45 protein-coding genes and 1 pseudogene (1 of these 46 running past the window's edge) are annotated in these 57,671 nt (G+C 75.1%); 18 read left to right on the top strand and 28 right to left on the bottom strand.

Annotation, left to right across the window (positions count from 1 at the left end; all coding sequences use genetic code 11):
- Positions 1-407: the 5' portion of a methylisocitrate lyase gene (prpB, locus tag FMM08_RS21605; RefSeq protein ID WP_147928419.1), read on the bottom strand. 514 nt of this gene lie to the left of the window's left edge; the window shows 407 of its 921 coding nt (coding positions 1-407); its start codon is at positions 405-407; the stop codon falls past the left edge of the window.
- Positions 407-1,963, bottom strand: coding sequence for an MmgE/PrpD family protein (locus tag FMM08_RS21600; protein ID WP_147928418.1), 1,557 nt, complete (start codon positions 1,961-1,963; stop codon positions 407-409). Before FMM08_RS21600 ends, prpB begins: the two co-directional genes overlap by 1 nt.
- A 99-nt stretch (positions 1,964-2,062) precedes the next feature.
- On the opposite strand from FMM08_RS21600, the gene FMM08_RS21595 reads away from it, so the two are divergent.
- Both FMM08_RS21595 and FMM08_RS21590 read left to right on the top strand, forming a co-directional pair.
- Entirely contained in the window at positions 2,063-3,451 is a 1,389-nt protein-coding gene (locus FMM08_RS21595) for a cryptochrome/photolyase family protein (RefSeq protein ID WP_147928417.1), read from the top strand.
- Positions 3,452-3,479: 28 nt separating this feature from the next.
- Positions 3,480-4,133 (top strand): VWA domain-containing protein, encoded by a 654-nt coding sequence (locus tag FMM08_RS21590; protein WP_147928416.1) that lies wholly within the window; start codon positions 3,480-3,482, stop codon positions 4,131-4,133.
- On the opposite strand, the gene FMM08_RS21585 is transcribed toward FMM08_RS21590, so the two are convergent.
- Both FMM08_RS21585 and FMM08_RS21580 read right to left on the bottom strand, forming a co-directional pair.
- Positions 4,099-4,899: an HD domain-containing protein gene (locus FMM08_RS21585; RefSeq protein WP_147928415.1), complete on the bottom strand. Its 801-nt coding sequence runs from the start codon at positions 4,897-4,899 to the stop codon at positions 4,099-4,101. The two genes, FMM08_RS21590 and FMM08_RS21585, sit on opposite strands and share 35 nt — an antisense overlap.
- 10 nt (positions 4,900-4,909) lie before the next feature.
- Positions 4,910-6,211 carry an MFS transporter gene (locus FMM08_RS21580; RefSeq protein WP_147928414.1) on the bottom strand — a complete coding sequence of 434 codons (1,302 nt, stop codon included), beginning with the start codon at positions 6,209-6,211 and terminating at the stop codon, positions 4,910-4,912.
- A 333-nt stretch (positions 6,212-6,544) separates the two neighbouring features.
- Between FMM08_RS21580 and FMM08_RS21575 the strand changes: the two genes are divergently transcribed.
- Entirely contained in the window at positions 6,545-7,270 is a 726-nt protein-coding gene (locus FMM08_RS21575; protein WP_147928432.1) for a PIG-L deacetylase family protein, read from the top strand.
- Position 7,271: 1 nt separating this feature from the next.
- Here the strand turns inward: FMM08_RS21575 and pdxH are convergent, their stop codons facing one another.
- Complete coding sequence (gene pdxH, locus FMM08_RS21570; RefSeq protein ID WP_255472680.1) at positions 7,272-7,961, bottom strand: pyridoxamine 5'-phosphate oxidase; 690 nt, start codon at positions 7,959-7,961, stop codon at positions 7,272-7,274.
- Positions 7,962-7,971: 10 nt separating this feature from the next.
- On the opposite strand from pdxH, the gene serC reads away from it, so the two are divergent.
- Complete coding sequence (gene serC, locus FMM08_RS21565) at positions 7,972-9,150, top strand: phosphoserine transaminase (protein WP_147928412.1); 1,179 nt, start codon at positions 7,972-7,974, stop codon at positions 9,148-9,150.
- 90 nt (positions 9,151-9,240) lie between these two features.
- Here the strand turns inward: serC and FMM08_RS21560 are convergent, their stop codons facing one another.
- The 5 genes from FMM08_RS21560 to FMM08_RS21540 are packed head-to-tail and all read right to left on the bottom strand — an operon-like array spanning position 9,241 to position 16,293.
- On the bottom strand, positions 9,241-12,771 hold the full coding sequence (locus FMM08_RS21560; protein WP_147928411.1) for an ATP-binding cassette domain-containing protein: 3,531 nt from the start codon (positions 12,769-12,771) through the stop codon (positions 9,241-9,243).
- Positions 12,772-12,830: 59 nt separating this feature from the next.
- Complete coding sequence (locus tag FMM08_RS21555) at positions 12,831-14,081, bottom strand: class I SAM-dependent methyltransferase (RefSeq protein ID WP_147928410.1); 1,251 nt, start codon at positions 14,079-14,081, stop codon at positions 12,831-12,833.
- Positions 14,081-15,421 carry an MFS transporter gene (locus tag FMM08_RS21550; protein WP_255472678.1) on the bottom strand — a complete coding sequence of 447 codons (1,341 nt, stop codon included), beginning with the start codon at positions 15,419-15,421 and terminating at the stop codon, positions 14,081-14,083. The genes FMM08_RS21555 and FMM08_RS21550 overlap by 1 nt, the downstream gene beginning before the upstream one ends.
- Positions 15,418-15,882, bottom strand: a complete 465-nt coding sequence (locus FMM08_RS21545) for a MarR family transcriptional regulator (protein ID WP_222711062.1) — start codon at positions 15,880-15,882, stop codon at positions 15,418-15,420. The genes FMM08_RS21550 and FMM08_RS21545 overlap by 4 nt, the downstream gene beginning before the upstream one ends.
- A 60-nt stretch (positions 15,883-15,942) precedes the next feature.
- Entirely contained in the window at positions 15,943-16,293 is a 351-nt protein-coding gene (locus tag FMM08_RS21540; protein WP_147928408.1) for an Lsr2 dimerization domain-containing protein, read from the bottom strand.
- A 49-nt stretch (positions 16,294-16,342) separates the two neighbouring features.
- On the opposite strand from FMM08_RS21540, the gene FMM08_RS23230 reads away from it, so the two are divergent.
- The gene (locus FMM08_RS23230) at positions 16,343-16,573 is read left to right on the top strand and encodes a DUF2530 domain-containing protein (RefSeq protein ID WP_187279923.1); all 231 of its coding nucleotides are present in this window, start codon (positions 16,343-16,345) and stop codon (positions 16,571-16,573) included.
- Positions 16,574-16,581: 8 nt separating this feature from the next.
- On the opposite strand, the gene FMM08_RS21530 is transcribed toward FMM08_RS23230, so the two are convergent.
- Genes FMM08_RS21530 through FMM08_RS21520 form a run of 4 tightly spaced genes read right to left on the bottom strand, consistent with a single transcriptional unit; the run spans position 16,582 to position 22,102 of the window.
- The gene (locus tag FMM08_RS21530; RefSeq protein WP_187279922.1) at positions 16,582-17,850 is read right to left on the bottom strand and encodes a CapA family protein; all 1,269 of its coding nucleotides are present in this window, start codon (positions 17,848-17,850) and stop codon (positions 16,582-16,584) included.
- A complete protein-coding gene (locus FMM08_RS23225; RefSeq protein WP_187279921.1) occupies positions 17,847-20,906 on the bottom strand; it encodes a sacsin N-terminal ATP-binding-like domain-containing protein in 3,060 nt (1,019 codons plus the stop codon). Before FMM08_RS23225 ends, FMM08_RS21530 begins: the two co-directional genes overlap by 4 nt.
- Positions 20,890-21,678, bottom strand: coding sequence for a DUF3027 domain-containing protein (locus FMM08_RS21525; RefSeq protein WP_147928406.1), 789 nt, complete (start codon positions 21,676-21,678; stop codon positions 20,890-20,892). The genes FMM08_RS23225 and FMM08_RS21525 overlap by 17 nt, the downstream gene beginning before the upstream one ends.
- A gap of 40 nt (positions 21,679-21,718) precedes the next feature.
- Positions 21,719-22,102, bottom strand: a complete 384-nt coding sequence (locus tag FMM08_RS21520; RefSeq protein ID WP_147928405.1) for a cold-shock protein — start codon at positions 22,100-22,102, stop codon at positions 21,719-21,721.
- A 154-nt stretch (positions 22,103-22,256) separates the two neighbouring features.
- Here FMM08_RS21520 and FMM08_RS21515 point away from each other — a divergent pair, with 154 nt between their 5' ends.
- The 3 genes from FMM08_RS21515 to FMM08_RS21505 all read left to right on the top strand — a co-directional run bounded on the left by FMM08_RS21515 (position 22,257) and on the right by FMM08_RS21505 (position 27,112).
- Positions 22,257-24,644 carry a helicase-associated domain-containing protein gene (locus FMM08_RS21515; protein ID WP_147928404.1) on the top strand — a complete coding sequence of 796 codons (2,388 nt, stop codon included), beginning with the start codon at positions 22,257-22,259 and terminating at the stop codon, positions 24,642-24,644.
- Between the two features lie 139 nt (positions 24,645-24,783).
- A complete protein-coding gene (locus FMM08_RS21510; protein ID WP_147928403.1) occupies positions 24,784-25,398 on the top strand; it encodes a hypothetical protein in 615 nt (204 codons plus the stop codon).
- Between the two features lie 52 nt (positions 25,399-25,450).
- Positions 25,451-27,112, top strand: coding sequence for a DNA repair helicase XPB (locus tag FMM08_RS21505; RefSeq protein WP_147928402.1), 1,662 nt, complete (start codon positions 25,451-25,453; stop codon positions 27,110-27,112).
- A 26-nt stretch (positions 27,113-27,138) separates the two neighbouring features.
- Here FMM08_RS21505 and FMM08_RS24255 read toward each other — a convergent pair whose 3' ends face one another.
- The gene (locus FMM08_RS24255; protein WP_222711061.1) at positions 27,139-27,633 is read right to left on the bottom strand and encodes a TFIIB-type zinc ribbon-containing protein; all 495 of its coding nucleotides are present in this window, start codon (positions 27,631-27,633) and stop codon (positions 27,139-27,141) included.
- Positions 27,634-27,815: 182 nt separating this feature from the next.
- Here FMM08_RS24255 and FMM08_RS21495 point away from each other — a divergent pair, with 182 nt between their 5' ends.
- Together FMM08_RS21495 and FMM08_RS21490 are read left to right on the top strand one after the other, a co-directional pair.
- Entirely contained in the window at positions 27,816-29,702 is a 1,887-nt protein-coding gene (locus FMM08_RS21495) for a thiamine pyrophosphate-requiring protein (protein ID WP_147928401.1), read from the top strand.
- Positions 29,703-29,805: 103 nt separating this feature from the next.
- Positions 29,806-31,302 carry a S1C family serine protease gene (locus FMM08_RS21490; protein ID WP_147928400.1) on the top strand — a complete coding sequence of 499 codons (1,497 nt, stop codon included), beginning with the start codon at positions 29,806-29,808 and terminating at the stop codon, positions 31,300-31,302.
- 69 nt (positions 31,303-31,371) lie between these two features.
- On the opposite strand, the gene FMM08_RS21485 is transcribed toward FMM08_RS21490, so the two are convergent.
- The 7 genes from FMM08_RS21485 to FMM08_RS21455 form a co-directional block, all read right to left on the bottom strand.
- Positions 31,372-33,750 carry a beta-xylosidase/alpha-l-arabinosidase gene (locus FMM08_RS21485; RefSeq protein WP_147928399.1) on the bottom strand — a complete coding sequence of 793 codons (2,379 nt, stop codon included), beginning with the start codon at positions 33,748-33,750 and terminating at the stop codon, positions 31,372-31,374.
- 45 nt (positions 33,751-33,795) lie between these two features.
- Positions 33,796-34,935 (bottom strand): Gfo/Idh/MocA family protein, encoded by a 1,140-nt coding sequence (locus FMM08_RS21480; RefSeq protein ID WP_147928398.1) that lies wholly within the window; start codon positions 34,933-34,935, stop codon positions 33,796-33,798.
- On the bottom strand, positions 34,932-35,672 hold the full coding sequence (locus tag FMM08_RS21475; RefSeq protein ID WP_147928397.1) for a ThuA domain-containing protein: 741 nt from the start codon (positions 35,670-35,672) through the stop codon (positions 34,932-34,934). Before FMM08_RS21475 ends, FMM08_RS21480 begins: the two co-directional genes overlap by 4 nt.
- Before the next feature lie 10 nt (positions 35,673-35,682).
- On the bottom strand, positions 35,683-36,480 hold the full coding sequence (locus FMM08_RS21470; RefSeq protein WP_147928429.1) for a carbohydrate ABC transporter permease: 798 nt from the start codon (positions 36,478-36,480) through the stop codon (positions 35,683-35,685).
- Between the two features lie 139 nt (positions 36,481-36,619).
- Positions 36,620-37,564: a carbohydrate ABC transporter permease gene (locus FMM08_RS21465; RefSeq protein ID WP_147928396.1), complete on the bottom strand. Its 945-nt coding sequence runs from the start codon at positions 37,562-37,564 to the stop codon at positions 36,620-36,622.
- Positions 37,565-37,614: 50 nt separating this feature from the next.
- Positions 37,615-38,994: an extracellular solute-binding protein gene (locus FMM08_RS21460; RefSeq protein WP_147928395.1), complete on the bottom strand. Its 1,380-nt coding sequence runs from the start codon at positions 38,992-38,994 to the stop codon at positions 37,615-37,617.
- Positions 38,995-39,096: 102 nt separating this feature from the next.
- Positions 39,097-40,404 (bottom strand): extracellular solute-binding protein, encoded by a 1,308-nt coding sequence (locus tag FMM08_RS21455; protein WP_147928428.1) that lies wholly within the window; start codon positions 40,402-40,404, stop codon positions 39,097-39,099.
- A 421-nt stretch (positions 40,405-40,825) separates the two neighbouring features.
- Between FMM08_RS21455 and FMM08_RS21450 the strand changes: the two genes are divergently transcribed.
- On the top strand, positions 40,826-41,893 hold the full coding sequence (locus FMM08_RS21450) for a LacI family DNA-binding transcriptional regulator (RefSeq protein ID WP_147928394.1): 1,068 nt from the start codon (positions 40,826-40,828) through the stop codon (positions 41,891-41,893).
- A 30-nt stretch (positions 41,894-41,923) separates the two neighbouring features.
- Here FMM08_RS21450 and FMM08_RS21445 read toward each other — a convergent pair whose 3' ends face one another.
- The gene (locus tag FMM08_RS21445; RefSeq protein ID WP_147928393.1) at positions 41,924-43,117 is read right to left on the bottom strand and encodes a Gfo/Idh/MocA family protein; all 1,194 of its coding nucleotides are present in this window, start codon (positions 43,115-43,117) and stop codon (positions 41,924-41,926) included.
- 120 nt (positions 43,118-43,237) lie between these two features.
- Positions 43,238-44,491 (bottom strand): ROK family protein, encoded by a 1,254-nt coding sequence (locus FMM08_RS21440; RefSeq protein ID WP_187279920.1) that lies wholly within the window; start codon positions 44,489-44,491, stop codon positions 43,238-43,240.
- A gap of 111 nt (positions 44,492-44,602) precedes the next feature.
- Between FMM08_RS21440 and xylA the strand changes: the two genes are divergently transcribed.
- A complete protein-coding gene (gene xylA / locus FMM08_RS21435; protein WP_147928392.1) occupies positions 44,603-45,808 on the top strand; it encodes a xylose isomerase in 1,206 nt (401 codons plus the stop codon).
- 77 nt (positions 45,809-45,885) lie between these two features.
- On the opposite strand, the gene FMM08_RS21430 is transcribed toward xylA, so the two are convergent.
- Complete coding sequence (locus FMM08_RS21430; RefSeq protein ID WP_147928391.1) at positions 45,886-47,148, bottom strand: alpha-hydroxy acid oxidase; 1,263 nt, start codon at positions 47,146-47,148, stop codon at positions 45,886-45,888.
- Positions 47,149-47,233: 85 nt separating this feature from the next.
- Here FMM08_RS21430 and FMM08_RS21425 point away from each other — a divergent pair, with 85 nt between their 5' ends.
- Entirely contained in the window at positions 47,234-47,959 is a 726-nt protein-coding gene (locus tag FMM08_RS21425; protein ID WP_222711060.1) for a FadR/GntR family transcriptional regulator, read from the top strand.
- A 29-nt stretch (positions 47,960-47,988) separates the two neighbouring features.
- Positions 47,989-49,428 (top strand): xylulokinase, encoded by a 1,440-nt coding sequence (gene xylB, locus FMM08_RS21420; RefSeq protein WP_147928389.1) that lies wholly within the window; start codon positions 47,989-47,991, stop codon positions 49,426-49,428.
- Here the strand turns inward: xylB and FMM08_RS21415 are convergent.
- Positions 49,412-50,836 (bottom strand): sugar porter family MFS transporter, encoded by a 1,425-nt coding sequence (locus FMM08_RS21415; RefSeq protein ID WP_147928388.1) that lies wholly within the window; start codon positions 50,834-50,836, stop codon positions 49,412-49,414. The genes xylB and FMM08_RS21415 overlap by 17 nt on opposite strands.
- A gap of 92 nt (positions 50,837-50,928) precedes the next feature.
- Between FMM08_RS21415 and FMM08_RS21410 the strand changes: the two genes are divergently transcribed.
- From FMM08_RS21410 to FMM08_RS21400, 3 genes are read left to right on the top strand one after another with little or no spacing between them, the layout of a single operon-like run.
- On the top strand, positions 50,929-51,657 hold the full coding sequence (locus tag FMM08_RS21410; RefSeq protein WP_147928387.1) for a response regulator transcription factor: 729 nt from the start codon (positions 50,929-50,931) through the stop codon (positions 51,655-51,657).
- A 17-nt stretch (positions 51,658-51,674) separates the two neighbouring features.
- On the top strand, positions 51,675-53,339 hold the full coding sequence (locus tag FMM08_RS21405) for a sensor histidine kinase (RefSeq protein WP_147928386.1): 1,665 nt from the start codon (positions 51,675-51,677) through the stop codon (positions 53,337-53,339).
- 54 nt (positions 53,340-53,393) lie between these two features.
- Entirely contained in the window at positions 53,394-53,684 is a 291-nt protein-coding gene (locus tag FMM08_RS21400) for a WXG100 family type VII secretion target (RefSeq protein WP_147928385.1), read from the top strand.
- On the opposite strand, the gene FMM08_RS21395 is transcribed toward FMM08_RS21400, so the two are convergent.
- Entirely contained in the window at positions 53,639-54,646 is a 1,008-nt protein-coding gene (locus tag FMM08_RS21395) for an XdhC family protein (RefSeq protein ID WP_147928384.1), read from the bottom strand. The two genes, FMM08_RS21400 and FMM08_RS21395, sit on opposite strands and share 46 nt — an antisense overlap.
- A 38-nt stretch (positions 54,647-54,684) precedes the next feature.
- Between FMM08_RS21395 and FMM08_RS21390 the strand changes: the two genes are divergently transcribed.
- Complete coding sequence (locus FMM08_RS21390; RefSeq protein WP_187279919.1) at positions 54,685-55,548, top strand: aldose 1-epimerase; 864 nt, start codon at positions 54,685-54,687, stop codon at positions 55,546-55,548.
- Between the two features lie 265 nt (positions 55,549-55,813).
- Here the strand turns inward: FMM08_RS21390 and FMM08_RS23220 are convergent.
- A pseudogene (locus FMM08_RS23220) lies at positions 55,814-57,671 on the bottom strand (hypothetical protein); the annotation flags it as partial.

Genomic DNA, 57,671 nt, shown 5'->3' with positions numbered 1-57,671 from the left:
TCCACCACCTGCTTGCCGTCCAGGTGCCCGCAGCGCTTGGGGTTGACCTGGTCCTCCAGGTGCAGCCCGGCGACCCCGGCGTCCTCCATCACCTGCACCGTGCGGGCGACGTTCATGGGCTCCCCGAAGCCGGTGTCGGCGTCGACGAGCACCGGCAGGTCGGTGGTGCGGGCCACCTGGGCGGCGCGCTGGGCCACCTCGGTGAGCGTGGTGAGGCCGATGTCGGGCAGGCCCAGCTCGGCGGACACGACGGCCCCGGAGACGTAGACGCCCTCGAAGCCCCCGCCCGCCACGAGGGAGGTCGACAGCGGCGTGAACGCCCCGACGAACCGCTGCAGGTCCCCGGACGCCAACGCGCTCCGCAGGGCCTGGCGCTTCTGCGACGCGGTCTTCGCGGCGTGGAGCATCAGAACAGCCCTCCCGCCGGCGTGGAGACGCGAGCCCGCACCGTGAGCTGCGACAGCTCGCCGGGCTCGAGCTCGGGCAGGCGCTGGGCGACGTCGAGGAAGCGCTCCACCTCGTCGTCGTCGAGCACGCCCTCGGCGAGCGTCCTGAACTTGGCCACGTAGTCGGCGCGGGCGAACGGCCGCGCGCCGGCGGGGTGGGCGTCGGCGACGGCGATCTCCTCCACCACCCGGCTGCCGTCGGCCAGCTCGGCCTCCAGGCGGCCCCCGAACGCCCTCTTCATGGGGTCCGGGTCGTGGTAGCGGCGGGTCCACTCCGGGTCCTCCACCGTGGTGGTCTTCTGCCACAGGGCGACCGTGTCCGGGCGGCCGGCGCGCTCGGGGGTGTAGCTGCGCTCGTGGTGCCAGCCGCCGTCCTGCAGGGCCACCGCCACGATGTACGGGATGGAGTGGTCGAGGGTCTCCCGCGAGGCCGTCGGGTCGTACTTCTGGGGGTCGTTCGCGCCGGACCCGATGACGTGGTGGGTGTGGTGGCTCGTGTGCAGCACGATCGAGCGCACCTGTGACGGGTCGCGCAGCGCCGGCTGCTGCTCGCCGAGGCGGCGGGCCAGGTCGATCCACGCCTGCGCCTGGTACTCCGCGGAGTGCTCCTTGGTGTAGCTGTCGAGGATCCCCCGCCGCTGCTCCCCGGCCTCGGGCAGCGGCACCTCGTAGACGTGGCCGAACCCGGAGAGCAGGCGCGCGATGACGCCGTCCTGGCCCTCGTAGATGGGCGTGGGGCTGGTCTGCCCGCGCATCGCCCGGTCGACGGCCTCCACGGCGGCCTTGCCGGCGAAGGCCGGCGCGTGCGCCTTCCACGTGCTGATCTCGCCCTTGCGCGACTGCCGCGTGGCGGTGGTGGTGTGCAGCGCCTGGCCGATGGCGTGGAAGACCTGCTCGGTGGGCAGCCGCAGCAGCGTGCCCAGGCCCGCGGCGGCCGAGGGACCGAGGTGGGCGACGTGGTCGATCTTGTGCTCGTGCAGGCAGATGCCGCGCACGAGGTCGATCTGCACCTCGTATGCGGTGACCAGGGCCCGCACCACGTCGGCGCCGGTGGCGCCGCCGTGGGGGCCCCGGCTGGCCGCCACGTGCTGGGCGACGGCGACGACGGGCGGGATGTTGTCACCGGGGTGGGAGTAGTCGGCGGCGAGGAAGGTGTCGTGGAAGTCGAGCTCGCGCACCGCCACGCCGTTGGCCCACGCCGCCCACTCCGGGCCGTAGCGACCGGGCGCGCCGTGGACCGTGGAGCCCGTGCCCTGGCTGGGCGCGGCGCCGGACGCCGGGTGGGCCATCGCCTGCGCGCGGGCGGCGACGACGGGCGCGCGGCCCAGCGACGCCGTGGCGACGGCCGCGTCGTCGATGACGCGGTTGACGACCATGTCGACGACAGCCGAGTCGATGTCGTCCACGTCCGCGAACGCGGTGGTGTCCGCGGCGAGCTGGGCCAGCTTCCAGGCCAGCTGCTCCTCGCGGGGCAGGTTCTCGTCGCTGCGGTGGGCTCGGACCTGGTGCACCTTCACGCCTCCGATCCTGGACCGCGCGGCCCCGCTGATCCAGCCCGCCCCCGCTGCGGTGGCCGACGCCACCCCCGCCTGACACGCTCGCCCGGTGGTGCTGCGATGACCTCGACCGTGCTCTGGCTGCGCCGCGACCTGCGCCTGCGCGACCACCCGGCCCTGCTCGCCGCGGCCGAGGAGGCCGGCGGCTCCGGCGTCCTGCCGCTGTTCGTGCTCGACCCGGCCCTCCTGGGCCCGGCGGGCCCCACCCGCACCGCGTGGCTGTTCCGGTCGCTGCGGGCGTGGTCGGCCAGCGCCGACGGCGCGCTCGTCGTCCGCTCCGGCGAGCCCGAGGACGTCGTGCGCCAGGTGGCCCGCGAGGTGGGCGCCGAGCACGTCCACGTGACCGCTGACGCCGGCCCCTACGGACGCGCTCGCGACGAGCGCGTCGAGGCCGCCCTGTCCGGCGACGGCGTGGGGCTGGTCCGCACGGGGACGCCCTACGCCATCGGCCCGGGCACGGTGGTGAAGGGGGACGGCACGCCCTTCCAGGTGTTCACCCCGTTCTCGAAGGCGTGGACGGCCCACGGGCACCCGGAGCCGGCCACCTCTCCCCCCGCTGACCTGCGCTGGGTGCGCCGCGTCGACGGCGAAGGAGTTCCGGACGACCCCGAGGAGTTCACGCGAGCTGACCTGCGGCTCCCCGACGTCGGCGAGGAAGCCGCGCTGCACCGCTGGGAGGCGTTCCAGGACCGTCTGGACGACTACGACACCGACCGCGAACGCCCCGACCGCGACGGCACCTCCCAGCTGTCCGCGCACCTGAAGTACGGGGAGGTGCACCCGCGCACGCTGCTCGCAGACCTCGCCGCGAGCCGGCACAGCGGGACGAAGGGCGGGCAGACCTTCCGCACCGAGCTCATCTGGCGGGAGTTCTACGCCGACGTCCTGTGGCACCGGCCCGACTCCGCCCGGGAGTACTACCGGCCGCAGCTGGCGGGCATGCGCTTCGACGACCCCGCCCGCGGGGACGGGAAGGCGCACCTGGAGGCGTGGCAGGCCGGGCGCACCGGCTACCCCTTCGTCGACGCCGGCATGCGGCAGCTGCTCACCGAGGGCTGGGTGCACAACCGGGTGCGGATGGTGGTGGCCAGCTTCCTCGTCAAGGACCTCCACCTCGAGTGGCAGCTCGGCGCACGGCACTTCATGCGCTGGCTGCGCGACGGCGACCTGTCGAGCAACAACCACGGCTGGCAGTGGACGGCGGGCTCGGGCACCGACGCGGCGCCCTTCTTCCGGGTGTTCAACCCCGTCAGCCAGGGCGAGAAGTTCGACCCCAGCGGCGACTACGTGCGCCGCTACGTGCCCGAGCTGCGCCACCTGCCCGGGAAGGCCGCGCACTCCCCGTGGGACTACGCCGGCGGCTACGACCACGGCTACCCTCAGCGCATCGTCGACCACAAGGCCGAGCGCGAGGAAGCGCTGGCGCGGTACGCCGCGGTCCGCTCGTGACCCGACCCCGTCCCCACCCCGAGGAACCATGACCGCAGACCCCACCGGCACCGCCACGACGAGCGTCGCGCTCGCCGTGGTCGTGGACCGCAGCGGCAGCATGCACAGCATCGCCGAGGACGCCGAGGGCGGCGTCAACGCGTTCGTCGCCGAGCAGCGCGCGCAGCCGGGCGGTGGCCGGCTCCTGCTGACGCAGTTCGACGACGCCTTCGACGTCGTCGTCGACTGGGTGCCGCTCGACGAGGCGCCGGAGTACTCCCTGGCGCCGCGGGGCCGCACCGCGCTGCTGGACGCGTGGGGACGCACCGTGGTGCTGCTGGAGGAGCGGCTCGAGACCACCCCCGTGGGCGAGCGCCCGGAGCGCGTCGTCGTGGTGGTGGTCACCGACGGGCTGGAGAACGCCTCGGTCGACTGGACCCGCAAGGGGGTGGAGGAGCTCACGAACCGCAAGCAGGAGCGCGACGGCTGGCAGTTCGTGTTCCTGGCCGCCGGCCAGGACGCCATCGCCACCGCCTCCGCCCTCGGCGTCCCGGCGGGGGCCTCCCTCACCTACGACGCCGACGGCCGGGGCACGCGCGCCGCCTACGCGGCGGCCAGCCGGTGGGTCAGCGCCGCGCGGGCCGGTGCGCCCGGAGCCGCACCGCGGTTCACCGAGGAGGACCGCTCGTCGACGACGCGCTGAGCAGCTGCTCCAGCCCCTCCTCGATGCCGCGCAGGTCGGTGAGCAGCTCCTCCAGCACGTCCTCGGGCAGCGGACGCACCCGGGCGAGCTCCTCGCGCACGGGGCGCAGCAGGGGCGCGTACTTGGCGGCCAGGCGGCGCACCTGCTCGGGGTGCTCGCCCGCGTGGTGGTGCAGCGAGCCGGCGTTGTCGTAGAGGTCGCTGGTCTTGACCAGCAGCGCGGCCGCGTCGCCCCGCACGGCCTCCAGCACGTGGTCGCGGTAGGCGCGCCGGCGCGCCTCGGGGTCCTCGGGCCGGGGGCCGGGCGGGTTGCTCACCGCCTCGACCACGGCCGCCACGCGCGCCCCGAAGGCCGGCGCGACGACGTCGCGCAGCGCGCTCGCCGCGGCCTGCGCGGCGCCGCCCTCGTCGTCGTCGGCGGGGACCGGCAGGCCCACCAGGTCCAGCAGGTCCGGGGCGGCGTCCTCGACGACGTCGTGCAGCACCGCCGCCACCAGCACGTCGACGTCGCGCACCCCCCAGCGGTGCAGCCTCAGCGCCCCGCGCAGGGGGTGGGTGATGTAGCTGTCGCGCGGGAGGGGGCCGCGGCGGGCGCGGGTGGCGTCGCGGTGGGCGTAGGCGGCCAGCTCCACCGCCCTCCTGACCGCTCCCGAGGCGTCGAGCGGCTCGGCGGCGCGCAGCAGCGCCGCGGCGAGCAGGGCGCCCTCCATCTCCTTGAGCGGCAGCTCGGCCAGCGCGCTCCCGAGGCGGGCGTCGAGGTCCGTCACCCCTCGCAGGCTAGGGGACGGGATCGCGGGCGTCGTAGCGCAGGAAGCCCCGCTGCCACGCCATGAGGACGACGACGGCGAGCACGCACGCCACGCCGCCGACCACCGCCGCCAGCGCCTCACCGAGGGCGTCGGCGTCTGCGCCGGCCACGAGGTCGCCCAGGCGGGGGCCACCGGCCACCACCACGATGAAGACGCCCTGCAGGCGCCCGCGGGCCCAGTCGGGCGCGGCCGACTGCAGCACCGTCTGGCGGAACACCGAGCTGACGGCGTCGGCGGCGCCGGCAGCGGCGAGGGCGGCGCACGCCCCCCACAGGTGCCACGAGGTCCACGGCACGGCCGTGGTGGTGACGGTGCCCTCCGCCGCGTGCGACGGCGCGGCGAGCAGCAGCACCAGGCCGAACGCCACGATCGCGGCTCCCCAGGCCGCCACCGACACCGCGATGGCGACCCCGTGGCGGTGGACGCGGCCCAGCGGCCCGGACACGAGGCTCGCGAGGACGGACCCGACGGCCACGGACGAGGCGAGCACGCCCGCCGTCGTCGCCCCTCCCCCGATGAGCACCGCGCCCACGGCGGGGAACAGGGCGCGCGGCTGGCTGAGCACCATGGCGCAGATGTCCAGCAGGAACGTCGTGCGGACGTTGCGCCACCCCTTGAGCAGGCGCAGACCCTCCAGCACGCTGGCCAGGCCGGCCTTCCGGGCCCCGCCGGCCGGGGGCAGCGGCGGGAGGCTGAGCACGGTCGCCAGGGCCACGAGGAGGGTGACCACGTCGATCGTGTAGGCGGGCCCGAAGCCGACCGTTCCCACCAGCAGGCCGCCGACCAGCGGTCCGACCGTGACGCCGAGGTTCATCGACAGGGTGCCGAGCGCGTTGGCTGCGGGCAGCTGCTCGGCGGGCACGAGCATGGGGATGATCGCGGTGCGCGCGGGCGAGTTGACCGCGAAGGCGGCGCTCTGCAGGGCCACCAGCCCGAGCAGCAGCGCCACGGAGCCGACGTCGAGCCACGCCTGGGCGGCGATGAGCACCGAGGCGACGAGCAGCCCCACCGAGGAGAGCACCACGACGCGGCGGCGGTCGTGAGCGTCGACCAGGGCGCCGCCGTACAGGCCGAGCACCACGAGCGGCACGAAGGAGACCAGGCCGACGAGGCCGACGGCGAAGGACGAGCCGGTGAGGTCGTAGACCTGCAGCGCGACGGCGGTGACGCCGAGCTGGCTGCCGACCCCGGCGAGGGTGAGGCCGGTCCACAGGCGCCGGTACTCCGGGGAGGAGCGCAGCGGGGCCGTGTCGAGGAGCAGGGCGGGCATCGGGGTCCATGGTGCCCCAGGCACCCGTCAGGTGCCGGGCGTGGAAGAGCCCGCGGGCTCCCCTCCGACCTGGAGGGGGCGTCGCGCTGGACGAAGGCGCGACTCCCGCGGGCTCCGGTGACTGCCTGGGACTAGCAGGCCGTCCGGGTGGCTCACGCTGCCTGACGGCTAGCGGGCAGTCACCTCACGCGTCCGAAGAACAACCACTTCTCGGATCACCTCCTCTCCCGTGTGCCTCCACGCTACGTCCGGCCCGGCGGGGCGTCGAGGGTTTTTTCCGAGCGGTTCTGCGGCTGCCACGATGGCCGTGTGAGCGACGCCGCCCCCACCCCCCTGCCCGGCCTCCCCGAGGACTTCGACCGGGTGCTGTGCGTGGTGGCGCACCCCGACGACGTCGAGTACGGCACCGCGGCGGCCGTGGCCCGCTGGACGGCGGCGGGCAAGCAGGTCGTCTACGCGATGGCGACCTCCGGCGAGGCGGGCATCGACACGGTGGCCCCCGCCAAGGCGGGTCCGCTGCGCGAGGCCGAGGAGCTGGCCAGCGCCGGCGCCGTGGGCGTGCGGGAGGTGGAGTTCTTCCGCCACCGCGACGGCCGCCTCACCGAGAGCCTCGAGCTCCGCAGCGACATCGCCCGCGCGATCCGCCAGCACCGCCCGCACCTCGTCGTCACGATCAACCACCACGACACGTGGGGGCCGGGCACGTGGAACTCCGCCGACCACCGCGCGCTGGGCCGCACGGTGCTCGACGGCGTGGCCGACGCCGCCAACCGCTGGATCTTCCCCGAGCTCGGCCACGAGGGCTTCGCGCCGTGGAAGGGCGTGCGCCGCGTCGTCGTCGCGAACAGCACCTCCCCCACCCACGTCGTCGACATCACCGACACCGTGGAGGCCGGCGTCGCGGCGCTGGCGCTGCACGAGGAGTACTTCCGCGCGCTCGACCCGGACGTCCCGGTGCGCCGGCAGGCCGAGAAGGTCTACGAGCAGGTGGTCCGCCGCGACCAGCCGGGCTGGGAGGGCCGCTCCGTGCTCGCCGTGGAGCTCGCCCTCACCCTGTGACTCAGGGCTGGCGGCGGACGACCCTCCACGCGCCGGCGTCGTCCAGGGGCGCCGGCTCCCCGGTCACCGAGAGGTAGACGAGCCGGTCGTGCAGGCGCGAGCGGCGCCCCACCCACAGCTCCACCTCCACCGGCCGCACGAGGAACCCGCCCCACCCGTCGGGCAGCGGCACGGCCCCGGGTTCGGGGAAGCGCGCCGCGGCCGCCTCGTACGCGCGTGCCAGGTCCTCCCTGGAGGCCACCTCCGCGCTCTGCCGGGAGGCGTGGGCGCCCAGCTGCGAACCGCGCGGGCGGGTGGCGAAGTAGGCGGCGCTCTCGTCGCGGCTGACCTGCTCGACCTCACCGCGCACGCGCACCTGCCGCTGCTGCGGGTGCCACGGCAGCACGAGCGCCGCGTGCGGCGCCGCGGCCAGCTGACGGGCCTTGGCGGAGCCGAGGTTGGTGTAGAACACGAACCCGCGGGCGTCGGCGCCCTTGAGCAGCACCGTGCGCGCGTCGGGGAGGCCGCCGGCGTCGACGGTGGCGAGGACCACGGCGTTCGGCTCGGCGATCCTCGGGTCGGAGCTCGCCTCGTCCCACCAGCGGTGGAACTGCTCCAGCGGGGCGGGAGCGAGGTCGGCGGCGTCCAGGCCCGCGTCGGAGTAGTCCACGCGGTGCTCCGCCAGCTCGCTGTTCACGTCCGGGCTCTCCACACGGTGCAGGATGCACGCCGTGACCTCCTCCGACACCTCGAGCTCGGGCACCCCTGCGGCGGGTGTGCCCACCATCACCGTGCCGCCGTCGCTGCTGCCCCGCGACGGCCGGTTCGGCTCCGGGCCGTCCAAGGTCCGCGACGACCAGGTGGCCGCCATCGCCGGGGTCGGCCGCACCGTGCTGGGCACGTCGCACCGCCAGCTGCCCGTGCGCTCGCTGGTCGCCCGCACCCGCGCGGGCATGACCGACCTGTTCTCCCTGCCCGACGGGTACGAGGTGGTGCTCGGCAACGGCGGCTCGACGACCTTCTGGGACGTCGCCACCACGTGCCTGGTCCGTGAGCGCGCGCAGCACCTGGTGCTGGGGGCGTTCAGCGAGAAGTTCGCGAAGGCGACGGCGGCCGCGCCGTTCCTGGCGGCGCCCGACGTGCGCCGCTCGGAGCCGTTCAGCGCGCCCACCGCCGAGGCGGAGCCCGGGGTGGACGCGTACGCCTACCCCCACAACGAGACCTCCACGGGCGTGGTGCTGCCGGTGGTCCGCCCGTCGGGGCTGGCGGAGGACGACGACGCGCTGGTGCTCGTCGACGCGACGTCCGCCGCGGGCGGGGTGCCGGTGGACGCCTCGAGGTGCGACGCGTACTACTTCGCGCCGCAGAAGTCGTTCGGGTCCGACGGCGGGCTGTGGCTGGCGCTGCTGTCCCCCGCCGCGATCGCGCGGGCGGAGGAGCTGCAGCCGGGCCGCTGGGTGCCGGGGTCGCTGGACCTGCTCGCGGCGCTGGCGGAGAGCCAGCGGGAGCAGACGGTGAACACGCCCGCCGTGGCGACGCTGCTCATGCTCGCCGAGCAGGTGGAGTGGATGCTCGACCGCGGCGGCCTGGAGTGGGCGGCCGCGCGGTCGGCGGAGTCCGCCTCGCGGCTGTACGAGTGGGCCGAGGCCAGCCAGTACGCGCGCCCCGCGGTGCGCGACCGCACGCTGCGCTCGCCGGTGGTCGGCACCATCGACCTCGACCCGTCGGTCGACGCCGCCGCCGTCCGCGCCGTGCTGCGCGCGAACGGCGTGGTGGACGTCGAGCCGTACCGCGGGCTGGGCGGCAACCAGCTGCGCGTGGGCATGTTCCCCGCCGTCGACCCCCACGACGTCTCTGCGCTGACGGCGTGCGTCGACCACGTGGTGTCCGCCCTGTCCTGACCCCACCCCTGTTCCGCACTTTCCGCGGCAAGTGCGCTTCCCGGGACTCCGGTGGCGCACTTGCCGCGGAAAGTGCGAGAAGAGGAGAGCTCAGCCGGCGAGGTGGCCCCACTCCTCGGACAGCTCCGACCACGGCCCGGTGGCCGCCACCTGACCGTCCTCGAGGACGACGACGACGTCGGCCAGCGCGAGGGCGCTGCGCTTGGCGCTGCACCCGACCACCGTGGCGCCCCGCTCGCGCAGCGCCGACCACAGCTCCAGCTCGGTCTTGGCGTCCAGCGCGGAGGAGACGTCGTCGGCGACGACGAGCTCGGCCTCGGTGGCCAGCGCGCGGGCGAGCGCGAGCCGCTGCACCTGCCCGCCGGACAGCCGCACGCCGCGGTGCCCGACCAGGGCGCCGGTGCCGCCGGCCTCGCGGACGTCCCGGTCGAGGCGGGCGTCGCGGATGGCGCTGCCCAGGCTCACCGAGCCCCTGTCGTGCCCGAGGGTGACGTTGTCGGTGAAGGTGCCCGAGAGCACCCGCGGGACCTGCGCGACGTGCGCGACCTGGCCGGGGCGCAGGAACAGCTGCGGGTCGCCGACCTCGGTGTCGTTCCAGCGGATGGCGCCCTCGTGGTCCACCAGGCCGACCAGCGCCGACAGCAGGCTCGACTTGCCCGAGCCCACGCGGCCGACCAGCAGCACCAGCGACCCGGCCTCCACCGACAGCGTCACGTCGCGCACGCCGACGGTGCCGTCGTCGTGGACCGCGGTGACCCCCTCGAGCTGCAGCCGCCGCAGCGCCACCCGGCCCGCGGGGGCCGGGGAGGGGGCGGTGCCGGCGACGAGGTCGACCGAGGGCGGCAGCGCCACGAGGTCGGCTCGCCCCGACAGCTCGCTGGCGGCGCGCAGCCAGGTGCGGGCGATGGGCATCTCGACCACCGCGGCGCCCGCCACGATGCCGAACCACCCGAAGCCGGAGACGGCCGTCGCGACCGCCAGCGCGGTGCCCAGGCCCCAGACCCCGGTGAGGAACAGCACCCAGGCGGTGACCACACCGACCTGCACGAGCACGCCCGGGACGCCCTCGAGGAGGCTGCGGATGCGCTGCTCGCGCACGCTGGCCTCCACACGGCGCGCGTCGACCACCTGCAGGTGCCCCTGCACGGCCTGGACGGCAGCGGCGAGCTTGACCGTGCGGACGGCCTCGAGGGTGCTCACCAGCTCCTTGCCGAACCGGGCGCGCTCGTCGCCGGCGACCCGCCCGGCGCGGCCGGCGGCGGGGGCGCCCGCAGCCGCGGTCAGCGCCGACAGCACCAGCACCCCGCCGGCGACCAGCGACGCCGTGGCGCTGGCGTTGAACAGGCCGGTGGCGAGCACCGCGGCAGCACCGATGAAGACGTCGACCCACCGGTCCACGTAGATGATGAGGCGGTCGCTGTCGAGGGCGCGGGCGGCCACCTCGCCGGGGGGCGTGCGGCGCAGGCGCCGCTGCTCGGTCTGGCCGCGCAGCACCGCCAGGCGCAGCCGCAGCGTGGCCGCCGACCACCACATCGGGTAGACGCGGAAGGCGAGCGCGATGCCCACCGGGGTCAGCAGCAGGCAGGTGGCCACGAGCGCAGCGAGGCCCCACGGCCGCCCGCCGGCCTCCAGCGACACCACCAGCTGGCCCCACGCCCAGCCCGTGAGCGCGCCGTAGGCGCCGAGCATCGTCACGGCGAGGAAGGCGAAGGTGCCGACCAGGCCCCACTGGGGGTGCACGACGAGCAGCTCGGCCACGTGCCGCGCCAGGCTCGGCCGGGGAGCCGGGGGCGCCGGGCGCGGGTCCCGCCGCTCGCGCCGGGTCACCAGCGCCGACGACGCAGGAGCCGGCGCCACCAGCACGGCTGTCGCGGAGCCGACGCCGCTGGCCGCGCTCGTCGTCGCCGCCGGGTCCGTGCCGCGGGGGCGCTCGGTGCCGGAGGCCACGAGGAGGTCGCGGAAGGGCCCGATGGTGGTGGCCAGCGCGGCGCGCGGGCCGTGCTGGACGAGGCGGCCGGAGTCGAGCACGGCCACCGCGTCGCACCAGCGGGTGGTGGAGAGGCGGTGGGCGATGACCACGCCGGTGCGCCCGGCGAGCAGGCGCTGGGAGGCCCGGGTGACCAGCTGCTCGGTCTGGGGGTCCATGCGGGCGGTGGCCTCGTCGAGGACGACGACGCGGACGTCTCGCACGAGCAGGCGCGCGAAGGCGACCAGCTGCTCCTCGCCCGCGGACAGCGTCGCACCGGAGGCGCCCAGGCGGGTGTCGAGCCCGTCCGGCAGGGAGGCGACCCACTCGCTGATGCCGAGGTCGGCGACGGCGGCCTGGACCCGCTCGCGCGGGACGGGCGCGAAGAGCGTGATGTTCTCCTCGAGGGTCGCGCTCAGCACCTCGGTGCGCTGGGTGACCACGCCGACGGCGCGGCGCAGCGAGCCGAGCTCGGTGGCCACGACGTCCTGCCCGGAGACCAGCACGGTGCCGGGCGGCGGCTCCACGGCTCGGGAGAGCAGCTTGGCGAAGGTCGACTTGCCCGCGCCGCTGCGCCCGACCACCGCGCACGACGTGCCGGCGGGCACCACGAGGGAGTCGATCGCCAGGGTGAAGCCCTCGCCGTAGGTGAAGCTCAGGCCGCGCACCTCCACGCCGTCGCGCACCGGGTCCCCCGACGCGGCCGGCACGGGCGCGCCGTCGGCGGGCTCTCGGTCAGCGGCCATGAGGGAGCGGATGCGGGTGAGGGCCCCCAGGCCCTCCTGCACCTCGGGCAGGTGGTTGGCCACCTCGCCGAGGCGGCCCACGAACGTGGTGACGAGCAGCCACTGCGTGATGAGCAGCGGGAGCCCGAGCTGGCCTCCGGTGACCAGCCACACGCCCGCGAGCGCGAGGGCGGCGAGCAGCGCGTGCAGCACGAGGCCGGTCCGCAGGCCGACGGTGGTGGCGGCGCGGCAGGTGCGGGCGCAGCGGCGCAGCACCTCCGCGGAGCGCGCGGAGAACTGGGCGAGCACGTGCGCCTGCCCGAGGGAGGTGCGGACGTCGTCGCGGCCGGCGACGGACTCCTCCAGCTGGGTGGCGGAGTCGGACCAGGCGAGCTCCTCCTCGGTCTTGCGCGCGGCGACCACCGGGGTGAGCTTGTGCACCCACAGGTACGCCAGGGCCGCGACCAGCGGGAACGCGAACCACGCCGGCCAGAACGTCAGCCCCGCGACCACCCAGGCGAGCACGGAGCGCAGCAGCGCGCGGCCCAGCTGCCAGCCGGTCTGGCGGACCAGCTGGGCGAGCTGGCGGGTGTCGTCGTCGACCCTGTCGAGCAGCTCGCCGACGCCCTGGGACTCCAGGGCGGTGAGCGGCTGGCGCAGCGCGGCGTCGAGCAGGTCGGAGCGCAGCCGGCCCTCGGCGCGGCCGACGACGGTCGAGAAGCCCGTGCGGCCGACCATGTCCAGCACGGCGGAGCCGATGAGCAGCACCGCGAGCAGCGCCACCGCGGGTGTGGTGGGGCCGTCGGCCAGGGACCCGGCGACCACCGTGCCGATCGTCTCGGCCACCGCGGCGAGCACCGCGAGCGCCAGGGCGACTGCGCTGCCCCAGCCGGACAGACGACGCCACGTCAGCGGCGCGTGCTCGCGCACGGGATGACCTCCAGGAGGCGGGTAGCGGGGGCGGCTCCGGTCCAGGGGCCGCTGTGACGCTACAACCGCCCTCCGACAGCCCGCCTCTGCTTTTCCAGCCGGTCGGCGATGACGGGCCGCACCCGCCAGGACGCCGCCAGCTCCTCCAGCTCGCGGTGGGCCGCCTCGCGCGCCGCCTGCGGTTCGGCCCGGGTGGGGCGCACCGCGCGCAGCAGGGCGTTGCGCGGCGTGTGCTCGCTGTCGACGAACTCCACCACGTCCGTGCGGTACCCGTGGGCGCGCAGCGCCGCGGAGCGCAGGGAGTCCGTCAGGACGTCGGCGAAGCGCTCCCGGAGGATCGGGGAGGACACCAGCGCGTCCTGCGCGGCGGGGAGGGGCGACGACGGCGTGCCCGCGCCGGCCGCCACCAGCTGGCGCTGCACGTCGCGGTGGCAGCAGGGGGCTGCGAGCACCACCGGGGACCCCCAGGCGACGGCGCGGGCGAGCGCGTCGTCGGTGGCGGTGTCGCAGGCGTGCAGGGCCAGCACGACGTCGGGCGGGCCGCCCAGCAGCTGCGTCGGGTCGGCGTCGGCGATGGTGCCGGCGGTGAAGGTGAGCCCCTCGACCCCGGCGGCTGCGGCGCGGTCGGTGGAGCGCTGCACGAGGTCGGCGCGCAGCTCCACGCCCACGGTGCGGGCGCCGGCGGGGCGGCCGGCGAGCCAGCGCTGAGCGGCGAGGGTGAGGTAGGCGTTGCCGCACCCGAGGTCGACCACGCGCAGCGGCCGGTCGGCCGCGAGGCCGTCGGGCAGCGCGGCGGAGAGCTGGCGCAGGAAGGCGTCGACCTGGCGGCGCTTGTCGCCGCCGGCGCCCAGCACGGCGAAGAGCGGGTCGTCGGGGGCGAGCAGGTGCTGCTTGCGGCGGTCGTTGGCGAGCTCCCCGGCCGCGCCGGCCCCGGCAGCGGCGGGGGCGCTGCGGCCGACGGTCGCCAGTCCCTTCTTGGTGACCTGCACCTGCACCGCACCGGCGGCCGTCTCGGCGTGCCAGGTGGCGAAGGGCAGCGCCAGCAGCGCGTCGAGGGCTCCGTCGTCGTCGGGGCCGAGGGGGGCCTGGACGCGCAGGTTGCGCGTGCGGACCACCGGTCCGGTGCGCTCGGTGACCTGGGCGTGCCGCACACCGCGCAGCAGCACCGGACGCACCTCGAGGCGGTCCGGCGCCTCCAGCGCCGCGTCGGCGCCCCGGCGCCGACCACTCGCGGTGGCGCGCACGAAGGACTCGTCCACGAGCGCCGACCGCAGGGCGCCGGTGGCCTCGGCCAGCTCGACCAGCGCCATCAGGCGGCCTCTCGCAGGCCCGCGGGCACCGGCTCCTGCGCCGAGCCGACCTCGACCAGCAGGTGCGGCCTGGCGTGCAGCCGGTAGCTCACGTGCACCTCCTGGCGGCGGGAGACGACGAGGACGACGACGGCGGCGGCCACCAGAGCGGCGATCCCGCCGACGGCGATGGACCAGCGCGGCCCGGCCACCTCGCCGATCCAGCCGACCAGGGGCGCCCCCAGGGGCGTGGTGCCGGCGAAGACGGCCATGTAGAGGGCCATGACGCGCCCGCGCAGCTCCGGCGGCGTGGTCATCTGCACGGTGGCGTTGGCGGCGGTCATGAGGGTCAGCGCCGACAGGCCCACGGGGATGAGGGCGAGGGCGAAGGTCCAGTAGCCGGGCATCACGGAGGCGATGATCGCGAACACGCCGAACGCGGTCGCCGCGCCCACCACCAGGCGCAGCCGCGGCTTCTCGCGGCGGGCGGCCAGCAGAGCGCCGGTGAGCGACCCGATCGCCATGATCGAGCCGAGGAGGCCGTAGCTGCTCGCCCCCAGCCCGAACTCGACGCGGGCCATGAGCGCGGTGGTCATCTGGAAGTTCATGCCGAACGCCCCGACCAGGCCCACCACCAGCAGGATGAGCACGATGTCGGGACGGCTGCGGACGTAGGCGAGCCCCTCGCGGGTGGCGCCGCGACCGCGCTTGCGCCGCGGGGCGGGCACCAGCTCGCCGCGGCGCATGAGCATGAGCGAGCCGAACGTGGCGGCGAAGGTGACGGCGTTGATGAGGAAGACCCACCCGGTGCCCACCGCGGCGATGAGCAGGCCGGCGACGGCGGGGCCGATGAGCCGCGCGCCGTTGAAGGAGGCGCTGTTGAGGCCGACGGCGTTGGCGAGCATGCGCTGCGGCACGAGCGAGGTGACGAACGTCTGGCGGACGGGGGCGTCGAAGGCGCTCGTCACGCCCAGCAGGCCGGCGAGCACGTACACCTGCCACAGCTGCGGGTCGCCCAGCACCACGAGCAGGCCCAGCAGCAGCGCCCAGGTGCCCATGAGCGCCTGCGTCGCGGCGAGCACCGCGCGCTGGGGGAACCTGTCGGCCACGGCGCCGGTCAGCGGACCCAGCACGAGCTGGGGACCGAACTGCAGCGCCGTGGTGATGCCGACGGCGACGGCGCTGTTGTCCGTCAGCTGCGTGAGCACCAGCCAGTCCTGGGCGACGCGCTGCATCCACGTGCCGACGTTCGACACGATCGCGCCGCCGGCCCAGATCCGGTAGTTGCGGACCGTCAGCGAGGTGAAGGTGGGCGCCAGGGCGCGCCGCGCACTGCTCAGCGTGCTGGTGAGGACTGTCATCGGGTGGCGATCTCCTGCAGGAGTGCGGCGGCGCGGGCCAGGGCGGCGCGGTCGTCGGGGCTCAGGGCGGCGAGCTGCTCGGCGAGCCAGGCGTCGCGCTTGCGGCGCGTCTCGTGGACGTGGCGGGTGCCCGCCTCGGTGAGGACGACGAGCAGCTGGCGCCCGTCGTCGGGGTGCGGGGTGCGGCGGGCCAGGCCCGCCTCCTCCAGCGCGGTGACCGTGCGCGTCATGGACGGCGGCTGCACGTTCTCGTGGTCGGCCAGGGCCCGCAGCGTCTGCGGGCCGCGGCGGTCGAGGCCGGCGAGCACCGAGTACTGGGCGTCGGTGATGTCGGTGCTGCTGCGCTCGCGGCGCAGGCGCCGGGCCAGGCGCATGGCGCCCACGCGCAGCTCGGCGGCCAGCGGCGCGGGCCTGCAGCGGGTGGGGGCCACCCGCTGCGCGGGAGCGGCTGCCGGGGTCACGTCATGAGCATAGGTCATTACTGTTGCTAACGGTAGCCCGAGGACACCTGTTCCCGGCGGCTACTCCCGCACCGGCCTCGCGGCCTCCACGAACGGCGCCAGCGCGGCCCGCAGCTGCTCCCGGTGGCCGCGCGACAGGTCGACCTCGTACGCCTGGCCGCGCAGCGAGAGGGCGACGGTCGCGACGTCGTCGGTGGACCCGTCGATGCCGTCGGCGAAGGCGAGCTCGGCCTGGACGCCGGCTGGCACCGGCCTGGCGGTCACCGGCGCGACCGGCGCGACCGGCGCGGCAGCGGCGACGACGGGCTGGTCGGGCCGCTCCGCCGCACCCGCGTGGCAGGCGCAGGTGCACGCGGCGAAGCGGCACCCGGGGTGGTCGTCGGTGAAGCACCAGCTGGACCGACCGCTCACCTGCGCCGCACGCTCCTCACCGCCACCGGCCCGGACCTACCCTGGCCGGGTGCGGTTCTACCTCAGGCGCGAGGAGCGCCGTCCGGCGCCCGCACCGCCACCCGCCGACGACCGCCGGCCCTTCGGCGTCATCACCGTCGCGTGGCTGGCGCTCCTCGTCGTCGCCGTGGTCGCGCACGACGCGCTGAGCGGCGCTGGCCGCACCTGGTGGGTGTGGACCTGCGCGGCCGGGGCCGCGCTCGGCTTCCTGGCGCTGGCCCGGGAGAACCGCCGCCGCTAGCGGTGCGCCTACCCGGCGGAGGCCGACGGCGAGGCGGCCGGCTCGGACGGGTCCGCAGCCGACGGCTCCGGCTCGGCCGAGCGCGAGGCCGTCGCCGACGCGCTCGGCGCCGCGGGGGCTCCCGGGGACGAGGAGGGCGCAGCGGCACCGTCGTCACCGCCGTCGTCGTCCGGCGCCGAGGAGGCGCGGGGCGCGGCGGACGGCAGGGCCCCGGAGGCGCACCCGCTGCCCAGGTCGGCCAGCTCCTGCGGGCTGCGGTCGGCGCTGGTCTGCGCCGCCTCCGAGAGCAGCTCGGGCTTGCCGGACCTGATGACCGCGGGGTGCCACCGGCTGCCCTGCACGCCGTCGCGGGTGACCTCGACGGTGAGCACGCCGGTCTGCGTGCCGAGGGTGTTGCCGGGCTTGGCGTAGAAGTGGAAGTTGCCCAGCCCGTACGCCACGAGCGTCGAGCCGACCTCCCCCGTGGGCTGCAGCACGTGGGCGTGGCTGCCCACCACCACGGCCGCGCCGGCCTCGGCGAGGTCGGCGGCGAGCGAGCGCTGCCGGGCCGTGGGGCACTGCACGCGCTCGGTGCCCCAGTGCAGGAAGACGACGACGACGCGCCCCGCCTGCGCCTCGCCCTCGACGTCCTCGAGCAGCCGCTCGGAGTCCTTGGCCGAGGCCAGCCCGGGCTTGGTGGCCGTCGCCGTCCACGCGGTCTGCACGGAGGAGTCGATGACGTCGGTGGCGGCGATCACCGAGACCGGCACGCCCTGCGGCTCCAGGCGCAGCGGGCGGAAGGCGTCGTCGACGTCGTCGCCGGCGCCCAGCACCGGCAGGCCCGCGTCGCGGCCGGCCTCGAGCGTGTCGTCGAGGCCGCTCGCGCCGTAGTCCATCCCGTGGTTGTTGGCGAGGGTCACCGCGTCGACGCCGGCGTCCTCCAGCGCGCCCATGGCCTTGAGCGGGGCGCGGAAGGCGAACTGCTTGTCGACTGCTCGGCCGCCCGCGGTCACGGCGGTCTCGAGGTTCACCACGGCGAGGTCCGCGTCAGCGAGGACGTCGAAGGCGCTGCCCAGGTCTGCGGTGGAGGCCGACGTCCCCTCGAAGTGCACGTCCCCGGCGAAGGCCAGCACGGCAGTGCCGGGCTGGTGGACCACGCCGTCGGCGTCGGTGGTCGCGGCGCTGCTGGACGTCTCGGCCGGGTCCGGATCGGTCCCGGCGGAGCTGCACGCGGCCAGCGCGAGCGCCCCGGCCAGCGCGAGCGGGAGCAGCCGCGGCAGCCGCGGCAGCCTCCTCACGCGCGCTCCCCGGCGGCGTCCTCGACCAGCGCGGCGGCGGCCCGGTCCGGCACGGCGAGCAGCTCGGCCACCAGCGCCCGGGCGTGCCACCGGCCCGCCGCCAGCGCGAGGCCGCGGGCGAGCCCGTCGACGGTGGTGGCGCGCACGTCGGCGTGCTCGCCGCGCCCGGTGACCCACCACCCGACCTCCTGCCCGTCCACGGTCAGCGCGTCGTGCTCCGTCCAGCGCGGCGGGCAGCCGGGCAGCGCGGAGCGCACCTGCGGCGGCACCGCGGAGGTCGTCGTCGAACCCACGGGGTCCACTCTGCCCGGCGCGAGCTCGCTGGACAGGGAGATCTCGAGCGCGTCGGCCAGCGCGGCGGCCAGGTCGGCCCCGGCGACCAGGCGGGCGCCGAGATCGGTGCGCTGCGCCCAGCACGGGTCGTCCACCACCGCGGCGCGCTCGGCGGGCACCACGACGACGGCGGCGCCGGCGTCCAGCGCGAGCACGTGGGAGGGCGGTACGAGGTGCTCGGCGAGCGCGGGGTCGGCGCTGGTGGCCTCCGCGAGGGCCCGCCACAGCGGCAGCACGGCGACGGCCTCCAACCGCACCGGCGGCACCAGGTCGGCCGCGCCGTCGAGCACGCGCTGCCACCCGTCGGCGTCGAGGTCGCCCGATGCCGCCACCAGGCCCAGGGCGCGCCCCAGGGCCGGGTCAGCCCCACCCGCCCACGCCGGAGCCTGCGGCAGCACGGCCGCCAGCCCCTCCTCGCACCCGGGCGCGGCGCAGCCGGCCAGGCCCAGCTCGGCGCGCAGCCAGCCGGCGCTGGGCGGGGCCAGGTCCAGCGAGGAGCCGTCGGGACGGACCACGCGCACGGGGTCGAGCACGGCGGAGCGCAGCGCGGGGACCGCCGCCAGGTGCTCCAGCAGCGCGCCCTCGGCCCCCTCGCGCAGCAGGTCGAGGTCGCGCACCACCGCCACGCCGCTCGCCACCGCGCCGTCTCCGGCGCGCTCCAGCACCTCGTCCAGCCACTCCTGCCCGCCGGCCACGTCGAGCAGCTCGGTCGGTGGGTCGTGCGGGTCGACGTCGCCCAGCGGTACCACGGCGAGCGCGTCGGCCACCCCGACGGCCGCCAGGACGGGCTCGCCCCAGCGCTCGAGCAGGTCCGGGTGGACCGGTGCCACCTCGTCGGGGTCGAGGAGCCCGGCCGCCGGCGAACCCGGCAGCACCAGACCCGCCGCGGGCAGCACCTCGCCGCTCTCGGCGCGCAGGGGCAGCTCCGCCAGGGCCGGCAGGTCGCCCGGGGCCAGGCCCTGCGCCCTGACGGCCTCGGCCACGAGGGCGAGCAGGTGGGGCACCCGCTCGTCGTCGTCGTCGAGGTCCACCACGAGCTGGGCGACCTCGGGCGCGGCCAGCAGGTCCCCGGGCCCGGCGGGCTGCGCCCCCAGCGCGGTGAGCAGCCGGACGGCGGCGGGCTCGGCGACGACCAGCGGGTGGACCAGCCGCAGCCCCGCGTCGGCGAGGTCCTCCAGCGCCGCGGCCAGCACGCCGTCCTCCCCGCCGCTGGGCAGCAGGACGCCCCGCGGCGACGCGGCGGTGCGCCCGTCGGCGAGGGGCACGCGCAGCACGGCCAGCTGCTCGCGGGCGGCGGGGTCGACGGCGGCGGGCGCCAGCGCGGCGGCGGCCGCGCGCCAGGCGGCCGGGTCCGAGGGCAGCACCTCGGCCACGTCCGCCAGGCCCACCCGGCGCACGCCGAGCACCTCCAGGGCTGCGCGGGCGCGCCGGGGCGCCGCGACCAGCCCACCCACCAGGGGCGCCAGCGCCGCCAGCGCGGTCGGGTCGTCGGCGAGGGGGCCGTCGTCGAGGGCCTGGGCGCGGTCGGCCCGCAGGGGCCCGCCGGTCTCCCCCACCGGCTGCAGCACGCGCGCCGCGCCCAGCGCCTGCACCGCCGCCTCGCGCACCGCGGCGTCCACCCAGCCGGCGGCCAGACCCACCGGCACCGCCTCGAGCACGTCCTCACCCGCGAGCGCCCGCTCCTCCAGGAGCGCGGCGTACGCGGCTCCGGCCTCGCGGAGCGCGCGGCGGGCGGCGGGGCCGTCGGGCACGCGGCGGCGGCCGGCGTCGAGCGGGAGGTCGGCGACGAGCACGGCGGGCGCGTCGAGCGGCTCGTCGGTGGGGGTGGGGGCCAGCAGCACGCCCGGCAGGTGGCGAGGCTCTCGGGGCAGCGCCCAGGTCACGGACCAGCCGGTGCGCGCGGCGCGCTCGCGCTCCTCCACCCCCAGGCCCTCCAGCTCGTCGGGCTCGAAGGCGCCGCGGCGGCGCAGGAGGTGCCAGCGCTGCGAGACGTCGCGCAGCACCCGGGGCGGAGCACCGGGCAGCTGCACGACCACCTCGGCGAGGGCCGGCAGGGCGAGCAGGAGGGTGTCGTCCACCGCCTCGAGCGCCGCCGCCACCTCCTCGACCGCCCCGCGGTCCCGCAGGACGACGACGGCGGCGGTGTCGCAGCCCTCCCCGTCCAGCAGGGAGCGCACGTCCTGGGGGCCGTCGTCGGCGCTGACGGCGAACGGCAGCCGCAGCACCGGCACGGCTCCGCCGCGCGCGGCGACCGCGGCGTCGAGGGCCTCCGACGCCCGGTCGGCCACGGCGGCGCGGGCGAGGTCGGCGCTGAAGCGCACCCCGCCGGCGCGCGAGACCCAGGTGACGTCGTCGCTGACCGCCAGCACCGACACCGCGCCCACGCCGAACCGCCCCGTCAGCGAGGCGTCGGTGCGCTTGGCGGAGGCGCGCAGCGAGGACAGCGCCCGCACGCCCTCCGCGTCGAGGGGCGCGCCGGTGTTGAGCGCCAGCAGACGCGCCCCGCCGTCGTCTCCGGCGTCCTCGAGGCGGAGCACGAGGCGCCCCGGGGCGCCGGCCCGGACGGCCGCGTCAGCGGCGTTCTGCGCCAGCTCCACCACCGCGCGGTCGCGGTAGGCGCCGAGGGCGGCGTCCTCCTCGGCGTTGGCGTCCTCGCGGAACCTGTCCGGCGAGGCCGCCCACGCGTCGAGGACGGCGCGACGCAGCTCAGACGGGGTCGACACCGCGCTCGTCGAGCACCAGCGAGCCGCGCGGCTCCGGCTCGAGCACCTGGTCGGTCTCGCTGTGCGCGCCGCAGCCGTGGTCGACCGAGACGACGCGGCCGTCGGAGGGCGACCACTCGTTGGCGCACACCCCGAACACCGTGCTCAGCGGCCCGGCCAGGCGCAGGTAGAACCCGCACGACGCGCACGGCGAGGCCGAGTTCCGCGCCTGCTCGGCGGTGGGCCCGTGGGAGCCGGTGTACCAGCGGGTGGCGGCGTCGTCGCGGCCCTCGGGCGAGAGCACGCGGGCGCGGCCGAGGCCGAGCTCCCACAGGGCCACCCGGTCCGCCTCGTCCTCCTCGGAACCGTCCGGACGGGTGCCGGGGACCGCGGTGTAGCCGGGCTCCAGGCGCGGGTCGTCGGGGATGCGCGGCAGCACGTCGTGCGGGCCGACGTCCCCGGGGCGCAGGCGCTCGTCCCACGGCAGCCACGCCGGGGCCAGCACCGCGCCGGTCTCGGGCAGCAGCGCCACCTCGCTGACCGTGGCGGCCTTGGCCCGCGAGGCGCGGACCACCACCACGGTCCACGCCCAGTCGCGGTAGCCGGGGTCGGTGGAGGCGAAGCGGTGCACCACCACGCGGTCGCCCTCGGCGGTGGCGCCGAGGTGGTCGCCCACGCTCGACGGGCCGCCGGAGGTCTCGCGGGAGACCTCCTCGGCGGCGGTGCGCGCCAGGTCGACGGCGGCCGCCGCGACGGCGTCGAGGACGGGGCGGCGGGTGCGCGTGGCGGGCACGGATCGCTCCTGTCTGGCTGGCGGACGGTCGGGGGGTCGGTCAGGCGTCGAGGTCGTCGGCGACCTTGCGCAGCACCGCGGCGACCTTGCCGGTGCTGGCGCGGTCGGGGTAGCGGCCGCGGCGCAGCTGGCCGGACAGGCCCTCGAGCACCTTGATGAGGTCCTCGACGATCCCGACCATGTCCTCGGCGGGCTTGCGCTGCGCGGCGACCACGGAGTGCGCGGGCTCGAGGAGCTTCACCGACAGCGCCTGCTTGCCCCTGCGGCCGTCCGCCACGCCGAACTCCAGGCGGGCGCCCTGCTTGACGGTGGCGGTGCCGGAGGGCAGCGCGGAGGCGTGCAGGAACACCTCCTCGCCGTCGTCGGTGGCGAGGAAGCCGAAGCCGCGCTCGGCGTCGAACCACTTGACCTTGCCAGTGGGCACGGTGGGACCTCAGGACTCTCGTGTCGGTGGGTGGAGCTGGTGAGCGACCGGCGGTCTGCTCGCTTCCCGCGCCGCTGCGGCCAGGGCTGCAAGCCTACCGGGACGGGTCAACGCGGTTCCGCGTCCGCGCCTTCCCGGCGCGTACGGTGTCCCGGTGCCGGCCCCCCGCTCCCTGGCCGATGACCTGCGCTCCCGCGACGACGACGCGCTCGCCGACCTCCTGGTGAGCCGCCCCGACCTCGCCGCCCCGGTCCCCGGTGACACCGCCTCGCTCGCCGCGCGGGCGAGCACGCGCGTGAGCACCCAGCGCGCCGTCGACAGGCTCACCACCCCGCAGCTGCAGGTGCTCGAGGCGCTCGTGGCGCTCGTGGGCTCCGCGTCCGAGGTGGTGGCGCTGCCCGCGCTGGTCCGGGCGTGCGGGGCGCCGCGCGCGCGGGTGCTGCCCCACCTGCGCCGCCTGCAGGCGCTGGCCCTGGTGTGGGGGCCCGACGCCGCGCTGCGCCCGGTGCGCACCGCTGCCGACCTGCTCGGTCCCACCCCGGCCGGGCTGGGCGCCACCCTGCGCGAGGCGCTGGGCACCCGCTCCCCCGCCCGGGTCCGCGAGCTCGCGGAGGACCTGGGCCTGCCGAGCGCCGGGGACCCGGTGGCCGACCTCGACGCCGTCGCGGCCCTGCTGTCCGACCCCGAGCGCCTGCGCGACGTCCTCGACGGCGCCCCGCCGGCCTCCCGCGACCTGCTCGACAGGCTGACCTGGGGCCCGCCGACCGGGGCGGTGGCCGGCGCCGACCGGGCCGTGCGCACGGCGGACGCGACCTCGCCCCTGGAGTGGCTGCTCGCCCGCGGCCTGCTCGCCGCCGCGGGCCCCGGCCACGTGGTGCTGCCGCGGGAGGTGGCCGTCGCGCTGCGCGGCGGGGCGGTGCTCGCGGGCCTGGAGGACGAGCCCCCGCCGCTGACCGCGTCTTCGTCCTCGACCAGCGCCGCGCGGCGGCCCTCGCTCGTGGACGGCGCCGCCGCCGGGCAGGCCGCGGAGGCGGTGCGGCTGGTGGAGTCGCTGCTCACCACCTGGAGCGCCGCCCCGCCGCCGGTGCTGCGGGCCGGCGGCCTGGGCGTGCGCGAACTCAAGCGCCTGGGCGACCGGCTGGAGGTGGACGGCGAGCAGGCCGCGTTCTGGGCCGAGCTCGCCCGCGCCGCCGGCCTGGTCGGCGACGACGGCGAGGCCGACGCCGCGTGGGCGCCCACCCCCGCCTCCGACGACTGGCTGGCGCTGGGGGTGCCGCAGCGGTGGGCGGAGCTGGCCCTCGCGTGGCTGCGCACGTCCCGCGTGCCGGGGCTGGTGGGCGAGAAGGACGCGCGCGGGACCGCCCGCACCGCGCTCTCGGACGACCTCGACCGCACCTCCGCCGCGCCCGTGCGCCGGATGGTGCTCGAGGCGCTCGCCACCCTCGAGCCCGGCACCGGCGCCAGCGAGGCCGCGCTGCTGGAGCGGGTGCGCTGGCTGGCACCACGACGCTCCGGGGCGCTGGCGCCGCGGCTCGTCGCGTGGGCGCTGCGCGAGGGCGCGTGGCTGGGCGTGCTGGGGCTCGGCGCGCTGGCCGCGCACGGCCGGGCGCTGCTGGAGACGGACCCGGCCGGCGTCCTCGCCGAGCACCTGCCCGAGCCCGTCGAGCAGGTGCTGCTGCAGGCCGACCTCACCGCCGTGGCCCCCGGACCGCTCGTGCGGGAGGTCGCGCTGGAGCTGGGGCTCGTGGCCGACGTCGACTCCCGCGGCGGCGCCACCGTCTACCGGTTCACGCCGTCGTCGGTGCGGCGCGCGATGGACGTCGGGCGCTCCGCCGAGGACGTCCTCGCGTTCCTGCGCCGCGCCTCCGCGACGCCCGTGCCGCAGGCGCTGGAGGTGCTCGTGCGCGACGTCGCCCGGCGCCACGGGCGGCTGCGGGTGGGCGTGGCCTCCTCCTACCTGCGCAGCGACGACGAGGCCGCCCTCGCCGAGGTGCTCACCGCCCGGGCCGCCGCGCCGCTGCGGCTGCGGCGTCTCGCGCCGACGGTCGCGGCGGCCCAGGCCGACCCCGCCACCGTGCTGGAGGTGCTGCGCGCCATGGGCCTGGCCCCCGCGGTGGAGGGCGGCGACGGCGACGTCGTCCTCCGCGCGCCCAGCGCCCGGCGGACGCCGCCGCGCCAGGTGCCGCGCCCCGTCACCGGAGACCCTCCCGCTCCCGGGCCCGGGCAGGTCGACGCCGTGGTGGCGGGCCTGCGCTCGGGCGACACCGAGGCGGTGCGGCGCGCCGAGGCGGAGGCCGACGGGCGGGGCGGGCCGCCGGAGCTGACCGCCACGGACCCGGCCTCGGCCCTGGCGGCCCTGCGCGACGCCGCGAGCGCCGGGCGGGCGGTGTGGGTCGGCATGTCGGACGCCGCGGGTCGCCTCACGGTGCGCCAGCTGTCGCCGGTGGCCGTGGACGGCGGCCTCGTCACCGCGCTGGACGCCGAGTCGGGCCAGGTGCGGACCATGTCGGTGCACCGCATCAGCGGTGTCGCCCTGGCGTGAACGTCCTGCGTCAGGCCCGGGGCCGTCGGTCCCCGTCGGGCGAGCCGTCCGGAGGGAGGAGGCGCCCCATCGGTGCAGACGCCTGGCGCGGTCCGCGCGACTACCGTGGGAGGACTGCTCTGCCTCGGGAAGGACGCTCGTGACCCAGGACCCCCACCGCTCCTCGTGGGACTCGCCGGAGGGCGAGCAGCCGGTCGAGCCGTCGGTGCCCGGGCGTGACACCGGCGGGTGGGCCCAGCCCAGCTGGCCCCCGCAGCAGCCCGCACCGGCCCCGCAGCCCGCTCCCCCGGCGTCCGACGGCCCGTACGGCGGCGGTCAGCCCACCTACGGCCAGGCACCCGGGTACGGCCAGCCGCCCGCCGCCTACCCGCCGCCCGGGTACGGGCCTCCCGGGTACGGCCAGGCGCCCCAGGGCTACGGCTACGCGGGCGTGCCCGCCTCGGCGGCGCCGCGGGGCCAGGCGCCCACCAGCGCGATCGTGCTCGTCGTCCTGTCCGGCCTGCTGGTGCTCACCCTCTTCTGGACCGTCGTGGGACTGCTCTACGCCCTCCCCGGCGTCCTGTCCGTGGTGGCGCTCTCGCGCAGCGGCAGCGACCCGGCGGGCGCTCGACGGACGACGCGCACCGGGTGGATCAGCTTCGGCGTCGTGACCGTGGTGCTGGGGCTGCTCGTCGTCGTCGGCGCCGTCCTCCTGGCCACCTACGGCGGTGGCGGCGGCACGGGCGCGGGCACGGGCACGGGGGTGTCGGTGTGAGACCGGTCAGCAGCGCGGGAAGCAGCGCGACCGCGATGGAGTTGACCCTGCGGTGACCGACGGCCCCCTCATCGTCCAGAGCGACAAGACGCTCCTGCTCGAGGTCGACCACCCGGCCTCCGCCACCGCCCGCAAGGCCATCGCGCCGTTCGCGGAGCTGGAGCGCGCCCCCGAGCACGTCCACACCTACCGGATCACCCCGCTCGGGCTGTGGAACGCGCGCGCCGCGGGCCACGACGCCGAGCAGGTGGTCGACGCGCTCATCGAGCACTCGCGCTACCCGGTGCCGCACGCCCTGCTCGTCGACGTCGCCGAGACGATGGACCGGTACGGCCGCCTCCGCCTGGAGAAGGACGGCGACCGGCTGGTCCTCCACACCACCGACGTGCCGGTGCTCGAGGAGGTGCTGCGCTCCAAGAAGGTCGCCCCGCTGGTCGGTGAGCGCCTCGACCGCGAGTCGGTGCTCGTGCACCCCTCCGAGCGCGGGAACCTCAAGCAGGTGCTGCTCAAGCTGGGCTGGCCGGCGGAGGACCTCGCCGGGTACGTCGACGGCGAGGCGCACCCCATCGAGCTGGACGAGGACGGCTGGGCGGTCCGCCCGTACCAGCAGCAGGCCGTCGACGGCTTCTGGGACGGCGGCTCCGGCGTCGTCGTCCTGCCCTGCGGCGCGGGCAAGACGATCGTCGGCGCGGGGGCGATGGCCAAGGCGAAGGCGACCACGCTGGTGCTCGTCACCAACACCGTGAGCGCCCGGCAGTGGCGCAGCGAGCTGCTGAAGCGCACCAGCCTCACCGAGGACGAGATCGGCGAGTACACGGGCTCCAAGAAGGAGGTCCGGCCGGTCACCATCGCCACCTACCAGGTGCTGACCACCAAGCGGAAGGGCGTGTACCCGCACCTCGAGCTGCTCGACGCCCGTGACTGGGGCCTGGTGGTCTACGACGAGGTGCACCTGCTGCCCGCACCGATCTTCCGGATGACGGCGGACCTGCAGGCGCGCCGCCGCCTGGGGCTGACGGCCACTCTGGTGCGCGAGGACGGCCGCGAGGGCGAGGTGTTCTCCCTCATCGGGCCCAAGCGCTTCGACGCGCCGTGGAAGGACATCGAGGCGCAGGGCTGGATCGCCCCGGCCGACTGCGTCGAGGTGCGCGTCACCCTCCCCGACCGCGAGCGCCTGGCGTACGCGACGGCGGAGCCGGAGGAGAAGTACCGGCTGTGCGCCACGTCGTCGTCCAAGACGCGGGTGGTGGAGCAGCTGGTGCGGTCCAACCCGGGCGAGCAGACGCTGGTGATCGGGCAGTACCTCGACCAGCTGGCGGAGATCGGCGACCACCTCGACGCCCCCGTCATCACCGGTGAGACGACGGTGGCGGAGCGGCAGCGGCTGTTCGACGCGTTCCGCTCCGGCGAGCTGCACGTGCTCGTCGTCTCCAAGGTCGCGAACTTCTCGATCGACCTGCCGGAGGCGTCGCTGGCGGTGCAGGTGTCCGGCTCGTTCGGCTCCCGCCAGGAGGAGGCCCAGCGCCTGGGCCGCCTGCTGCGCCCCAAGACCGACGGGCGCACGGCGCGCTTCTACACGGTCGTGGCGCGCGACACGGTCGACGCCGACTTCGCCGCGCACCGCCAGCGGTTCCTGGCGGAGCAGGGGTACGCGTACTCCATCGTCGACGCCGACGACCTCCCCCACGCCGGCTCCACCGCCGCCGGCGCCTGACCCCAGGCGCCGGCGGCGGGGCCGCGTCAGCCGAGCAGCTGGTCGAGGAACGACTTCTTCCGCTTGCCGCCGTACGGCGACGAGGAGCTCGAGGACGATGACGAGCGCGCAGCGCTGACCTGGCGGAACACCTCGCTGGCGAGCTTGCCGAGGTCTGGCCCGGAACCGGAGCCCTGGGGCGCAGCGGCTCCGTGCGCGCTGGAGCCGGTGCGCTGCTGCGGGTCGTGCGAGGCGCCGGCGGCCGCCCCGTAGGCGGGCTGCGAGTACCCGGGCGCCTGCTGCCCGTACGGCTGCGCCGGCTGCTGGTGCTGGGGCGCCGAGGGCCGGTCGTCGTAGTAGGCGGCCTCGGCTGGGGGCACCTCCCGCTTGCGGGGGACGATGAGCCGCTCGAGCTCGCCGCGGTCGAGGAAGATCCCGCGGCACTCGGTGCACTGGTCGATCGTGACGCCGTTGCGCTCGTAGCTGCGCATGGCGCCGTGGCACTTCGGGCAGGTCAGCGTCGGGGACGTCGGCGTGCTCATGCCTCGGTCAACGGGCACCGCCCCCGGGGCGTTCCCCGCCGTCGTCGTCCCCCGCTTCCTTCCCCTTCTTCCGCACTTTCCGCGGCAAGCGCGCCTCTGGCGCCGTCCTTGACGCACTTTCCGTGGCAAGTGCGGAAGGGACGGGGGTGATCGGGACGGCGCCGCGTGGGTAGGGGCCACCCGTGACGCAGACCCGCCCGCAGCAGAGCACCGGCCAGTGGGCCGACGTCCCCGAGCCGAAGACCGTCGGCGACCACGTGGTGGAGCGCCTCGCCCGCTGGGGCGTGCGCCGGTACTACGGCTACCCCGGTGACGGCGTCGGCGGCGTCATGGCGGGAATCTCCCGCGCCCGCCGCGCCGGTGCCGCCCAGCTGGTCCAGGTCCGCCACGAGGAGACCGCCGCCTTCGCCGCCGTCGCCGACGTCAAGTACGGAGGCTCCCCCATCGGCGCGTGCGTCGTCACCAGCGGCCCGGGTGCGATCCACGCGCTCAACGGCCTCTACGACGCCAAGCTCGACAGGGTCCCGGTGGTCGCGCTGGTCGGCCAGAGCGCCACCCCGGCGCTGGGCACGAGCTTCTACCAGGAGGTCGACGCGTCGGCCCTCTACGAGGACGTCGCCGACTACGTCATCCAGCTCTCCTCCGCCGACCAGGTCATCCACGCCGTCGACCAGGCCTGCCGCACCGCGCTGGCCCACCGCACGGTCTGCGCGGTCATCGTGCCCAGCGACCTGGGCAGCGAGGACGCTGTGCTCGAGACCCCGGTCGCCCACGGCTACAGCCACACCTCCAGCGTGCCCAGCACCGACCCGGGCGCCCCGCCGGCCGCGGCGCTGCGCGAGGCCGCCGCCGTCCTCAACGCGGGCGAGCGGGTGGCGGTGCTCGCCGGGGTGGGCGCGGCCGGCGCCACCGCGGAGCTCACCGCCGTCGCCGACGCCCTCGGCGCCGGGGTGGCCAAGGCGCTGCTGGGCAAGCACGTCCTCGACGACCGCCTGCCGTGGGTCACGGGCGCCATCGGCCTGCTCGGCACCCGCGCGTCCTACGAGCTCATGCAGCACTGCGACACGCTGCTCGTGGTCGGCTCGTCCATGCCGTACGGCGAGTACTACCCGCCGCCGGGCCAGGCGCGCAGCGTGCAGGTCGACCTGGACGGCGCCAGGTGCGGCCTGCGCACGCCCACCGAGGTGAACCTCGTCGGGGACGCCGCCGAGACCCTCGCCGCCCTGCTGCCGCTGCTGCACCCCCGGGGGGACACCGCCTGGCGCGAGCGCATCGCGACCTGGAAGGAGGACGACGACGCGGTGCGCGAGGCCCGCTGCGCCGCTACCGCAGACCCGGTGAACCCGGAGGCCGTGGTGCGCGGGCTGCAGGCGCACCTGCCCGACGACGCGCTGCTCGCCGTCGACTGCGGGACGGCCACCGCCTGGTACGCCCGCGACGTCGACCTGCGCCCGGGCCAGCTCGGGTCGCTCTCGGGCCTGCTGCTGAGCATGGGCGGCGCGCTGCCGTACGCCCTGGCTGCGAAGACCGCCCACCCGCACCGGCCGGTCATCGCGCTGGTGGGCGACGGCGCGATGCAGATGAACGGCGTCAACGAGCTCATCACCGTCGCGAAGGAGTGGAAGACCTGGGAGGACCCGCGCCTGGCGGTCCTCGTCCTCAACAACCGCGACCTCAGCTTCGAGACGTGGGAGGTGCGCGCCGAGCTGGGCGAGGTGCCCGACCCCGCCTCGCAGTCGCTGCCCGACGTGCCCTACGCGCAGTGGGCGCAGCTGCTGGGGCTGGCCGGCACCCGCGTGGAGCGCCCGGAGGACGTCGACGCCGCGTGGGCGGCGGCGATGGCGGCGGACCGGCCGTTCGTCATCGACGCCGTGGTCGACCCGGCCACGCCGATCATCCCGCCGCACGTGTCGACCGAGCAGGCGCTGCAGACGGTGAAGAGCGGGCTGCGGAGCGCGCTGCACGGTGGCGAGGAGGTGCCCGGCCTGGTCAGGCAGGGGCTGCGGCAGGTGGTCGCTCCCGTGCTGTCGGCGGTGAGGCACCGCACCGGCGGCCGGTCGGAGGACTGACTCCGCATCCAGGAGCCTCCCAGGTAGCGTCCACGGTGCGTGCAGCCCGTTCCTGTTGTCTCCTACGCGTACCGCCACACCCACTCCTGACGGAGAGATGACCATGAGCCACGACACCCAGTCCGCCGGTTCCGGGACTCCGAACGGCCAGACGCCGTCCTGGGCACCGCCCGGCGAGGGGTGGGTGGGCAGCGGGCAGACCGGGCCGCAGCCGACGCGCGACCCGTACCGCTCCGCCCCGACCGCCCCCCAGCCCGCCTGGCAGGACGACAAGACCGGCCAGCACGCGCAGGGCGGCCACCAGTTCGGCGGCCACAGCTCGGGCGACCACACCGCCTGGTACGGCACTCCCTCCAGCGACCCGAGCGGTGGGAGCGGCTCCGGCACCGGGACGGGCGCCGGGCACCGCCGCGGGCCCGGGTGGGGCGGCGTGGTGGCGATCGCCGCGATCGCCGCGCTGATCGCCGGCGGCGGCGCGTTCGGCGCCGCGCGCCTCAGCGACCAGACCGCTGCCCCCGCGTCGGCCTCCAGCTCGATCGGCGGCTCCGGTGGCGGTACGGCCGACAACGGCGGTTCCGCCGCGCAGGCGGTGCCGCTCGACCAGGCCGTCAACTGGAGCCAGGTGGCCCAGAAGGTGGAGCCCAGCGTGGTGACCATCCAGGTCTCCAACGGGCAGACCGGCGGCGAGGGCACCGGGATCATCCTCGACGAGGAGGGTCACGTGGTCACGAACAACCACGTGGCGACCGCTGCGGGGGCTGACGGGCAGATCCGGATCATCCTGTCCGACGGCACCATCTACCAGGGCAAGATCACCGGCACCGACCCGTCGACGGACCTGGCCGTCATCCAGATCCAGAACCCGCCGAGCAACCTCACGCCCGCCACCTTCGGCGACTCCAGCAAGGTGGTCGTCGGCCAGAACGTCATGGCCATCGGCAACCCGCTGGGCCTGCAGGACACGGTGACCACGGGCATCATCTCCGCCACCGACCGACCGGTGACCACGCAGGCCAGCGAGTCGCAGCAGTCCCAGCCCGACCCGTTCGGCTTCAACCAGCAGCAGCAGCCGGACACCACCGTGGTGACCAACGCGCTGCAGACGGACGCCGCCATCAACCCGGGCAACTCCGGAGGCCCGCTGGTCGACGCGAGCGGTCAGGTCATCGGGGTGAACTCCTCCATCGCCTCCACCTCCGACGGGTCCGGCCAGGCCGGCAGCATCGGCCTCGGCTTCGCCATCCCCGGCAACGAGGTGAAGCGCGTCGCGACCGAGCTGGTCCAGAACGGCAAGGCCGAGCACGCCCGGCTCGGGGTCACCATGACCAGCGAGAGCGGGACCGCGACGGCGAACGGCACCACCCGCCAGGCCGCGGTCGTGGCGGAGGTCGCCCCCGGTGGCGCCGCCGCAGCCGCGGACATCCAGAAGGGCGACGCGATCACCGCCGTCGACGGCACCCCGGTGACCAGCGCCGAGTCGCTGACCGCGCAGATCCGCTCCCGCGCACCGGGCGACACCGTGACGCTGCAGGTGGTCCGCAACGGGCAGCAGCAGGACATCCAGGTGAAGCTCGGCTCCGACGGCGGCAACGCCGGCTGACGCGCGGCCCTCAGACGCCAGAGGCCCCCACCCCGTGCGGGGTGGGGGCCTCTGGCGCCAGCGGCGTCCTCAGGCGAGCGGCTCGCGCTCCACCAGCACCGTCCGGCGGTCCGCCGTCGTCACCGGGTGGGCGTCGCCGACCAGCTCGACGTCGGCGGTGAGCTCCACGTGCTCGGCGTCCGGGCCCACGCGCAGCTGCACCGCGCCCGGCTCCACCACGCGCGCTCCGCGGCGGTCCGTCAGCGCCAGGCGGCGAGTGGGCACGTCGAAGAGCACGCGCACCGACTCCCCCGGCTCGAGCTCGACCCGGGCGTGCGCCAGCAGCTGCGTCACGGGGCGCGTCACGGACGCGACCGGGTCGTGCCCGTAGAGCTGGACGACGTCGGCGCCGGCCCGCTCGCCGGTGTTCCTCACCACCACGGACGCCACGAGCGACCCGCCGGTGGGCACCTCGGCGGACTCCACCTGCAGGTCGGAGCGCTCGAAGGTCGTGTAGCTGAGGCCGTGCCCGAAGGGCAGCACCGGCTCGGTGGCGATGTTCGACACCGAGGACGCGCCACCGAGGATCGGGTGCAGGTAGGAGTACGGCTGCGCCCCGACGGAGCGCGGCAGCGTCACGGGCAGGTGCCCCGAGGGGTTGACCCTCCCCGACAGCACCCCGGCGATCGCGCCGGCGCCCTCCTGGCCGGGGAAGAACGCCTGCACCACGGCCGAGCACCGCTGCAGGGCGCTGGCCACCGCGTACGGCCGCCCGGTGAGCAGCACGAGCACCACCGGCGTCCCGGGGTCCACACCGTCGAGCACCGCGTCGAGCAGCTGCTGCTGCACGCCCGGCAGGTCGAGGGACTCCGCGTCGCAGCCCTCCCCGCTCGTCCCGCGGCCGAACAGCCCCGCCCGGTCTCCGAGGACGACGACGACGGCGTCCGCGCCGCGCGCCGCCTCCACAGCGGCACGGAAGCCGGAGGTGTCGTCGGTGTCGACGTCACAGCCGCGGGCGTGCACCAGCTCCGCCCCCTCCAGCTCGGACCGCAGCGCGTCGAGCACCGGCGGCACCGTGAGCCGCATCGGCGTGCCGGGGTGCTGCGCGAGCACGTGGTTGGCGAAGGAGTAGCACCCGAACAGCGCGGACGGGTCGTCGGCGTTGGGCCCGACCACCGCGATGCGCCTCGCCGTCGTCGTCCCCCCGCCCAGGGGCAGCGAGCCGTCGTTCGACAGCAGGACCACGGACTCCTCCGCCAGGCGCCGCGCGAGGTCGCGGTGGGCGGGCGGGTCGAGGTCGATCGCGCCGAGGTCGACGGAGGGGTCGTAGTCGGGGTCCAGCAGCCCGAGGGCCGCCTTCTGCACCAGCACGCGCCGCAGCGCCCGGTCGACCAGGTCCAGGGACAGTGCCCCGGACTCGACGGCCTCGGTGAGCGCCAGGTACGCGACCCCGGTGGGCAGCTCCACGTCGATGCCGGCCTCGAGCGCCTGCGCGCCGGCGTCGGCGACGTCAGCGGCCACCCCGTGCAGCGTCTGCAGGAACGCCACGGAGAAGTAGTCCGCCACGACGGTGCCCCCGAAGCCCCACCGCTCGCGCAGCAGCTCCGTGAGCAGCGAGGCGTCAGCGGCCACCGGCACGCCGTCGACCTCGGCGTAGCTGTTCATCACCGAGCCGACGCGACCGTCGAGCACGGCCATCTCGAAGGGCACGAGCAGCACGTCGGCCAGCTCGCGCGGCCCGGCGTGCACGGGGGCGAGGTTGCGGCCGGCACGGCTGTTGGAGTACCCGACGAAGTGCTTGAGGGTGGCGACGACGCCGGCGGACTGGACCCCCCGCACGTACGCCGTCGCCACCTCGCCCACCAGGTGGGGGTCCTCGCTGATGCACTCCTCGACGCGCCCCCAGCGCGCGTCGCGGACCACGTCGAGGACCGGCGCCAGACCCTGGTGGACGCCGAGGGAGCGCATGGAGTCGCCGATGGCGGCTCCTACCTGCTCCACGAGATCTTCGTCGAAGCTGGCCCCCCAGCTGAGGGGTGCCGGGAACGTGGTGGCGCCCCAGGCCGCGAGGCCGGTGAGGCACTCCTCGTGGACGAGCGCCGGGACGCCGTGGCGGGAGCGCTCGACCAGCCAGCGCTGCTTGGCCACGAGCCCGCGGGCGCCCTCGACGGCGTCGACGGGCGTGGTGCCGAAGACGCGCGTGAGCTGCCCGAGGCCGTGCAGCGCGTACCCCTCGAGGGAGTCGGGGGCGTCGCCCTGCATGGCGTCCGCCATGGGGGCGACGTCGCCGCCCTCACCCGTGCCGCCGCGGCCCTCCCACAGACCCACGAGCTGGTAGAGCTTCTCCGCAGGCGTCATGGAGGCGACGAGCTCTTCGACGCGGGCTGCGCGCTCGGGGCTCAGCGGCGTCGACGGGTCGACGTCGGCCGCGCCGCGCTGGACGGGGCGTGCGGGGAGGTCGGTGCTCATGGTCTCGCTCCAGTCTCTCCGTCCGTGATCACGGAGGGCGGGGGATCAGGCGGAGGCGGTCTGCGCCGTCAGGTCGACGAGCCCGGCGACGGGCTCGGGACGCTCGCACGTGGAGGTGACCTCCACCGGAGCGCCACCGGAGGCCGCGGAGGCGAGCACCTGCTCCATGACGTCGAGCACGTGCAGCGCCACCTCCCCCGAGGCGCGGTGCGCCGTGCCCGACCCCAGCCCCAGGGCGAGGTCGGCGAGGCCCTCGCCGCGGCCGGCGCCGGCGTACCCGGCGCTCGGCTCGAGCTCCTTCCACTGGGCGCGGCCCCACTGGTCGAGCCCGGCGACGTCGGGGCTGCACAGCTCCACGGAGCCCTCGAAGTAGTTGGGGTCCGGCACCGACAGCGAGCCCTTCGGCCCGTGGACCTCGAGGCGCGGCGCCCGCGAGCCCCACACGTCGAAGCTCATCACCACGGTGGTCAGCGCCCCGTCGCGGTGCTGCAGCAGCCCCGTGACGTGGCTCGGCGTCGTCACCTCGAACTCCAGCCCGGCCTTGGGACCGGTGGCCACCGTCCGGCTCGAGCGCGGCGCCGACGCCAGCCCGGTCACGCGCGACACCGGGCCGAGCAGGTGCACCAGGGAGGTCATGTAGTACGGGCCCATGTCGAGCAGCGGGCCGCCGCCGGGCGCGTAGTAGAACTCCGGCGAGGGGTGCCACAGCTCGTGCCCGGGCGCCACGAACGTGGCGGTGGCGGCGTGCGGGGTGCCGATGAGCCCGGCCTCGACGGCGGCGCGCGCCGTCTGCACCCCGGTGCCGAGCACCGTGTCGGGGGCGCAGCCGACGCGCACGCCGGCGGCGGCGGCCGCCTCGAGGACGGCCCGCCCCTCGGCGGTCGTCGCGGCCAGGGGCTTCTCGCCGTAGACGTGCTTGCCCGCGGCGATCGCGGCCAGCGCCACCTCGGCGTGGGCCGCGGGGATGGTGAGGTTGAGGACGACGTCGACGTCGTCGGCCTCCAGGAGCTGCTGGAGCGGCAGGGCGCGGGCGCCCTCGTGGGCGCTGGCCAGCGCCTCCGCCCTCGCCGTGTCGAGGTCGGCGACGGCCGTCAGCGCGAGCTGGGGCAGCCGGGCGAGGTTGAGGCTGTACTGCTCGCTGATCTTGCCGGCGCCGACGACGCCGACGCGCAGGGGCTTGCTCATCGGGTCTCCTCCGAGGTCGTCTCGAGGGAGCGGCCCGCCCACAGCAGGCCCCGCTCCACGAGCGTGCGGACGTTCGGGTCCTCGAGGACGTCCACCCGGTGGCCGGGCGTCGCCACGAAGACGCGGCCCTCGCCCCACGAGCGGGTCCACACCGCGGGGCAGGTGACGGGGCGGTGCCACGGCTCCCAGTCGCGGGTGTCCGTGGTCGTGGTGGCCAGGACGTCGTTGAGGTCGTCCGAGAGGATCCAGTACTGCTCGGTGACGAGGTCGAAGTCGTCCAGCACCGAGGTGATCGGGTGCTCCCGCCCGGCCGACGTCAGCTCGACGCGGTGCGGGACGTAGTTGTCGTCCATCTCGCCCTTGCGCTCGTGCGGGGGGTGCAGCGCCGCGTGCGTGGCGAACTGACCGCCCACCAGCTGCAGGTAGTCCGAGCTGTTGCGGAAGGAGTCGGCGATCCCGCCGTGCCAGCCCGCGAAGCCGGTGCCGGCGGCGACGGCAGCCATGAGCCCCTTCAGGGCGTCGGGCTCGATCGTCGACATCGTGATGCTCTGCACCACAAGGTCGAGGCCTGCCATGTAGTCCGCCTCGGCGTACGCCGACGGCCCCTCCTCCACGCGGACGTCGAAGCCGGCCTCGCGCAGGAACGGGATGAACAGCTCGGTGGCCTCGACGGGCTGGTGCCCGTCCCAGCCGCCGCGGGTGACGAGGGCGCGCTTGGCGCCTGAGGAGGAGGTCAAGGGGTGGTGCTCACTTTCCGAAGCCGGCGGTGAGGCCGGACACCAGCTGACGACGGCCCACGATGTAGAAGGCCAGGATCGGCAGCGTCGACAGGACGACCGCCGCCAGGACGGCGGGGACGTTGACGGAGTACTGGCCCTGGAAGGTCCACAGCGCCAGCGGCAGCACCCGCAGGTCCGGGCTCTGGGTCAGGACCAGCGGCAGCAGGAAGCCGTTCCACACCTGCAGACCGGTGTAGATCGACACCGTCGCGACGGCCGGGCGCACCAGCGGGAACGCCAGGCGCCACGCGGTGCCCCACTCACTGGTCCCGTCCAGGCGCATCGACTCGAACAGCTCGTTCGGCACGTCGCGGATGAAGTTGGACAGCACCAGCACCGCCAGCGGGATGGAGAAGGCGATGCTGGGCAGGATCAGCGCGGTCAGGGAGTCGTACAGCGACAACCGGATGATCATCAGGTACACCGGGATGATCGTCGCCTGCAGCGGGATCGCCAGGCCCATGAGCAGGAAGGCGTTGGTGTAGCGCAGGAAGCGCCCCGAGCCGCGCACGATGGCGAACGCCGCCATGAAGGAGATGAGCACCGCCGGGATCACCGTGCCCAGCGTCACGATGGCGCTGTTGAGGAAGTACATGGCGAAGTCGTTCTCCAGCACCAGCTGGTAGGCGCTCAACGTCGGCGACGTCGAGGGCAGCAGCGGGTTGGTGGTGAAGTACTCGCTGGAGGGCTTGAGGCTGGTGATGACGATCCAGTAGATCGGCACGATGATGATCGCCAGCCACCCCCAGCCGAAGATCCCGGCCATCCAGTTGGGGCGGCTGGCCCGCTGACCGCGGCGGGGCTGGCCCACCCCGGCGCCCGAGCCCTTCGGCGCGGTGGGCGTGGTGCTGGGGTCCCCCGACAGGGCGGGGGTCGGCGCGGAGCCGGCGCTGATGTCCGTCACGTCACATGCCTTCCATCTGGCTGCTCGACTTGTCCTTGCCACCGACGCGCTGCAGGAGCTGCGCGAGGGCCAGGCCGATGAGCACGATCAGGACGGCGATCACGCTCGCCGGGCCCATCTGGTTGGCGCGGAAGCCGCGCAGGTACATGTCCAGCGCCAGCACGCGGGTGGCGTCACCGGGGCCACCGCCGGTCAGGACGAAGATGAGGTCGAAGGAGGTCATCGAGCCCACCACCATGAGGGTGGAGGAGGTGATGATCGTGTACTTCAGCTGCGGCAGGGTGATGGAGAAGAACTGCCGCACCGTGCCGGCGCCGTCGATGCTGGCCGCCTCGTACATCGTCTTGGGGATCTGCCGCACCCCGCCTTGGTAGATCAGGGAGTGGAACGGCACGTACATCCAGCTCAGCACGAAGATGACCACGAACAGCACCAGCGTGGGGCTGCCCAGCCAGTTCTGCACCAGGATCGGGATGCCGAGGCTGGCGGCCAGCCCGAAGTTGGGGTCCAGCAGCGCCTTGTAGGCGATGGAGATGGCCGCGGCGCTCATGAGCAGCGGCAGGAAGTAGAGCACCGCCAGGAACGCGCGGTAGCGCTGCGTGCCGGCGGTGAAGACCCCCAGCAGCAGCGCCAGCGGGGTCTGCACCAGCCAGCTGAAGATCATGATGCCGAAGGTCAGGCCCATGGCCTTCCACATCACCGGGTCGGCCAGCACCGAGGTCCAGTTGCCGATGCCGAGCCAGCTGATCGCGCCGATGCCGTCCCACTGGGTGAAGCTCAGCAGGACGACACCGACGAGCGGCACGCCCCCGAAGAAGAGGAAGAACAGCAGCGCGGGCAGCGCCATCCACGCGACGGATCCGGTCTTGACGCTCTTGTGCTCGCTCGTGCCGGCTGGTCTCGCCGATCTCGCGGGCGCGCGCGTCGTCGTCGCTGAGACGCTCATGGGTGCTGTCCTCTCCTGGGGGTCGGGTCAGGCGGTGCTGGGGCGTGACGTCACTGGCCGAGCGTGGCGTTCATGGTGGTGATGAACGCCTGCGGGTCAATGGACAGGGCGAAGAGCTGCTCGATGTTGGTGAGCAGCGCCTCCGCCGTGGAGGGGCTGAGGGCCTGGTCCCACGACTGCGTGAAGACGGCCGCCTTCGACGCGAGCTGGTAGACGAAGTCGAGCCACTCCGCGTCGTCGCTGGCCGCGAGCTTGTCCTCGATGCCGGTGACGATGGGCACCTGGCCGTTGTCGATGTAGGCCTGGATGACGTCGTCGGTCATGATCCCGTCGGCGAAGAACGCCAGGGCGGCGTCCTTGGCCTCCTGGCTCGCCTGCGAGAAGACCGACATGTACTGGCCGGGGTTGCCCACGGCGTTGCTCGGGTCGCCCGCGCCGCCGGTCACGGTCGGGAAGGGGCCGAAGCTGAGCTTCCCGCCGGTCACGAAGTCGGCGGCGTCGTTCTTCATGGCGCCGTAGCACCAGGCGCCGTGGAGCATCATCGCCGCGCGGCCCGTGTACAGCAGCGCCTGGTCGGCGTTGCTGTCGGCCGTGACGGACTCAAACCCGTCGACGAAGCCGCCGGCGCGCACGAGGTCCTGGACCTTGGTCAGCGCGTCCAGCGCGGCGGGGGTGTTCCACGCGTCGGGCTTCGCGGCGGCGATGTCGGCGAAGACCTGGTCGCCGCCGATGCGGTCGAACAGGTACTCGAGCCACATCATCGACGTCCAGCGGGACTGGCCGCCCAGGCTCAGCGGGGCGACGCCCGCCTCGCGAAAGACGGGCACGAGGGCCACCAGCTCGTCCCAGGTGGTGGGCTTGCTGGCGCCGACCTTCTCGAAGAGCTCGTCGTTGTAGTACATGACGATCGGCGTGACCGTCTCGTTGGGCAGCGCGTAGAGCTTCCCGTCGACCGTGGCCGGGCCGAAGCTCGAGGGGAAGAGCCGGTCGCGCACGGCGACGTTCTGGTCGAACCAGCCCGTGAGGTCGTCGACCTGTCCGGCCTGGACGTAGCTGCCGAGCGTGCCGCCGCCCCAGCCGTAGATGATCGTCGGCGCCTGGCCGGCGCCGATCGCCGTCTTGATCTTCGTCTTGTACGCGTCGTTCTGGAAGAACGTCAGCCCGATGGCCTGGTCGGGGTTGGCCTCGTTGAAGGCGTTGACGGCGTCGGTGGTGATGCTCTCCGACGGCTCGCCGGACAGGTACCACTCGGTGGCCACCGCGTCCGCGCCGGAGCCGGCGCTCCCCGGCCCGGAGGTGCCGCACGCCGCGAGGGCCGACCCGGCGACGGGGGCCAGCGCGATCATGCTGAGGAACTGCCGCCGCGAGGTCGCGCGGACCGTCCCGGTGGTGGTTGAGGTCAGGGCCTGCGAGCGGGTGCTGCTGCTCATGGCTGTCGGTCCTCCTCGGTGAGGTGCGGCGCGCTCTGCGCCGCGGCGCGCCGGGGGGCTTCCGTCATGTCGACCGCCCCCCGGCGCGGAGTCACTGCGTGATCACTTGCCGATCGTGGCGTCCATGTTCTGGGCGAACTGCTCGGGGGTGATCGACAGGCTGAAGAGCTGGTCGATGTTCGACAGCAGCGCCTCGGCCTGGGTCGGGGAGAGGGCCTGGTCCCAGGACTGCACGAAGCTCGGCGCGTTCTTGATCGCGTCGTAGCAGAAGCCCAGGAAGTCCTTGTCCTTGGACTGGGCGATCTTGTCCTCGATGCCGGCCGCGACGCAGACCTGGCCGGACTCGATGTAGGCGTCGATGACCGCCTCGCAGAAGATGCCGTTCTCCTTGTCGGCGAAGTACTTCTTGGCGATGTCCTGCTGCTCCTGGGAGGCCTTGGAGGAGATCGACATGTACTGCGCCGGGTTGCCCGCGACGTTCTTGACGTCACCCTTGCCGCCCTCGATGGCGGGGAAGGCGAACCAGCCGAGGTTGCCGGCGGAGACGAAGTCTGCGGCGTCGTTCTTGATGCCGGAGTAGACCCACGAGCCGTGGAGCATCATCGCGGCCTTGTCCGTGTACAGCAGGGCCTGGTCGGCGTTGCTGTCAGCGGTGATGGACTCGAAGCCCTTGATGAACCCGCCGGACTTGACCAGGTCCTGCGTGGCCTGGAGCGCCTTGACGGCGTCGGGGTTGGACCACGCGTTCGCGGTGCCGTCGAAGATGGCCTGGAAGACCTCGGGGCCGCCGATGCGGTCGAAGAAGTACTCCAGCCACATCATCGAGGTCCAGCGCGACTGGCCGGCCAGGGCGATGGGGGCGATGCCCGCGCCCTTGAACTTCTCCACCAGGGCCTGCAGCTCGGCGTACGTGGTGGGGGGCTGGGCGCCGACCTGGTCGAACAGCTTCTTGTTGTAGTAGAAGATGATCAGCGCGGCGTTCTCGTTGGGGTAGGCGTAGATCTTCCCGTCCACCGTGGCGGCCTGGTAGGTCGAGGCCAGCACGCTGTTCTTCACGTCGGGGTTCTGGCCGAACCAGTCGGTGAGGTCGGCCACCTGGCTGGCCGCCGCGTAGCTGGCGAGGGTGCCGCCACCCCAGCTGTAGATGATCGTGGGGGCCTGACCGGCGCCGATGGCGGTCTTGATCTTGGTCTTGTAGGCGTCGTTCTGGAAGTACGTGATGGCGATGGTGTCGTCCGGGTTCGCCTTGTTCCAGGTGGCGATGTTGTCGCCCTTGATCTTCTCGTTGGGCTGGCCGGACAGGTACCACATCGAGGCCTTGCCGTCACCGCCGCCGCCGCCCGAGCCGCTCGGGCCGGAGGTGCCGCAGGCCGACAGCGCCGCACCCGCGAGGGGGGCCATGGCCAGCATGGCGAGGAACCCGCGGCGCGAGGTGCCGCTGCCGGTCGTCGAAGAAGCGTCCACGTGAACTCCGTCGTTCGGGCCGCATCGGCGCGGCGCACCAGTGGTGGTCAGCCGCAGCGGTCGAAACTTTCCGACCGTTGCGCTTGCCTGGTGGACAGTAGGAGGCTCTGCCGGGGGCGTCAAGCGATTCCGACCACCTGACAGGTGTTCCGGAGGTCACGATTCCGTCACATGCGAAGACGCGCTGATCAGCTCGCCGATCGACGCGGTGATCGACGGAGGGTGCCGCTCCTGGTCGCACGCTGGTAGACCGATCCACTGCTCTCCGTGACCAGAGATCGTCTCCGGGGCGCCAAGAACTCCCTTCCGGAACGTCGAAAGTTTCGGATAGCATCCGCCGACACACCTACCCACGACGGGAGTGGGCATGAGCAGCGCCACCGGCAGGGCCGAGGCCCGGATCACCATCGCCGACGTCGCGCGGCAGGCCGGCGTGTCGGTCCCCACCGTCTCCAAGGTCCTCAACGGCCGGGGCGACGTGGCCCCCGACACCCGCGACCTCGTCAGCGGCGTCATCGCCAGCACCGGTTACCGCCCCCGCCGCCGCCAGCGCGAGCAGCGGCTCGACGCCATGCTCGTCGAGCTGGTCATCACCGACCTCGCCAGCGCCTACGCCCTGGAGGTCCTCGCAGGAGCCGAGGACGGCGCCTCGCGGGCGGGCGCCGGCCTGGTGGTCAACGCCGCCCACGACCACGACGGCGGCGACAGGTCGTGGCTCGGCGCGCTGCGCGCCCGCCGGCCGTCCGGCGTCGTCCTGGTCATCAACCGCTTCGGCGGCGGCAGCGCCGAGGACGTCGCCAGCCTCGGCGCGCCCGTCGTCCTGCTCGACCCGGCGGGCAGCTCCGACCCCTCGCTGCCCACGGTGGGCGCCACGAACTTCGCCGGTGGCGTGACGGCCACCGAGCACCTGCTCTCCCTCGGGCACCGGCGCATCGCCACCATCACGGGGGTGCCGTTCCTCCTGTGCAGCCAGGAGCGCCTCGAGGGCTACCGGGCGGCGATGGCGCGCGCCGGCGTGCCGACGGACGAGACCCTCGTGGAGCAGGGCGACTTCACCGCGGTCGGCGGTCAGCGCGCGGCGACCGCCCTGCTGGACCGCCACGACCCGCCGACCGCGATCTTCGCCGGCTCGGACCTCATGGCCAGCGGCGTCTACCAGGAGGCGCGCCGCCGCGGGCTGCGCGTGCCGGAGGACCTCTCCGTGGTCGGCTTCGACGACGTCTCGATGTGCCAGTACATGTCCCCGCCGCTCACCACGGTGCGCCAGCCGCTCGGCGAGATGGCCGCGGAGAGCGTGCGGATGGTGCTCGAGGAGGTCAGGGCCCGGCGCGACGGCGTCGCCCCCCGGCCGCGCACGGACTCGGCGGCTCCCCACCTGCAGCTGGCCACCCGGCTGGTGCTGCGCGAGAGCACCGCTCCCCCGCGCTCGGCCTGAGCGCGGGGGAGCGCTGAGCTCACTCGGAGCTCACGCCGAGGTCGGCGTCCAGGCGCTGCCCTCGCCGGCGCTGCGCTCGAGGGCGTCGAGGACGCGCTGCACCTGCAGGCCCTCGGCGAAGGAGGGCGTGGGCTGGCGCCCGGCGGCGATGTCGCCGACCAGGTCGACCACCTGGTGGGTGAAGGTGTGCTCGTAGCCGATGATGTGGCCCGCCGGCCACCACCCGGCCATCCACGGGTGCTCCGGCTCGGTGACGAGGACGCGCTTGAACCCCTGGCGGTCCGCGCCCTCGCGGGCGTCGTACACGTCGAGCACGTTCATGTCCTCGAGGTCGAAGACGATGGCGCCGTCGGAGCCGTAGACCTCCAGGTGCAGGCCGTTCTTGCGCCCCGTGGCGAAGCGCGAGGCCTCCAGCGACACCAGGGCGCCCTCGGTGGTGCGGGCCATGGCCATCGCGGCGTCGTCCACGGTGACCTTCCCGACCTCGTCGCCAGCGCCGCCGGCCGAGCTGGCCGACAGGCCGCGGCCGCCGGACAGCGGCCGCTCGGTGACGAAGGTGTGCATGAGACCGCTGACCTGAGCGATCTGCGTGCCGAGGACGTGCTGCACGAGGTCGATGGCGTGGGCGCCGATGTCGCCCAGCGCGCCGGACCCGGCGAGCTCCTTGTCCAGGCGCCACGTCATCGGCGCGCTGGCGTCGGACAGCCAGTCCTGCAGGTAGGAGGCGCGGACCTGGCGCACCTGGCCCACGGCGCCCTCGGCCACCAGCTGGCGGGCGAACGCGACGGCCGGCACGCGGCGGTAGCTGAACCCGACCATGGCCTTCGCGCCGGACGCCGCGGCCTTCTCGGCCGCGGCGTTCATGGCCTCGGCCTCGGCGAGGGTGTTGCCGAGGGGCTTCTCGCACAGCACGTGCTTGCCGGCCTCGAGGGCGGCGATGGCCACCTCGGCGTGGGCGTCGCCGGGCGCCACCACGTCGACCAGGTCGACGTCGTCGCGGGCGATGACCTCGCGCCAGTCCGTGGCCGAGCTCTCCCAGCCGAACTTCGCCGCGGCGGCCGCGGCGCGGCCGGCGTCACGGCCGACCACCACGGAGCGGCGGACCTCCAGCGGCAGGTCGAAGAAGTGCGGCGCCACCCGCCACGCCTGGCTGTGGGCGGCCCCCATGAAGCCGTGCCCGACCATCGCCACCCGCAGCTGCTGCCCACCGGTGCTCGTCGTCATCAGTCTCCGCTCCTCCTCGAGCCGTTCCTCGTACGGCGGCCATCCCACCACGGCGGCTCGGCGCGGCCCACCCCGGGAGCGCGATTTGTTCGACCGCCGGCGTTATGCGGCACCCGGCGATCAGGCCGTCAGCAGGGCACCCGGTGCGTCGAGCACGTCCTGCAGGACCAGCGCCGCAGCCCCCATGACGGACGCGTCAGCGCCGGTGGCCGAGACGCGCACCTCCACCGGCAGCAGCCGGCCCCGCAGCACCCGCTCCTCCAGCTCCGCGGTCAGGGGCTCCACGAGCCAGGGCGCCAGCGGCGCGCAGGAGCCGCCGAGCACCACCGCGTCGACGTCGAGCAGGTTGACCGCCGCGGACAGGGCCACCCCGAGAGCACGGCCCGCGTCCCGCAGCGCCTCCAGCACGCCCGGGTGGCCCACCTCGGCGGCGGCCCGCAGCAGCGCGGGCGTCCCGCCGACCGCGCCGCGCGAGGTCCGCGGGCGCACCGGCAGCCCGGCGCGGGCGAGCAGCGCCTCCTGCCCGGCGTACGCCTCGAGGCAGCCGCGGGCCCCGCAGCCGCAGCGCGGCCCGTCGGGGTCGACGGTGACGTGGCCCAGCTCGCCGCTCCAGCCGCGCTGGCCGCGCAGCACGCGGCCGTCCAGGGCGACTCCGCCACCGATGCCCACTTCCCCGGTGACCAGCAGGAAGCTGCGCGGGGCCGGACGGGCGCGGGCGTCGTCGTCGTGGGCACCGGGGTTCCAGAGCTCGGCCACGGCTGCGAGCGCCGCCTCGTTGTCCACCGCGAGCGGCAGTCCCGCCAGCGCCGGGTGCTCGCGCAGGAGGTCGAGCACCGGCACGTCGCGCCAGCCGAGGTTGGGCGCCAGCCGCAGCCGGCCCGCCACCGCGTCGACCAGACCGGGCACCGCCCACGCGGCCCCCACCACGTCCAGGCCCTCCTGGGCCGCCTGCCCGAGGACGTCGGCGGCGAGGTCCGCGGAGGCGCGCAGCACGAGGTCGGGACTGCCGGTCCTGTCGATCTCCGGCACGGAGGCGCGGGCGCGGACGGCGCCGGTGAGGTCGCGCACGCAGGCCACGAGGTGGTCGGCCCCCAGCTCCACGCCCAGGGCGGCCACGCGCGAGCCCGACAGCCGCAGCCCGTTGGCGGGGCGCCCGGCGCCGGTGCGGGGCGGCGGGGGCAGCTCCTCGAGCAGCCCCCCGGCGAGCAGCGCGTCGACGAGGGAGGAGACCGTGGCCCGGGACATGCCGGTCACGGCAGCGAGGCCGGCGCGCGACGGCGCGGCGGACGGGTCGGAGGCCGCGACCCGCTCGAGGAGCGTCGCGAGGTTGCGCTCCCGCAGGTCGCGCTGCCGCGCTGGCTCGACGGTGCGCATGGCGTTGACACTGCCACGGCGAGCGCATAAGTTCAATCACAGAACAAATCAGTTCCGGGTCGCGCGCAGCACTCCGCGCGCCCGCCCCCCTCGACGGAGAGGAGCGCCCCCGTGGCCGCTCAGCACCTCACGCCCACCCCCGAGGACAAGTTCTCCTTCGGCCTCTGGACCGTCGGATGGGCCGCCGCCGACCCGTTCGGCTCGGCGACCCGCCCCGACGTCGACGTCATCGACGCCGCCCGCCGCCTGGCCGACCTCGGCGCCTACGGCATCACCTTCCACGACGACGACGTCGTCCCCTTCGAGGTGGGCCACAAGGACCCGGCCGGCCGCGACGAGATCCTCGGCCGCCTGAAGAAGGTCGTCGCCGACACCGGCCTCGCCGTGCCGATGGTGACCACCAACCTCTTCGGCCACCCGGTCTTCAAGGAGGGCGCGTTCACGGCGAACGACCGCGACGTCCGCCGCTTCGCGCTCCGCAAGGCCTTCCGCCAGCTGCAGCTGGGTGCCGAGCTCGGCGCGCAGACCTTCGTCATGTGGGGCGGCCGCGAGGGCTCCGAGGTCGACGGCGCCAAGGACGTCAAGGCCGCGCTCGACCGCTACGCCGAGGCCGTCAACCTGCTGACGACGTACATCACCGAGCAGGGCCTCGACATGCGCATCGCCATCGAGCCCAAGCCGAACGAGCCCCGCGGCGACATCCTGCTGCCGACGATCGGCCACGCGATCGCCTTCTCCTACACCCTCGAGCACCCCCACCTGGTGGGCGTGAACCCCGAGGTGGGCCACGAGCAGATGTCCAACCTCAACTTCACCGCCGGCATCGCCCAGGCGCTCGCCGCCGACAAGCTGTTCCACATCGACCTGAACGGCCAGCACGGCCCCAAGTTCGACCAGGACCTCGTCTTCGGCCACGGCGACCTGCTCTCCGCCTTCTGGACCGTCGACCTGCTGGAGAACGGCTTCCCGGGCGGCGGCCCCACCTACACGGGCCCCAAGCACTTCGACTACAAGCCCAACCGCACCGAGGACTTCGACGGCATCTGGGCCTCGGCCGCGGCCAACATGCGCACCTACCTGCTCCTCAAGGAGCGCGCGCTGGCCTTCCGCGCCGACCCCGAGGTCCAGGCCGCTCTCCAGACCGCCAGCGTCACCGAGCTGGCCGTGCCCACCCTGTCCGAGGGCGAGTCGCTGGCCGACATCGTCGCCGACCGCTCCGCGTTCGAGGACTTCGACGCGGACGCCAAGGGCGGGCGCGGCTACGGCATCGGCAACCTCGACCAGCTGGCCATCGAGCACCTCATGGGCGCCCGCTGACCCGTCGCTGACGAGCACGCGCCCCCTGTCCCGCGGCCCGGCCGCGGGACAGGGGGCGCGTCGCGTCCCGGGACGCCTCAGACCCGGAGCGCGTCCCGCTCGCGAGCGCGCGGCGCGAGGCGCTGCAGCTGGGTCACGTGCTGGGGGCCGAGCTCGGCGAGCTCGGAGACCTGCAGCAGTCGCATGGTCCGCTCCACCTGCTCGCGCAGGATGGCGATGGCGCGGTCCACGCCGGGCCGCCCGCCGGCCATGAGGCCGTACAGGTAGGCGCGGCCGATGAGCGTGAACCTCGCCCCCAGGGCGATGGAGGCGACGACGTCGGCGCCGTCCATGATCCCGGTGTCGACCATGACCTCGGTGTCGGCGCCGACCTCGCGCACCACGTCGGGCAGCAGGTGGAACGGCACGGGCGCCCGGTCGAGCTGGCGGCCGCCGTGGTTGGACAGCACGATCCCGTCGACGCCGAGGTCGGCGAGGCGCCGGGAGTCCTCGAGGTTCTGCACGCCCTTGACCACGAGCTTGCCCGGCCACATCGCCCGGATCTCCGCGAGGTCGTCGTAGGAGATCGACGGGTCCATCGCGGCGTTGAGCAGCTCCCCGACGGTGCCGCCGGTGGCGGACAGGGAGGCGAACTCCAGCTTGGGGGTGGTGAGGAAGTCGTACCACCACCACGGGCGCGTCGCGGTGTCGAGGACCGTGCCGAGGGTGAGCTGCGGCGGGATGGAGAACCCGTTGCGCTTGTCCCGCAGGCGGGCCCCGGCCACCGGGGTGTCGACGGTGAAGAAGAGGGTGTCGAAGCCCGCCTCCGCGGCGCGCTCGACCAGCCCGTAGGAGATCTCCCGCTGGCGCATGACGTAGAGCTGGAACCAGTTGCGTCCGTGCGGGTTGGCGGCCTTCACCCCCTCGATGGACGTGGTGCCGAGGGTGGACAGCGTGAAGGGGATGCCGGCCGCCCCGGCGGCGCCGGCGCCGGCGGTCTCCCCCTCGGTCTGCATGAGGCGCGTGAAGCCGGTGGGCGCGATGCCGAACGGCAGCGCGGACGGTCCGCCGAGCACCGTGCAGGACGTGTCCGCGCGGGTGGCGTCCCGGAGGATGCTGGGGTGGAACTCGACGTCGAGGAACGCCTGGCGGGCCCGCTGCATCGAGATCTCGCCGTCGGCGGCGCCGTCGGTGTAGTCGAAGGCCGCGGCGGGGGTGCGGCGCTTGGCGATGGCGCGCAGGTCGTGGATGGTCAGTGCGCTCTCCAGGCGGCGCCTGCGCCCGTCGAGGGTCGGCTTCTTGAACTTGACGAGCTCGAGCAGCTCGCGGGGCTTGGGGGCCTGGCGCTGGACGACGGACACGGGGTCACCTCTTCACGAGACGGCGCTTGATTGGTCTGACCTTTGAATGGACCGTACTCAGGCTCTGGCCTGGTATCAAGGGGGCGTGCCGACGGCCCCCTCCGGACCCGACTGGAAGCCCCTGCGCAGGCCCAGCGCCCACGAGCTCGTCATCGGGGCGATCGAGGACCAGATCGACGCTGGGGCCCTGCGCGTGGGAGACCCGCTGCCCCCCGAGCGCGAGCTCGCCGCCCGCCTCGGCGTCAGCCGCGCCGGCGTGCGCGAGGCCGTCCGGGTGCTCGAGAGCCAGGGCGTGCTGCGGTCCCGGCCGGGCGTCGACGGCGGCACCTTCGTCACCCCGGTCCCCCGCGAGGCGCTGACGCGGTTCCTGCGGCTGCACATCGCCCTGTCCAACTTCGCCGTCGAGGACGTCGTCGACGCCCGCGTGGTGCTGGAGCGCGCGAGCGCGGCGCGAGCGGCCGCGGCCCAGGTCGAGGAGGGCATGGCCGCGATGCGCGACGCGCTCGCCGCGATGGAGGCCGTCGGGGTCAGCCGGGAGGACTTCAGCGCCGCCGACACGGCGTTCCACTCCGGGCTGGCCGAGGCCTCCGGCAGCGCCGTCTCCGCGGCGCTGACCGTCTCGATCCGCACCGCGATGCGCGGGCCGATCCTGGAGGCCCTGCAGCGCAGCACCTCCTGGGAGGCGGTCTCGGCCCAGCTGCGCGCCGAGCACCGCGCCGTCTACGACGCCGTGGCCGCGGGCGACGGCGAGACCGCCGCCGACCTCGTGGAGCGGCACGTCCGCAGGGCAGCCGCCGACCTCCACCTGTGATCAGGAACGCGGGCGGCAGACTGGGCACCATGGCGAAGAAGCTGGTCGCGGGGATCGACACCTCGACGCAGTCCTGCAAGGTCGTGGTCCGCGACGCGGAGTCCGGCGAGCTGGTCCGGGAGGGCCGTGCGTCCCACCCCGACGGCACGGAGGTGCACCCCCGCGAGTGGGAGCGCGCCCTGCGCGAGGCCGTCACCCAGGCGGGTGGGCTCGACGACGTCGACGCGGTGGGCGTCGGCGGCCAGCAGCACGGCATGGTCTGCCTCGACAGCCGCGGCGAGGTGGTCCGGCCGGCCCTGCTGTGGAACGACACCCGCTCGGCGCAGGCCGCGCGCGACCTCGTCTCCGAGCTGGGCGCGCAGGCCTGGGCGGACGCGGTCGGGCTGGTCCCGGTGGCGTCCTTCACCGGCACCAAGCTGCGCTGGCTGGCGGACGCCGAGCCGCAGAACGCCGACCGGACCGCGGCCGTCTGCCTCCCCCACGACTGGCTGACGTGGCGCCTCGCCGGCGGCTTCGAGGCCGTCGGCCTGGAGGGCCTCTTCACCGACGCCGGAGACGCCTCGGGCACCGCGTACTTCTCCGCAGAGAGCGGCGAGTACCGCCGCGACCTGCTCGAGCTGGCCTTCCGCGGGCGCTCGCCGCTGCTCCCTCGCGTGGTCGCCCCCTCCGAGGCCGGCGGCACGCTCTCGGCGAGCTGGGGCAGGGAGGGGGCGCTCCTCGCGCCCGGCACCGGCGACAACGCCGCCGCGGCGCTCGGCCTGGCGGCCCGCGAGGGCGACGTCGTCCTGTCCCTGGGCACGTCCGGGGTGGTGGGCGCGGTCACCGAGACCGCCGTGCACGACGCCTCCGGCACGATCGCCGGGTTCGCAGACGCCACGGGACGCCACCTGCCGCTCGTCGTCACCCTCAACGCCGCCCAGGTGCTGGACGCCACCGCGAAGCTGCTCGGCGTCGACCACGCCGGTCTCGCGGACCTCGCGCTCTCCGCCCCCTCGGGCGCTGACGGCCTGGTCCTCGTCCCCTACCTGCAGGGCGAGCGGACCCCCAACCGCCCCGAGGCGACCGGCGCGATGCACGGCCTGACGCTCAAGACCATGACGCCCGCCCACGTGGCGCGCGCCGCGGTGGAGGGCCTGCTGTGCGGCCTGGCCGACGGCATCGCCGCCCTGGAGGCGCAGGGCGTGAGCGTGCGCCGCGTGCTCATGGTGGGCGGTGGTGCCCGCTCGGCAGCGGTGCAGCAGCTGGCGCCGTCGGTCCTCGGCCGGCAGGTCGTCGTCCCCCAGCCCGGCGAGTACGTCGCCGACGGCGGCGCCCGCCAGGCGGCCTGGGTGCTCTCGGGCGCCGACGCTCCCCCGGAGTGGTCGCTGGCACCCGCGCAGGTCTTCGACCTCGACGACGACGCGCGCGCGTCCGGCGAGCGGGTCCGCGCCCGCTACGCGGAGGTGCGGGACCTCACCGACGGGATCTGAAGTCGGCGGGGGCGAACCGGCCCTCGCGCAGGTGCGACTCGATCGACTCCAGGCTCCGGCCCGTCAGCTCCGGCATCTTCTTCCACACGAAGAGCCACGCCGCCACGTTGAAGGCGGCGTAGACGAGCATCGTCGGGCCGGGGCCGATCCCGTTGATGACGGACAGCGTGGTCAGCGTGATCACGAGGTTCGTGGTCCACAGCACCGCGGCCTGGGCGCTGGTGCCCGCGGCGCGGACGGCCAGCGGGTAGATCTCCGAGCCGGTCAGCCAGCCCATGAGCTGCAGGCCACCGGCGTTGAAGACCATGAAGACCACGAGGCACGCGACGATGAAGGGGATCGAGCCGCGGACGTCGTCGCCGGAGACGATGAAGACCGCTCCCAGCACCGCGAGGGCCAGCGCTGCGCCGGGCACCATGACGAGCGTCAGGCGCCGGCGCCCCACCCTGTCGACGACCGCCAGCCCGACGAGCATCATCACGAGGTAGGTCACGCCGAGCGCCACGCTGACGTCGAGGGCGGCGGAGCGCGAGAAGCCGTTGTCGGTGAGGATCGTCGGGGCGTAGTAGATGATCATCTCGATGCCCGAGAGCTGCGTGAAGAGGGCGATGCCGCAGCCGACGAGCAGCGCCGGGCGCACCCACGCCTGGCGCAGCCCGCTCCAGCCGCGGTGCCCCTCGGACTCCGACTGCTCGTCGCGGACGTTGCCGACGATCTCGTCCAGCTCGGCGCCCACGTCGCTGCCGGAGGGGCGGACGCGCTCCAGCACGCCGCGCGCGTCGTCCTCCCGGTCCTGGCCGACGAGCCAGCGGGGGCTCTCCGGGAGCCGCAGCACGATGAGGAGCAGCAGCGCCGCCGGCACCGCGGCCAGCCCGATCGACCAGCGCCAGCTCAGGGCCTGGCTCGCCCCCACCAGGGTGGATACGACGATGCCCACGCCGATGCCCACCTGGAACGTCAGCACCAGCCGGCCGCGCACGGCCGGCGGGGCCAGCTCCGCCACGAACATCGGAACGGTCTGGGTGGCACCGCCCACGGCGAAGCCCAGCACCACGCGCGCCGCCGCGAGGGTCCACGCGTCCGGGGCCACCGAGCACAGCAGCGCGCCCAGCACGAACACCGACCCGATGACGACCATCGTGACGTGGCGGCCCCGCCGCTCGGACAGCCGCGAGCAGACCAGCGCGCCGATGACGGCACCCAGGAGGATGCCGCCGGCGATCACTTGCTCCATCCCGTGCTCGATGCCGAACTCGTCGCTGATCTGCAGCAGCGCGCCGGAGATGATGCCGGTGTCGTAGCCGTAGAGCAGCGAGGCCAGCGCCGAGACGGCTGCTGTCGCGACGATGGCCGGCGTCAAGACCGACCCCTTGCTGGCCCGTGCGCGCTCGCGCGTCTCCTCTGACACGGCCCCAGCAGACACCCAGCGCCCTCGGAGCGCTCATCGATCTGGGAGCGGACGTGCAGACAACACCCAGGTTCGGCGTTCAGACTCCTCCCATGACCACCACAGCCGCCGAGGCCCGCCTCCTCGTCGTCGACGACGAGCCCAACATCCGAGAGCTCCTGTCGACGTCGCTGCGCTTCGCCGGCTTCGAGGTGCACACCGCCGCGGACGGGCAGGAAGCGCTCAGCCAGGCCGAGCGCACCCGCCCCGACCTCGTCGTCCTCGACGTCATGCTCCCCGACCTCGACGGCTTCGCCGTGACCCGCCGCCTGCGCGAGCGCGGCCGCGACGTGCCCGTGCTGTTCCTCACCGCCAAGGACGACGTCGCCGACCGCGTCGCCGGCCTCACCGTGGGCGGCGACGACTACGTCACCAAGCCGTTCAGCCTGGAGGAGGTCGTGGCGCGCATTCGCGCGGTGCTGCGCCGGACCGGCTCCGGTGCGGACCCGGCCGCCGGCCGCCTCGTCTTCGCCGACCTCGAGATGGACGAGGACAGCCACGAGGTGCACCGCGCCGGGCACGCCGTGGAGCTCTCGCCCACCGAGTTCAAGCTGCTGCGCTACCTCATGCTCAACCCCAACCGCGTGCTGTCGAAGACGCAGATCCTCGACCACGTGTGGCACTACGACTTCGGCGGCGAGGCCGGGATCGTGGAGTCCTACATCTCCTACCTCCGCCGCAAGATCGACACCGGCACGGACGCCGCCGGGAGCCCGGTGCAGCCGCTGATCCACACCCGCCGCGGCGTGGGCTACGTGCTGCGCCTCCCCCCGACCGCCTGATCTCCGACGACAGCGCAGTGGCCGACAGGACCGACGAGCAGGTCCCCGGGGAGCCGACGACGGCGGACGAGGCGCCCCGCAGGTCGTCCCGCGGGGTGCGCGCCGCCTACGACGGCGCCCGGGAGCGGGTCCTCGACCGCGGGCACGAGCTGTCGCTGCGGGCCCGCCTCATCGCCGTCGTCACGGGGCTCCTCGTCGTGGCCCTGCTGCTCACCGGCACCGTGACGCTGCTGGTCCTCCAGCGCGTGCTCCTCGCCCAGACCGACGAGCAGCTGCGCACCGCCGTCACCGCCGCCTCGGACTACGGCGTCGGCCTCCTGGGCAGCTCCTCGCCCGGGTCCACGCCGACCGACTACGTGGTGCAGGTCTCCGGCCCGGACGGGAGCGTCCAGATCCCGTCGAAGCGCACCCAGGGCGGCGAGCAGCTGAAGCTCACGGGGATCACCCAGGCGTGGGTCCAGTCGCACGGCGGGCGGCCCCAGACCATCCAGGACAGCGTCACGGGTGACGACTGGCGGGTCATCGCCATCCCCGACAAGCAGCAGTCCGGTCTCTCCATCGCCGTCGCGCGGTCGCTCACCCCCGTCGACCACACGCTCAAGGACGTCGCCGCGTACTTCGTCCTGGTGGGAGTGGTCGTCGTCGTCGCCTGCGTCGTGCTCGGGGCCTACGGCATCCGCCGCGCGTTCCGGCCCCTGCGCGACGTGGAGGCGGTCGCGGCGGCGTTCGGCGGCGGCGACACGAGCCGCCGGGTCCCGGTGCTCGCCCCGGGCACGGAGGTGGGCCGGCTCGGCACCGCCATCAACGGCATGCTCGACGACATCGAGACGTCCCTCGCCGAGCGGGAGGCGTCCGAGGGGCGGATGCGCCGCTTCGTCGCCGACGCCAGCCACGAGCTGCGCACCCCCCTGTCGGCCATCCGCGGCTTCGCGGAGATGCACCGCATGGGCATCGTGCGCAAGGAGGCGGACGTCACCACGGCCTTCAGCCGCATCGAGTCCGAGGCGACCCGCATGGGCGGCCTCGTGGAGGACCTCCTCGTCCTGGCCCGCCTCGACGAGCAGCGCCCGATGCGCCGCGACCCGGTCGACCTGTTCGCGATCGTCGCCGACGCGCGCCACGACGCGCGCGCCCTCGCCCCGGACCGCACGGTGACGGTCACCGGGGTGGACGGCGCCCCGCCGCGGCCGGTGGTGGTCACCGGCGACGAGGCGAAGCTGCGGCAGGTGCTCGCCAACCTCATCGGCAACGCCCTGCGCCACACGCCCGCGGGCACACCCGTGGAGCTGGGCGTGGGCCAGCGCGACGGCTGGGCCGTGTGGGCCGTGGTCGACCACGGCCCCGGCATCCCCCCGGAGGACGCCGCCCGCGTGTTCGAGAGGTTCTGGCGCGCCGACTCCTCCCGCCAGCGCGGCGCGGGCGGCGGCGCGGGGCTGGGGATGGCCATCGTGGCGGGCATCGTGCAGGCCCACGGCGGAGCGGTGCGCGTGGTGCAGACCCCGGGCGGGGGCGCCACGATCGAGGTGGCCCTGCCCCTGGCGGACGCTCCCGCGGCCGAGGAGCCCCAGGACGACGACAGCGTCGTCGACGACGTGCCCACACCTGTGGACAGCCCTGTGGACGACGGGCCGTCATCCACAGGCGGCGGTCCGGCCCAGCGGCGGGACGCTGATCTTCCCTAGCGTCGTGGACGTGCCCCCGCAGCCGGCGGTGGCCACGAGCAGCGGAGGTCCCCGATGAGCAGGTTCCAGGTCGACAGCGGCGCCGTCGAGGGCGCGAGCGCGGCGGTCGCGGGGTCCGCGGGCGCCATCAGCACCGAGGTCGACGCGATGATGCGCCACCTCCTCGACCTGCAGAGCACGTGGCAGGGCGCGGCCTCCACGTCCTTCCAGGGGGTCGTGGCGCAGTGGCGCTCCACCCAGGAGCAGGTGCGCACGTCGCTGGAGTCGATCGGTCAGGCGCTGGCGTCCACCGGCCGCACCTACGAGGCGGCGGAGGCCGACGCCGTGAGGGTGTTCAGCCGCTGACCCCGCAGGGAGCCGGACGCGGCGCGCAGCGGTCCGCCGTGGCGGCCGTGGCGCACCGCCACCAGCTCTGCCGCGATGCTCAGCGCCATCTCCGCGGGGGTCCGCCCGCCCAGGTCCAGTCCGACCGGGTCGTGCAGCCGCGCGAGCTCGTCCTCCTCCAGCCCGCGCTCGACCAGGTCCGCGCGGCGCGCGGCGCAGGTCAGGCGCGACCCCATGGCACCGACGTAGGCGAGGTCCAGGCGGAGGGCCACCTCGAGCAGCGGCAGGTCGAACTTGGCGTCGTGGGTGAGCAGGACGAGCGAGGTCGCCGGCCCGACGCGGCCGGCCGCGGCCTCCGCCTGCAGCCAGCGGTGCGGCCAGTCGAGGACCACCTCGTCAGCCGAGGGCACGCGCTGGGCGGTGGCGAAGGCATCGCGCGCGTCCACCACGGTGGTCCGCATCCCCAGCAGCCGCGCCTGCGCGGCGAGGGCCTCGGCGGCCACACCGGCTCCGGCCACCACGAGGTGCTCCGGAGGACGCACCACCACCTCCACCGCTCCGCCTCCTGGCAGCAGGAGGCCCACGTGGGTGGCGCGGCCGGCGTCGCGCGCCGCGGCCAGCTCGGCGAGGCGGGCCGCCAGCTCCTCGTCGAGGGGCTGGAGCAGCACGTCGAGCTCGCCACCGCACGGGAGGCCGACGGTCGCGGCGTCGTCGTCGGTGACCCCGTAGTGGACGACCTCGGCGTGCTCGGCGTCCGCGTCGTCGTCGTGGCCCGAGGCGGCGAGGAGGTCGGTGGCGCGAGCGAGGACGTCACCCTCCACGCACCCGCCGGAGACGCTGCCGAGCGCGGTGCCGTCGTCGAGGACGGCCATCGCCGAGCCCACGGGTCGTGGGGAGGACGCCCACGTGGACGCGACCACGGCCAGCACGGCGCGCCGTCCTGCGGCGCGGGCGGCCAGCACGGCGTCGATGATGTCGAGCACCTCGACATCATCAGCCCCCGGTGCGCCAGGCTGGGGCCGTGGAGCTGACTGCCGGCGCGACGCGCCTCACCGTGGACGAGGCCTTCGGGGCCCGGATCTCCTCGCTGCTGGTGCCGGGCGCGGTGCGCACCCGCGCCGGGGAGCAGCCGTGCGACCTGCAGCTGGTCGGGCGCTTCAGCGACACGCCCCACGGGTGGGGCGCGTTCCCGATGGTGCCGTGGGCGGGGCGGGTGCGTGACGCGCGCCTCACCTGGCAGGGGCGCACCGTGGAGCTGCCGCCCAACAAGGCGCCGCACGCGATCCACGGCACGGTCGCGCGGGTGCCGTGGGACGTGGTGGAGGCGGAGGAGCACCACGCCGTCCTGCGGCGCGACCTCGGACACGACTGGCCCTGGCGGGGCCACGCCGAGATCCGCTACGACCTGACGCCCACCTCGCTCGAGCTGCGCCTGGAGTGCTGGAACGACGGCACGGACGCCGACGGACCCATGCCCGCGTGGATCGGCATGCACCCGTGGCACCCGCGGTTCGTCGGAGGCGCGGAGGCGGAGCTCGACGTCCCCGTGACCGACCCCGCCACCGCGGTGATGGTCAAGGACGACGAGGGCATCATTGACGGACGCCGCGGCCCGCTGCCGCACGGAGCGCCGAACCACCACCGCATCGACGAGGCCCTGGCCGGCGTCGTGTGGCCGGCCACCATCACCTGGCCGGGAGTCGCGCGGCTGGAGATCAGCTCGGACGCCGAGTACGGCGTCGTCTTCACCGAGCGCGACGAAGCCGTGTGCGTGGAGCCGCAGACCGGGCCGCCGGACGCCGCCGCCCTCGGGCTCGCGCACGCGGTCGCTCCGGGCGAGGCCCACGTCATGCACATGACGTGGCGCTGGAGCACGCAGCTCTGACCCCTGAGGCCGTGAGACCGGGCCCTGGCCGTGGTCGGCGGGCAGGTCCTCCACCTCGCCCCTCGCTCCCGTGCTGAGAGGCTGATCAGCACAGGGGGCCGCCGTCCCTCCAGAGCGCCAAGTCCCCCTCGTCCCGCGACCAGTCGAGGCAGGCGTTGCAGGCGAGGTCCAGCACCGAGGTCTCGTCCTGGTCGCTCACACGACCAGGACGACGGTGGGCGCCCCCTCGCGGCCGGGCCACGCCTCGCACAGGGAGCGCCGCGAGCTAGAAGGACGGTTCTGCGGGGAAGCCGCGGGTGGGGTCGACCGGTCTGCGCACCGGGCCGGCCAGTTGGACGCGTGAGGGCGGTGCCCAGGCGCGGTACATCGGGATCGGGTCGGTGTAGGGCTTGGGGCGGGTGGTGTGGTCGATGCCCAGCGGGGAGCGCCAGTGGGCGTGCCCGGCGGTGCACCTCCAGTGCTGCCAGCGCGCCGTCCACGGCTGGGCGGCGGCGGTGCGGGCATCCCCGGCGTGCTTGCGCCGGTGCCAGCGGCGGGACTTGGGGTCCAGGTTGCACGCACACGTCGACCCGCCCTGACCGGGCAAGTACCCCCAGGCGGTGACGTGGTCCAGGTCCGCCTTGCCGGCGGGCAGGCGGTCCCCGGGACCGGTGCTCGTGCCCCACAGCGCGACCACGTGGCGGCGCAGGGCCTCGGGTGGGTCGTGCGGACCACCGCCGATGCGGTTCAGCGGGCAGGCGGAGGGGGCGATGGGCTCACACGCTCCAGCCGCGCACGGATCGACGACATCGACGGGGTCACCGAGGTCACCGGGGTCGTCAAGATTCTTGGCGTCGCGGTACCAGTCCCCGTCGGTGACGAGATCGGTGGTGGTCGGGGGTGGTGGCAGCTGCTGGACCGGTCGGCCCTTGAAGAACCCCGGCCGGGATCCCTTCGGTGTTGGTCTCACTGAGGAGGCCGACGTCGGCGGTGCACCCGCGCCAGGAGGGGTCTGCGCTCCTGGACCAGGCACACCGGGACCACCGTCGCCGGGAGCCTGCGGGCCAGGGGCACCAGGGCCCGAGCCCCCAGGGCCACCAGGGCCGCCAGGGCCGCCAGGGCCGCCAGGGCCGCCAGGGCCGCCGGAGCAGCTGGGGCCACCTGGACCGGCAGGTCCAGGTGAACCACCGTCGCCGTCGCTGTCGGGCCGGGTGGGACCCGAGCTGTCAGGTCCCGGGTCGTCAGGGGCGGTGAGCCAGGAGGCGGGGTAGGTGTGCCCGTCCACCGCGACCAGGTCCCCGGTGACGGGATCAGTCAGCACCCGCCGCAACCGGCACCCACCCCACCGCAGACCCTGACGCACCAGCCACGCCGGTACCCACCCGTACCCCTCCACAAAGCCCGGGTCCTCATCCACCCCCACCAACGCCGGCAGGGAGATGCGGATCTCCACGCTCGTTCCCGCAGCCCACCCCGCGCTGGTGGCGTCCAACGCGCCCGGGCGCACCGCCCCCAACGCGGTGACCGCAGCGTCGAAGGCGTGCGCGCCCACCGTCCGCTCATCGGACTGGTCGGACTGGTCGGCGTAGGGGTCCCCACCCCCAGGCGCCACCACCCCCTCACGGGCAGCTCGGGCGGCGGCGTGGTTGGCCACCGCCGCGGCCCGCACCCGCGCCGTGACCCCGGCCAGGGCGGTGACCGGACCGACCAACGTCAGCTTGGCCTGCCCGTCCCCCAGCGGGGTCCAGCACACCCGCCGCGCACTGGTCTTGCGCCGCACCCGCTCGCTGGCAGCGGCGGGGTCGTGCAGCTGGACCTGGTGGTCGACCTCCTCCCGCAAGCTCGCCACCGTCAACCCCACCCCGGCCGCCTCAGCACCGAAGAGGTGCTCATCGATGGTGGCCGCGGCCACGTCATCGACCTCGACCAGGCGGTTGGCGACAGCGGTCAACGCGGTCATGCTCAGCTGCCCGCAGGACAGGCGCTCCAACGCGTGGGGCATCACCGCCACCACCCGCGCCGCCAGCAGCACCTGCGCGCGGGCGGTGTACTCACTCCACCCCAGCGCCGGGGCCAGCTCAGCGACCAGGTCCGCCAACCCCGCCGCCGCCACCAGCTCCTCCTGACGGGCGAACGCCGCCGCA

Origin of the sequence: Quadrisphaera setariae, from assembly GCF_008041935.1 — a bacterium.
In the GTDB taxonomy this organism is placed as follows: Bacteria; Actinomycetota; Actinomycetes; order Actinomycetales; family Quadrisphaeraceae; genus Quadrisphaera; species Quadrisphaera setariae.
This window is presented reverse-complemented; position numbering and strand designations above follow the sequence as displayed.

What these genes read in the sequence shown, in the direction of transcription:
- FMM08_RS21480 (WP_147928398.1), bottom strand. Translation starts at nt 34,935, where the DNA reads ATGAGCAAGCCCCTGCGCGTCGGCGTCGTCGGCGCCGGCAAGATCAGC.
- FMM08_RS21410 (WP_147928387.1), top strand. Translation starts at nt 50,929, where the DNA reads ATGACCACCACAGCCGCCGAGGCCCGCCTCCTCGTCGTCGACGACGAG.
- FMM08_RS21555 (WP_147928410.1), bottom strand. Translation starts at nt 14,081, where the DNA reads ATGGCGCTGGTCGAGCTGGCCGAGGCCACCGGCGCCCTGCGGTCGGCG.
- xylB (WP_147928389.1), top strand. Translation starts at nt 47,989, where the DNA reads ATGGCGAAGAAGCTGGTCGCGGGGATCGACACCTCGACGCAGTCCTGC.
- serC (WP_147928412.1), top strand. Translation starts at nt 7,972, where the DNA reads ATGCACGCCGTGACCTCCTCCGACACCTCGAGCTCGGGCACCCCTGCG.
- FMM08_RS24255 (WP_222711061.1), bottom strand. Translation starts at nt 27,633, where the DNA reads ATGAGCACGCCGACGTCCCCGACGCTGACCTGCCCGAAGTGCCACGGC.
- FMM08_RS21580 (WP_147928414.1), bottom strand. Translation starts at nt 6,211, where the DNA reads ATGCCCGCCCTGCTCCTCGACACGGCCCCGCTGCGCTCCTCCCCGGAG.
- FMM08_RS21440 (WP_187279920.1), bottom strand. Translation starts at nt 44,491, where the DNA reads ATGCGCACCGTCGAGCCAGCGCGGCAGCGCGACCTGCGGGAGCGCAAC.
- FMM08_RS21455 (WP_147928428.1), bottom strand. Translation starts at nt 40,404, where the DNA reads ATGCTGGCCATGGCCCCCCTCGCGGGTGCGGCGCTGTCGGCCTGCGGC.
- FMM08_RS21550 (WP_255472678.1), bottom strand. Translation starts at nt 15,421, where the DNA reads ATGACAGTCCTCACCAGCACGCTGAGCAGTGCGCGGCGCGCCCTGGCG.
- FMM08_RS21445 (WP_147928393.1), bottom strand. Translation starts at nt 43,117, where the DNA reads ATGACGACGAGCACCGGTGGGCAGCAGCTGCGGGTGGCGATGGTCGGG.
- FMM08_RS21400 (WP_147928385.1), top strand. Translation starts at nt 53,394, where the DNA reads ATGAGCAGGTTCCAGGTCGACAGCGGCGCCGTCGAGGGCGCGAGCGCG.
- FMM08_RS21490 (WP_147928400.1), top strand. Translation starts at nt 29,806, where the DNA reads ATGAGCCACGACACCCAGTCCGCCGGTTCCGGGACTCCGAACGGCCAG.
- FMM08_RS21595 (WP_147928417.1), top strand. Translation starts at nt 2,063, where the DNA reads ATGACCTCGACCGTGCTCTGGCTGCGCCGCGACCTGCGCCTGCGCGAC.
- FMM08_RS21485 (WP_147928399.1), bottom strand. Translation starts at nt 33,750, where the DNA reads ATGAGCACCGACCTCCCCGCACGCCCCGTCCAGCGCGGCGCGGCCGAC.
- FMM08_RS21590 (WP_147928416.1), top strand. Translation starts at nt 3,480, where the DNA reads ATGACCGCAGACCCCACCGGCACCGCCACGACGAGCGTCGCGCTCGCC.
- FMM08_RS21470 (WP_147928429.1), bottom strand. Translation starts at nt 36,480, where the DNA reads ATGGCCGGGATCTTCGGCTGGGGGTGGCTGGCGATCATCATCGTGCCG.
- FMM08_RS21460 (WP_147928395.1), bottom strand. Translation starts at nt 38,994, where the DNA reads ATGAGCAGCAGCACCCGCTCGCAGGCCCTGACCTCAACCACCACCGGG.
- FMM08_RS21465 (WP_147928396.1), bottom strand. Translation starts at nt 37,564, where the DNA reads ATGAGCGTCTCAGCGACGACGACGCGCGCGCCCGCGAGATCGGCGAGA.
- FMM08_RS21450 (WP_147928394.1), top strand. Translation starts at nt 40,826, where the DNA reads ATGAGCAGCGCCACCGGCAGGGCCGAGGCCCGGATCACCATCGCCGAC.